The following is a 57,671-nucleotide window of genomic DNA, read 5'->3' as shown; positions in this document are numbered from 1 at the left end:
TTGATCGTAATATCTTTAAAATTATGTTGTTGGAGTAATTCAATGAAAGCTCGCTCAATAGCTATTTTTGTTTTATAAATTCTGATATCTTCATTCATTTAACCACTTGCTCCTTATGTGTAAGTTTTCGAACACTTTATATATACCGTGTAAGATATCTTACAGATTATGCGATACTAATTATTTTTTATGTAGTAACTATACTCTATAGTAAGCACATACCCAAATTGAAGGAGGACAGTATATGTTTAAATCCTATGTCAATAACGAACAGTTCAATCTTCAAATTAATCGTTTTATCAATGATTATTATCAAGAAGATGATCGAGCACAAGCTGACTTGGAAAAAATGATTCCGAAATTAAACGACACCCATAGCTGGTATGAAGCTTGGCTCAATTTTGCAAAGAAACGCGAAGACAGCAAGGACTATGATTTAGCCTCAGTCTACTATCAAGCTGCAGAATTTTATCTTGCAACCACAGACCCCAATAAAGAAAAAATTTATCAAAAATATAGAGAAACATTCTATAAAGGCTTTCATGATTTTGATTATAAATCCTACAAGATTCCTTATGAAGATTCCTATCTTCCTGCTGTAAAATTGTTGGTGCCTGGAGCTACGAAGACATTACTTGTCTTTGGTGGGTATGATTCTTACATGGAAGAGATGCTTAAAATGATGAGATTTATGAAGGGAATTGATTACAATATTATTGTATTCGATGGCCCTGGCCAAGGAACTGCTTTAAAAAACGGCCTAAAATTCATTCATTACTGGGAAAAGCCCATATCAACGGTGATTGATTATTTCAAATTAGATCGTGTTAGTCGTAGGTGCTTCTTGGGGAGGATATTTAGCTATGCGTGCAGCAGCCTTCGAAAAGAGAATCGATAAAGTAGTTGCTTTTAACATTTTCTATTGTGGCTTAGATGCCTTAAAAATGGGGATGCCAGAAGAAACGTATCAGAGTATGATACAGCTAGTCGATCATAATGAAGTAGATCAAGTGAATACATTATTCGAACAGATGATGACTCACAATATTGATTTGCATTGGAAGATTACCAAAGGGATGGAAAACACCGGTGAAGTAACGCCTTTTGATCTCATTAAAAATTTCGAAAAGCACACAATGCAAGGCATTGGAGCATTCATTAATCAAGATGTTCTTTTACTAGCTGGAGAAGATGATCAATACGTACCTATTAGCCGACTCGCTCAAATCCAACAAGAATTAATCAATGTTGCGTTCATTACAAGAAACAGGTGGTGAGCAACATTGCCAAGCAGGTCACAGGGAGTTAGCATTTAATGAAATGAAGAATTTCCTATAACAAAGAGGGATGAATATTTAGTTTTTACCATATAAGAATTTAGAACACTAACATTCCATCAATGAAATGTACGTGTGGTTCCCCAACCAGCTTTACTCAATAGCTAAAAAAGATGGGTTTGTTATACGTTTGAAAGTGCTTTGGTATACTTAGATTCACAAAAAAAGCCAGAACGCATTTTGTTTACGTTCTGGCTTCGCTTATTTCAGTTAATGAATATTTTCACATCTATTTCATTTACATTCACTATCTAAATTATTCAAAGCTTTATCACTAATATCATTAATAGGAATGTTTAAATTACGCCAATAGTTCAAAGGATAAGCGGACTTACCCACAAGCATTTCACCATGACGTATATAAAAACTCCCCCCCCTTTCAAGGAATTTAATTATCGGTTCATACAAATCTACATGGTCTAATGCTTCTTTGATCCCTTGATCAGCTAATGCGGAAATTTCCAAGTAACAGTAACTCAAAGCTTTGATATATATGTTCTCTAGCTTTTCAAGTTTGGGGCACACTTTAGATATATCAAGGTTAACTGTTTTTCCAAGCACACTAGCGATACTAAATATGGGATACTTATCGACAGAAACAGATGCAGATTCTATAAATGCATTGACTCTTCTGAAATATTCACTTACCAAAATATGGTGTGAATCACACAGCTGATCCCCTAAACTTTCAAAATGAATTGAAGACAAACGCTCTACAGCTTGATTAAGTATTCTTCCCAAATGGTTTAACCTCGCTTATTTAAACATATTTTTAAAGTAATAATCTTCATAGCCTGGAAAGGATTTATTGGGTTGAGAAGGGGCATTTTCGTGAGCACCGGGCGGATAACCTTCGTAGGTTCCCTTTTCTTGATTCCAAGATTCAAGCGTGCGGTACTTCTGCCCTTCTGCCATTAATTTACGTTCTGTTAGCTCATGTTCAGCCAATTGCTTGAACCATGTTTTTTGTTCAGGAGATAACTCTCCTTTTTGGGCTGTTTTCCATGCAAAAGCAATCTCATCATCAGCAGTAAATCGTTCAAGCCTAAATTCTATTCCTCCCGGTTGAGGTACTTCATGCTTACCAAAAAATAAATGCTTTTTCATAGTTCTTATTTCATCAATACTAAGACTTGTATTACGAGCAACCTCCTCAATATCCTTCATCTTTAATTTTCTTATTGATTGGTACTCTGCTTCTGCAAATGTATCATAATCCTTTGAGCCAGCACCAGTAAAGCCTTTTCCATCTCTTGTCTCTGTGTTAAAAGTAGGGTGCTGTTCGCTTTCTTTTAAAATATTTGTACTTTTAGCACCTTCATACTTAACAGATCCCTCCAAAATATTCTTGGGCTTAATCAGCGCTTTAGTTGTCGTAGAACCTATCATCAAACTAGCCGTACCAATCAAATTTGCCATATGTTCTTTTGACCATGCATTTGTGGGATTAAATGCTCCCTGAATCATGCCCGATACTCCAAATGTACCGAAATTGAGCATGTCATTCCATGAATCGTTTTGTTTAGCTGCCCGTTCCATGTACCCTTGATACATTCCCTTTGGAATGCCGTACGACATATAATCTAGGAAGCTCCATACTGAATCAAATTTTTTCTCATATCGTTCTGAATTAGCTGCTACAAAATCCTGACCAAGCTCCGTTAAGCTATCCGCCGATTTCTGGAGCGCATTTCGTGTATCTGCAACAGGAACTGCGCAAGTATTCGGTGGAGGTGGCAAGCAACCTGGGTCTAGATTCCCATTCTCCATCATATCTGCTAATCTAAATTTATTTGCATGCTGCCGTAGTTCTCTAGCAATCGAATCTGTTAGTGTAACAAAGTCAGCCATATTCTTCTGAGATGTTTGGAAACTATAATAGAATTGCTCCTTTGTTATCCCCTCCCAAAATCGTTCCATAAACGAAATTTGCTGCGATAACTGACTATTCATTTGCATCGCCGTTTGCTGCGCAAGCTCAAATTTCTTAGAGACAGTTATAAGTTGTTCAGGTGTCACTTTAATTGTTGTCATAATTTACCTCGGTTGAGTCATTAAGACATAATAACATTATTCAAATTTATGGAAAACCATCTTTATTACTAATTGTTATATGAATTAGAAGACTTAATCCCTACGACCTCTGACTTATATTTATTAAATACAGCTCCTCCTCATTATAAAGAAGTACCTTTCTAATGCCTCATCTTCAGCAGAATATTCGAAATATATATCTTATTTTAGTCAATTTACATCAAAGTAATCTCCCTAAGGAGCAGCACGCTATGACTAAGGGTTATCGAAAATTTTTATTGGAATATGGTTACCAGGAGGACTTAGTCGACGAAAAAGCAACCAGCCTTGCGGTGGAGGAATATTTGGAAACAGTTCGTCAGAATCGTCAGATTGGCTTTGTACGTCGGGAAGCAGCAATTACTTAGGCGTATTCATATAGAGAGCATCAATCGGCAAATGAAATATCCAAGCAAACGGAGAACATCGCCACATACAACGTGAACAGGGAGGCAAAGCTTCAGGCTAAAGATCGGCTGCTGGAGCTTGCAATGAGCAAATTGTCCAGTATACAACGAGAGGTTATCCAGCGCAGTTATTTGGATGATGAGGAGAGTTTGATTACATTAGTTGCGGGGAAATGGGGATTAGCGAGGGCACGTTTAGGAGGATCAAGATCGAGGTATTGAGTATTTTAGCTGCTGCATTGAGACTGGAAGTGATTAAATAACAAACAAACAATGGAAGTGAAGTTGTTTGCTAAGCCAATAGAAGCAGTGGTTATATCAACACGTACGACGAATAACTAAAAAGGGTGGAGTTGATATAGTTTATCAACTCCACCCTTTTTCTGTGTGTGACGAGTTCAGTCTCTTTTCTTAGTACCGCTTTTTACTGTAAAAAACAACAATGATAAAAAGAATAGAGCCTGTGAAGTTTTAACCATCAACCTGATTCCTTCACCGGAATCTTTTATATCAAACAAAATATCAGCTATGGATACCAAACCTGTAGTAATAAGTATAATCAATGCGAGTATGTACACGTTTAGTCCCCCTTTTTTCCGATTTTACAGCAAGAAGAAGACAATAGCTCTGGATGCGGGTTCGGCCAACCACGCAGGCAACCCAACATATTTTAAGGCGTAAGCAAGACCGTCCTCTGCTGTGCCTGTGAAATCTACCATGATATCCAAAGCTTGCATTATTACTTGATAACCAAGATAATATTTCAAAGTTTCTTTTGCACCGTCGGTCAAAAGTGGTATCTTATCTACATAAATTTTTATCTGTTCATTCCAAGCACGTGATCCAATATTTTTCAGTTTAGAAATTAATTCTAACGCTACTTCCTTTGCGAACTTTGATCTCCAGCCTTGTGTACTTACTTCCCCAGATGGACGTTGAGTATCGACCATTCCAAGATTAGTGCCTACAGTTTTGAAAAGGTCATCATAATCAACTTGTCTTAATTCTTGCTCTACTCTTTCATCAACAATTCCATTTTCCAAGTCTATCTTAGTCTCTGAAGTTATAGAAGATTCTACGTTGTTTACAGCTTGAGCATTAGCGAAAGCAGGAAGTGTAAACGATGATAACATAAGAGCTGATAATGACGCGATACCCAATTGCTTAAACTTTTGCATAAAATCAATCCTCTCTTCATATATTTGGTATTTTCATCAATATACTAACATGAATTATATATACTTGTAAAATAGAGGGATATAGTAGATGTTTTTTCCTGTAATAATATCTATTCATAGTATTTGGATAATAAATGGTTATTATAACCTGTGAAAAGAGACTGTTTATTAAATAACTTTTGACCGAATGATGGCCGTTCGTTAGACTTTTAGCATGATATATTTATATCATGGAAAATTAAATAAGGAACACACCGCCGCTTTCGAGCCTCGGTGAACCAGGTCGGCCAATGTGCCGACCTTTTGATTTTTCAACAAACCAAATTAGGGAACATAAATCATGTCTACAGAAGCAAGCGCAGTAAGAAACGGTGGGTGCGCATATTTGGTAAAAACATTGAGTCTCAAAATCATATACTTCAAACAATATATGGATGCACATATATTTGTTCCCTTCATGCTCTAAACCTAAATGAAATCCTCCGACTAAATAGCGAAATATTCGCTAAAAATAAATAGCGATTATTTCGCTGGGATATTCTTGGTTTGGAGGTGAGAAGATGTACCAAAGAATCCGAGATTTGCGTGAAGATAGAGATTTGACTCAAACCCAAATGGCTGAATATTTGAATTGTAGTCAACGAATTTATAGCAATTACGAACGCGGCGATGTTGATATTCCTACAAGGATTCTAATCAAACTAGCTGATTTCCATAACACAAGCACAGACTACTTGTTAAACAGAACGAAACAAAAAAAACCTTATCCGGCAGGCTAGCTACTTTTAGAAATAAAAAAGGTAACTCCTCATGAAGGAGCTACCTTTCAAATTTTTTTTATAATCGCCCCCTACAATCTTCTGAACTACCTATTTCAACTCTTCTTTCCCGTCAAATACGTCAATCATTATTAGTGCCCCCATTTTATAACCTTCAATATAAGCCGAAGCGGACAATAAGGAAATTAAAACATCTTGTAAATCCGAAAGCTCTTCAATTAATTTGTAATCCTGTTCTGGCAATTTTGTTTTGAGGGCTTCCTCAGCATCGGCTATTCTCTGAGAGACCAGTTCAAACTCAGTGTCTTTCGATTTGATTCGTTCACTTGGGTTACATTTTCCGTAATAAAAGCTCTCCAAGATACTCATGTTCTACTCCTTCATGATATGTATTATTAACCCTCTGACTAATTTTAGCGAATTATTCGCTAAAAATCAATAGCGATTATTTCGCTAAGATATTCTTAGTTCGAGGTGAATATGATGTATCAACGGATTCGAGATTTACGTGAAGATAAGGATTTGACTCAAACTCAAATGGCCGATTATCTGAATTGTAGCCAGCGAATATACAGCAATTATGAACGTGGGGAAATAGACATTCCAACGGAGATTTTAATTAGACTAGCTAATTTCCACCATACAAGCACAGACTATTTACTAAATAGAACGAACCAAATAAAGCCCTACCCGGCGGGATAACATTTCTAAGAAATAAATATTAGTCTTAATCTAATTGTGCATTATTTCAATAAATGTTTTTCAACCAACGTAAAATTCTCTTTTATTGTAGATTTCCCATCCATCGTAATCAGTTTTCCACCAAGAGTATGGGTCATTTTATTGGCTTTACAAAGGAACGAAGAGGGACCATCATAATATAGTCTATGTACATACCCAACTCCCCTCAGGCGACAAGCCGTTCGCAGACACAGAGCATCAGTTGCTACTAGTTCTGGAGGATGGCGAAGTCGAACTACAGGCTGTCCAGTCTGGTGCGTATTGCACCTCATTTTTATAGTAAGATTGAATGCAAACACAAGGAGCATTGCCCTGTCGACAACATCGACCTGGACAATGCTCTTTATTTTATTGCAACTGTCCTTGGGACAGCATCTTCTGTGCATTAAAGTTAGAAGTCATAACAAGAAAATTTTTAAAAAAATCTTCACTAATTACCATATTACTGTGGAGGGAAAGAATGCTTTTTGCCAACCCAAGCCACGAGAAGCGCAAGGAATAAGAGCGTGAATAATGCCCATGAAAATGATCCCGCACCAAAAGTTTCAAGTAAAATACCCCCAGCCATCCCGCCGCCAGCGATAGCCAGATTCCATACGGTCGTGTTAATCGGCATCACCATATCCACTTTGCTCTCCCCTGCAGCCTGAGCAAGCGCCGTTTGCAATAGCGTTGCTGCGCCGCCGAAAGTTAAACCCCATACCGTAACAATGATATAGATGATAAGGACATTGGAGTTGCTAAAGCTCATGGCAATAGAAATTAAGACGAAGGAAATAAGACTAATAAGGACAAGCTTACGCAGCCAACGGTCGATGAATACGCCAGTTATCCATATACCTACAAGAGCAGCAATGCCAAAGAAAGCCAGCGCCAGACTCACTCTCTCCCCCATCCCATTGGACGCAAGAAATGGAGCAATATAAGTGTAGAGAATATTATGTGCTGTCATCCAGGTCAGTACAACCAATAGTATGGGCCGAATCCCCGGTGTAAGGAAGACTGCATAGATCGAAGCTTGCTTATCGGAGGACTGTCCCGGATAGTCCGGCACCTTCCAAAGCACCCACGCGATCAGTATAACAGTCAGTAGCGACATGATTCCAAAAACAGAACGCCAACCCATAAGGTTCCCCAGAAACGTTCCCGCCGGGACACCAATAGCCAAGGCGATGGGCGTTCCAACCATGGCAACCGCCATCCCCCTCCCCTTCAATGTAGCAGAGACCATGCGGAGAGCGTAACCGCCGATCATACCCCATAGAACTCCAGCCGAAACTCCTGCCAGCAGACGGGCAGCCAGCGTCAGTATGTAGCTGGAGGAAATTGCGGTGACACTGTTAAAAACCAGGAAACCGCAGATAGCCAGAAGTAACAGCGGACGCCTCCGCCATTGGCGGGTAACTATAGCTACAGGGATGGCAGCCACTAAAGAACCGATGGCATAGACAGTGACCAGTTGACCAGCCATTGCCTCTGAAATATAAAGTCCCTTGCTTATTTGCGGAAGCAAACCAGCCGGAATCGTTTCCGTCATAATACAGATGAATCCTGTCATAGCCAAAGCGAGCAGGCCAAGCCAGGGAAAGCGCTCAGATGAGACGGAAGAAGCAATCTTTGCAGTAGTAGAAGAATTATTGCTGGACATTAGCGCAGCTCCTTAATATCGATTTCAAAACAAGTTCAAGCGAAAAATCAAACACATATACCAATGATTTGCCCTCCTTTTATTTCAATTATGGATCAATCATTCCATATTTTAAAGATGCCTCTCGGTCTTGTCAATTACTTTTGGATCGATTAGTATATAAGTACAAGATAAAAGGAGGCGACTCCATGGTTAGAACCGGAAGACCACGTAAATTCAGTCGCGACGAAGCGATCTCCCAAGCTATGATGTTGTTTTGGGAGCATGGATTTGAATCAACCTCTTTGGCTCAGCTCAAAAAGGCGATGGGCGGCATCTCCTCAGCCAGCTTTTATGCAGCTTTTGAATCAAAAGACGCATTATTCAAAGAAGCGCTGGACCAGTATTTGGCTACATACGGACAAGTATCGACAAGCCTTACAAACTATTCACTTTCATCGCGCACAGCTATTGAATTAGCCTTAAGATGTTCAGCAATCATGCAGACTGAGCAGACCCATCCCTTGGGTTGTTTAGTCATATTCTCTGCAAATACTTGTTCGCCGGAAAACACTCATATTCGAGAACTATTGACCAGGCAAAGAGCAGTGACTAGGAACAAGTTCCATGCTCGTATTGAGCGAGCTACCAAGAACGGAGAACTTCAAGAATCCACAAATGTTAGCATGTTAACCACACTATTCGTTACCTTTCTAGAAGGTATATCTACGGAAGCCAGAGATGGTGTGCCCCTAGACAACATTGATGCAGCCATAACCAAATTGATGGAGCTTTGGGATACTTGTGCCTGAGACTGGCTCAGTTTTCATGAAATAAGGGCATACAAATAGAAAAGGCAATCCTCCTAAAAAAGGAGATTGCCTTTTTATTCAGTAAGATTGCTTCTCTCAAAAACGGCTTTATTCAGCCTATCCTACACATCAGTTTGACTTAATTGGGTATCGAAGTGTGATTTGAAATAGAATCGATTATTAAATCCCAATCGTCGTAGTGAAGTTCATGTCCAGTACCTTCCAATGTCAGTAAAACCGCACCTGGAATTTCGTTAGCAAGATTGATTCCGTGTTCATAAGGGATAATCGGATCTTCAGTACCGTGTATAACCAGAGCAGGGACGGTTATTTCCCTTGTCCTAGCCAGATAGGATTCTCCACCTGACAGCATTGCGTGATTGTTCATGCTGGCTATATTGTTGCTTCTTTTCCATTCTTCTTTTGCTAATTTATAAACTTTTTTCTCATCGAAAGCGTGTTTTGAACCTACTAGAATTCTTGATCTACCTATCACAAAATCGACCACCGATTGTTCGTTCGTCCAATCTATTGCTCCCATATTCGAGAAATAGTCCATAACCTTTTCCTCCATCGGTGGAAGATCGGGAGCAAAATTGGACGTTGATACGAGGGTAACGGTTAGAACTCTGCCTGGATGTCGCAGAGCTATCATTTGAGTCAGCATGCCGCCCATGGACATGCCCACAATATGCGCTTGCTCAATCTTATACGCATCCAATACTCGAATATCATCATCTGCCATGTCTTCGAAAGTATAGTCCGGTTGCCCAGGTTCATAGGTTGTAGAACGTCCAACATCTCGGTTATCATAGCGAACGACAAAGCGACCTGTCTCTGCTAAACGCTGGCAGAATTCTTCCTCCCACCAGACCAGTGAGGATTGAGCCCCCATAATCAGTAATATTGCCGGGTTAACTTGCTTTCCAAAACTGTCAGTACAAATTACTATTCCATCGCTTTTTATGAGTTGTTCGTTCATGTAGAATTCCTCCCCTCAATGATATATAAAACAAAAAAACACAGAATATTAGTCTATGTTTACAGTAATCGAAAAATAATTTAGAAATGAATGCGAATTATCTTCATCACTTACTCCATAAAGTACTTTCAGTTCCTCTTCCTTCATCGTAAATGTATGTTTTTCTTCAGGAAACGTTTATTCTTCACATCAGCAGTATAAGCTTGAATGGACTCTAATATAAACGGATTCAATGCCCTCCTCCTCAATTTAAATGGGACATATATTCAAATGCTGTTGTTCCATATACACTTCTACTAGTCCTGACTAGGCCCAGCTATGGAATTTAGAGTTTTCCGTAGTCAAACGGATGTTTTAAGCACACAATTGGTTTCTTTCACGCTGTTTGCTATATCAAAATTCCCCTTATCCAAGAGTTTCTTGTTGTCCGCAGCTGTCTTTTAAAAATTACTTAGCCCGAATCCTCCACCATTAAGATGTCATTGACCTTACCGACAACAAACGCAATTATGGATTATTGTGGTATTATTTCGGATTATTGTTAATACTACTTATCTGAGGAGGGTGAAAATGAAGTTACATACAAAATTTTCAAGACAATTATGCCGGAATATCGATCTCATTTGTGACTTCATGGGAAACAGTTCGGATTTTATTGTTCGTGAAATCACAGCTGGCCATAAACACGCCGCACTTTTTTATTTGGACGGAATGACTGACATGCAAAAGGTACAGGACAATGTGATCCGTCCGTTGCATGATCGTGTCTCCTCTGACGAGATCACTTTACCGTTATTGAAAAACGCAATTTTGGACATTGGTGAAGCAAGCTTTGCTCAAAACTTTGAAGATGCTTTGGAACAGATCCTCTCAGGTGGTCTTCTCCTACTCCTGGACGATATGGATGAAGGATTGATCATTTCTTTGCCTGGATGGGAAGAACGCAGCATTACAGATTCGAAGACACAGCCTGTGGTCAGAGGTCCGCAAGAGTCGTTTACAGAAACTTTACGTACGAATACGACTATGGTTCGTCGAAGGGTGAAGGATACAAGAGTACGTCTAACTACCATAACAGTTGGCGAAAAAACCAAGACCGATATATCGGTCATGTATTTGCATGGGGTCGCTGACCCAAAAAAGGTGCAGGACATGATATCCAAGTTAAAGAACATGCATGTAGAAGGGGTGCTTGAAAGCGAATATTTGGAAGAATGTCTCCAAGAAAATAAACAACTCACGATATTTCCGATCTTTTATAATTCTGATCGCCCAGACTCTATTGCAGCAGGAATTATGGAGGGGAAAATTGCGATATTTGTGGATGGATCTCCCTTCGCCATCCTTGCACCTGCGGTGTTTGTAGACTTTCTTCAATCCGCAGAAGATTATTATCAATCCTTTATTTACAGTAGTATCATTCGAATATTAAGGTACATATGCCTGGCAATCTGTATGTTGGCTCCGGCCATTTATGTCGCATTAACGACATTTCATCAGGATATGATTCCAACAGTTTTGTTATTAAGCTTATCCGCGCAACGTGAAGGAGTTCCGTTTCCAGCATTTATTGAGGCGATGATCATGGAAGTGGTTTTTGAAATTCTGAGGGAGGCAGGTCTTCGTATGCCACGGACGGTCGGTCAAGCCGTTTCTATTGTCGGGTCAATAGTGATCGGCCAGGCTGCTGTAGAAGCAAACATCGTTTCGGCTGTTATGGTCATTGTTGTTGCAATAACTGCCATTTCGAGCTTTGTCATTCCCTCGTACACCTTTGCCATTCCAATCCGGATATTACGTTTCGCTTTCATAGGCATAGCCGCTATGTTTGGTGTGTACGGATTGACTGTTGGTATTCTCATGCTCTTTGTGCATCTCAATGGGCTTCATTCATTCGGTGTACCGTATTTAAGTCCCTTTGCCAATTACAAATCGTCTGAGCAGAGGGACGCCATATTGCGTTTTCCATATAGAACTAACAAAAAACATCGCAAAAACTAAAGGAGTAGACCATCATGAACTCGTATCGATCCACCATTTTATTACTGATTATGTCCATCTGGCTAATGGTGTTTTTTACGGGTTGCTGGAACAGTAAGGAATTGAGCGCAATTTCCGTCGTGATGGCTCTGGGCATTGATGCAGTTGATGACCAATATGAAGTCAGTTTACAAGTGGTTGACCCAACGAAAATGTCTCAGAATTCCCCCATGGAACGGACGCCAACGATCGTTTTTTCCAAACGCGCCGATACCATATTTGAAGCTATTCGAAAATTAACAACGGAATCGTCCCGAAAAATGTATATGTCTCACTTAAAGTTTGTCATTTTTGATGAAAAAACGGCAAAAAAAGGAATCAAGGAGCCGCTGGACTTTCTGTTCCGTGATCATGAAGTTCGGCCTGATTTCTATTTGGCCGTTGTCAGAGGAAGCTCGGCAAAGGAGGCCGTTACTTTTGTAACTCCAACCGAGGTCTTGCCTGCAATGGATATGTATAAGGCATTAAGGCTTTCTGAAAAAGCATGGGCTCCAACTTCCGCGGTCAATGTGAAAGATATTTTACAGAGTTTCACAGATGATGGCATTGAACCGGTTCTCACCGGTATTCGACTGACAAACCTAGAAAAAGGTCTAACTATTGATAATGTGACAAAGTCGCCCCAACATGTTAAATACTTTTTTACTGGAATTGGTGTTTTCAAGGGCGACCGACTTATCAATTGGATGGATGATTCACAAAGTAAAGCCTTTACCTATATATCCAATCGTGTTTCCAGCACCGTAGCTTCCATCGATTGTCCGAATTCCAAAGGAAAATTTGTTGTTGAAGTAATCCGTTCCAAAGTAAAGATGCGTCCAAAAATAATAGATCATGAGCCGCACATTTCTCTTATTGTGGATACAGAATCCAATATCGGAACGGTCTCGTGCAATGCCAACCTTAAGAATGAAGAGACATTTAGAGATCTTCAAGAATCAGCTAAAGAGCATCTGGAACAATCTTTGAAGGAGGGCATTTCGTACGCACAACAAATCGGTTCCGATATATTCGGGTTTGGAGAAGCTTTTCACCGCAAGTTCCCACGTGAATGGCATAAATGGAAAGAGGATTGGCCACAAAAATTTCAAACGCTTAAAGTGGATATTCAGCTCAATTATCGTTTAGTCCGGTTCGGGGACATTACCAGTCCAATCGATATGGGAATACACAATCAGGAGTGAATGCAATGCTTTATGTGATTCTCGTAACTTCCATTTTAACATCTTTGTATGAGTTTAAAAAATTCAAGGAGAAACAATATGTGCGTGAAATTGTATTCAGCTCGATATTGTTGATTATAGGCGTTATATTGATTATCCTACGGATCGCCAACATTAAACTGCCGACTCCACTGAAGGGCATTCAAATCCTATTTCAACCAATAAGTCGGTTACTTACAGAAATATTATCTTAAGGGGGGGGTATTGGAATGAACTCCAATTTGACGGTTCGACAAGCTATTTTGTGGTTTGCATTGTATCAAATAGGAAGCGCATATCTGGTGCTCCCAGCGGTAATTACCGCTGTCGCAAAACAAGATGCCTGGCTCTCCATCCCAGTCTCCTTAGGTTTCCATCTGTTATTGATACCTTTATATGCCTCCATCGCTAGGCAAATGCAGGGGAAATCTTTCGTAGAGCATCTCCGTTGCCTCTTCGGTCCCTTGGGCGGGACGATCAGCATCGTTTTCATTTTTTTCTTTCCCTTTCTTGTGTTCATTATGACACTTCGAAATCTGGGCGACTTTATCACGATAGCTATTATGCCGGAAACTCCCTCCGACGCGATATATTTCATCATGCTTATAGTCATTTATTTTGCCGTTCGATCAGGCCCTGCTGTAATTGGCCGTTGTGCGGAAATCCTATTTTTTTTCCTTCTGGTTCTGTATCTGTTGGTCAGGGTTACCCTTCTTTCTGATACCACCATAGATAATGTGCTCCCTATTTTAGAGTATGGTTTGAACCCTATCGTTCTCGCTTCGTTCAATTTGTTTGCCTTTCCCTACCTTGAGGCAATTCTGTATCTTTTTTTTGCACAGCACATCCCCGATCCAAAAAAGTGGAGAAAGACAGTGATAACTTGTGCTTTGATTAGCGGCGGCATGTATTTTTTCATGGTTCTACAAATAATCGCCGTGATGAGTGAAGGTGTTGTATCTAATTTGACATTTCCTACTTTTTTTATTAACCGAACAATCAGTAACGGAGAGTTTCTTCAACGGTTTGAAATTTTCGTTGCAGTGTTCTGGTTTGTCACCATTTTTTTCCGACTCGCACTGCTTTTATATGTTTCAGCGCAAGGGCTTGCAGATGCTTTTCGTCTTCGAAGCGCTAACTCTCTCTTAGTTCCTCTGATCCTAATCGCATTGGCAATGGTTCATTCTATTTGGCCAAATATGCAATTTTTAATCAAGTTTTTTTCAGTATGGCCTTTTTACGCCATGATTTTCGGTATCGTGTTTCCTATTGTGCTATGGCTGGTGGGTAAGGTATCGTTGAAATTACGTAAAAAGTATCACTAAAGTTGCGTTGGCTGTATGAACATACTGTTCTCAAATAAACTTTTGTTGTACTCATTATTGCAATTTAGCAAGAAGTAGCTCCAGTTCCGCCTTCTCAAGATGTCTCCATTGTCCACGCTCCAGATGATCCAAGGTAATATTCATAATTCGAACACGTTCCAGCTTTAGCACCCTGTACCCCAAGGCCTTGCACATTCTGCGAATTTGCAAGTTCAGACCCTGCGTCAAAATAATGCGGAACTCGTATTCGCTCGTACGATCAACCTTGCACGGTTTGGTAATGACGTTCAATATTTCAACGCCACAAGACATGGCCTGCGTAAACTCGTTTGTAACAGGTTGGTCTACAGTCACTACATACTCCTTCTCATGACCATGTTCGGAACGCATCATTTGATTGACGATGCTTCCATCGTTGGTTAATAGAATGAGTCCCTCTGACGCTTTATCCAGCCTGCCGATGGCAAAAATCCGCGAAGGATAATTGACATAACTAATAATATTGCCAGCCACTTGCTCCGCTGCGGTACAAACAATGCCTATAGGCTTATTCAGAGCCAAATATACAGGTTCACTGGAATTGAGCGGAATAGCTTCTCCATCAATCAGCACGATATCCTGTTGCCCTACTTCTGCGCCCGCTTCACAAACATTTCCATTAATCGTAATTCGCCCTGCTGCAATCAGCCTGTTGGTTTCCCGACGTGAGCAAAATCCTGTCTCACTGATGTACTTGTTAATTCTCACGATTCACCTGCTTCTGATTATAATATGCGAGTTTAAGTAAAATAATTAAAAAAACACCTGATTGTTCTTGCTTAATCAGATGTTCGACGTTTACGACAACTTATACTTTCCCGGCTTATTTGCTACTGTTGCCGCCGCTTTTATTCCTTGTTGGTTTGGCAGTGCCGCCTTTTGTGCCACCTGCCGCTTTGCTTCCCGGTGCGCTTGTAGAAGCGCTTTTTGTCCTTACTGGCTTCGCAGTTTTGTTCCAGCGTGTCCAGCCCTTACTACCTGTACCTCTGCCGGTCCCGCCGCCCTTGCTTTTTCCACCCATATGATCACTCCATTACTAGTCGTTCAGATTTAACTAAGCTATCATACCATTACTTTGATCATCATGCCCATTTCTTTTAAAAATTGAACATGTTAAGCCGCAAATACTTTCGCAAAACGGATCTTGTTGTATTTTTGTTTGTTTGCAAGTAAATAATGATTCTTGAAGGAGTGAAACACATGTCTGTTGATGTTTATCTTAACTTTAATGGAAATTGTCGTGAAGCAGCGGAGTTTTACGCAGAGGCATTTGGGACTGAGAAACCACAAATGATGACGTTCGGTGAAGCACCACCCAATCCCGATTATCCTCTCCCTGAAGAAGCCAAAAATTTGGTCATGCATACGCGCCTTCAAATTGATGGTAGTAATGTCATGTTCTCAGACGTTTTTCCTGGTATGCCTTTCGTAGCCGGAAACAACATCAGCCTCGCCATCGTCAATAAGGACGAAGAGAAAATTCGATCGTACTTTCATAAGTTAAAAGAAGGAGGAACCGTAAGCATGGAACTTCAAGAAACATTTTGGAGTAAATGTTGCGGTAGCCTTAAAGATAAGTTCGGAATTGAATGGCAGTTAAGCTATGATAACGGAATGACCGACAGTTAGTCTGTTATATTAACCTACGACAGTTAAGCCCTCACAAGCTATTCTGACTGAATGCTTTGTGAGGGCTTAATATTAGCTTGAAGTTACTCTATACAGCAGCCTTAGAATTCTTCCAAGACCTTGAATTTGTCTCCATGGATCTTATCCAAGTGATCCTCTCCCCAGTAGCATAAATGGTCTAGCGCGGGTTTTAATCCCCAGCCGTAGTCCGTTAACTCATACTCCACTTTAGGAGGGACTTCATTATAAACCTTTCGTGTAACGATCTCATCCTTTTCTAGGCCTCTGAGCTGAGTAGTCAGCATTTTTTGTGTAATGCCGGGTATTAACCGACGAAACTCAGATGTTCGTTTCCGTCCTGTCATCAGATGGTAGATAATCAAAGGCTTCCATTTCCCTCCCATCACCTCTAAAGCCGCTTCCACTCCAACTTGATACTTCTTTTGAACCCTATTTTTTATCTGTTCAGTCATTTCTTAATCCTCCTTTAGAAGGCTTCGTTTGCTCAGAACAACCATCACTTAAATTCATTACTCAGATCAGTTTCTAGGGAATCTACCTAGGGCACTTCCATGTTCCTATGGCACCTGTATCATCCTATAGAACTTAAAAGTGCGTACTTCCAGATTATTCTCCTACTGTATATAATAGCATCAAGCATTGAGCATTCCTAGAAGTAAACTATTGAGAAAGGTAGTGAAGAAGCATGAAAGTATTAACCGTTGTTTCACACCCGAGAAAAGATTCCTTGACCTTTAAGGTTGCTGATCGTTTCGTACAGGGTCTTGCCGATGCAGGCCACGATTATGAGTTATTGGATTTGCATGAGATTGGTTTTGATCCTATTTTAAAAGGAGTAGATGAACCGGATTTGACAGTTGCGGAACAGTCCTTTTCCCCTGAAGTAGAAATGGAAATGAGGCGGATGAAGGAGCATGATGCATTGGCATTTATTTTTCCTCTTTGGTGGTGGAATTTGCCAGCTATGCTGAAGGGTTATATTGACCGTGTATGGAACAATGGGTTTGCGTACGGTTCGAATTACCTGCATCATCAGCATGTCTTGTGGATTGGCTTGGCCGGAGTTTCGAAGGAACAGATGAAAAAGCGTAAGTATGATGAAATGATTACTCATTTGCTGAATGTGGGAATTGCAGATTATTGCGGGGTTTCCAATTCCAAGGTTGAATTCTTATATGAGACCCTGAGTTCAAATTCCGGTCATTTTGAAATGCTGCTGGACCAAGCTTATCACTTGGGTTTGAATTATGCCAAGGATTAGGCTTTAAGTAGGCTGAGTTTGAACAATCGTGACAACTTATTGGCCCAACGTATCAAAACTCCTACAATGATAATGTGTTTCCTACAATAATTGTTCAGCTTTATAGCAAATCAATTTTTTACAATCCCCACCCTTCAAGACGAAGGCCGGAAATCCTAACAGAATGTGAGAAAGAATTGTTTTTCCATAAGGAGACCTAAGTAGTAACAAAAAAAGATACTAACCTAGCCATTTTTTCTATGGACATGGGTTAGCGTCTTTTCATTTATCTGCATTTAACTGGCTTTCGACAGTAAGTAAAGGAAATAAGGGGTGACCAGTATGGTGATAATAATTCCGGTTGGAATATCTGCCCCAAAACTAATCGTCCGAGTAAGTGTGTCAGCAATCAAAATGACGAGTGCACCAACTAATGCCGTCGTAGGTAGCAATAGCTTATGATTGGGCCCTACTAGCTTGCGCGCTAGATGGGGGCTGACCATGCCTACAAAAAAGAAATTTCCGCCAAGTGCCACGCTACCAGAAGCAAGCGCAACGGCAGCAATCGTCAAGCCGATAAACTCCCTTTTAATTGCTACGCCGAGGCCTGATGCTGTCTGATTCCCCAAATTCAACGTATTGAGTGTGTTAGACCTGTAAAAAACGTAAAAACAGATGATAAGCACCCACGGGAGCAGCACCATAATATAGCTCCAGTCATCCCCCCACAGGTCTCCAGCCTGCCATCTCAAAGCAAAGTCATACTGTTGCTTGTCTAGCCGGAGTGTCAACATCAGAGATAATGCGCTGTAGCCACTGCCCATAGCGACACCAGTTAAAATTAAGCCTGTAGGCGAGATGTCTCTTCCCCGCCTGAAAGCAAACATAAAAATCATAAATGCTGCCGTAAGGCCGCCTGCAAAAGCCAGCCCAGGAAGAAGAATAGGCGATAGCAATCCTTCACTAGCGAACAACGTAATATACATAAGTACAAATAACCCTGAGCCTGAGCTGATGCCGAGTGTTCCCGGACTGGCCATGTCGTTTTTGAGCAAGCTTTGCATAATACAGCCTGATATCCCCATGCCAATACCTACCAATATAGAAAGCACAATACGTGGCAGTCGAAAGTCAAACACGATTAGGTTCTGTTTGCTCGTTCCTTCGCCAATGATGACCTTGAAAACTTCGAGTGGAGTTAGGTTCATTTTCCCAACATTCATACTAAGTACAGCCACTAGCAGCGTCAGCACTACTAACAGTAAAATAATGCTAATCCCCCTGGTATTACGGGACAGTTTCAACTAAACTCCCTCCTCTGCTTGCGCACAAGGTAGAGAAAATAGGGTACGCCCACCAAGGCAAAAATAATGCCAAGAGGTGTTTCGTGAGGACGATTGATCAGACGTCCGAGTAAATCCGCCGCCAACAGAAAGACTGCTCCATACAAAGCTGAGGCCGGGATAATATACCGATAATCCGTTCCGACCAGATGGCGCATAATGTGTGGCACGATCAAACCAACGAAGCCAACAGGGCCGACCACAATAACCGATAACCCCGTTAGAATTAATACAATTAAGGTTGAAAACAGCTTAATCCTGTTTGCACGAATACCCAAGCCTGATGCCACATCCTCCCCGAAGCTCAAAATCGTAATCGAGGGAGAAAGCACGATGGCACAGATCAAACCCACTACAAACAGTGGCGCAATGAAAACTAATTCACCCCACTTGGCACTGGCTGTACCACCAGCAGACCAGTAATCAAGGGCTTGGCCAATCTCATACTTAATAGCGATAAACGTACTAAACGCACCAAAAAGCATGGAGATGGACATTCCTGCCAGCACCAGTCGCTGAGGCGTCATTCCTCGCTTGCCTATAGATGCGATGTAATACGTAATGCCTGTAGTGATTGCTGCACCTAGACAAGAATACAGCATGGTTTCTCCGTAGGTGCGACCAGGCAGAAAGGCCATACATAACGCAATAGCAAATGTCGAGCCAGAACTTATGCCAATGAGTCCCGAATCCGCTAGTGGATTACGAGTGGTTCCCTGCATAATTGCCCCACACACAGCCAAGCTGCACCCTACAATGATATCTGCCACGGTTCGTGGAAAACGCAAGGTGTGAATAATCTGATGTTCTGTAATGTTGGGATCAAACTGAAATATAGCACCCCATGCCAGCTTCAGGCTCATTTCCGCAGCACCAAAGGTAATAGATGCTGCGGTAACCAGCAGGAGCAGGAACACGCCCACGATCATGTAGCTTACAAAATGAAATATTCCTTTTTTATTTGGCTCTTTGTGAGTAGACATCGATTACACCCTTAGTTTATGCATCGTTACTTAGCCTGTTCCAGCAATTTGCTAATCATATAATCTAGCTGTCCCGTCATACTAGCAACGTCCGAATAATAGAACAGTCCTGCATATTTCGCTGGAATTTCGATGAGATGTCCGTTTTTAACGGCTGGAATACTGCTCCAGATTTTTGTCTTCGCATATTCAGATTCCTTGCCTTCCTGCTTAAACCAAAGGACATAATCTCCAAAGTATTCAGCAGCTACCTCGTAGGATAAAGAACCCCGACTCTCTCCGGAATTTTTAACCAATGTGTTGAGCTTTTCCGGTTTGTGAAGTCCCAGATAATTGTAAAGCAACGTTCCTCCACGTGAGCCTGTTTCATAATATATTCCGTAAGAGCCACTGCCCCAATCCTCGAAAATGCTAAACGTTTTGTCCTTGAATATGTCGGAATTTAGTTTTTCTTTGGCCTGACTCAGCTTGCTTTCAAACAGTGAAATCACTTTGTCTGCTTCTGCTTCATGTCCTGTGGCCTGACCAAGGAATTTCAAACGTTCTATAGAGGTCATTTTATCCTCAGGTATTACAAGAACAGACGCAATTTTAGACAGCTTATCATAATCCTTTGTATCATATGTAATGATGAGATCAGGATCATACTTCATAATTTCCTCAGTTTCCCACTTTTCAATATTGGGGATGTCGTTAAATTTATCGTAAAAAGGCATTGTTTCTTGTTTCCACCCCATGACTGCGGCCGGCTTAATCCCTAGTGTAAATACATCGCCAACATACCAGTTCACGACTACCCGTTGAGGATTAGCGGGCACCTTCACGTCTCCTTTTACCGTAGAGACTGTACGCGTATCAGAATCACTGCTTGCCTCTTCCTTCGCGGACGACGCGGGTTTAGCAGATGAATCAGAGGAACTGCCAGCATTCCCGCAACCTGAAATAACGAAAATCACTACGAATAGTGCACATAAAATCATGTGAAACTTCTTATTCATCATACGATGCATGTTGTAAATCTCCTTTGAAATATAGTAAGTGCAAAACATACTTAAAATTAGTGATATTGATAATCATTATCACTAATATCAAATTGTAAATTTTACCTCACTGATTGTCAACTGTTTCTTTAAGTTTTATGTTTTACTTTAATGGGTTCTCCAGCTCCCCTCTTCTATTTGCTTCATGCCATTCCTGATAGATTCCTCCAATTTCATAAAAGGCTTTGTTCATTACAGTTGTCAGCTCCTTCATGATCTCCTTGGTATATTTTAAATGAGTATTTATGTTATCCACTTTATATTTGCGAAGCAGATTTAGATGAGCAATGATGTGAATCGTATCTTCGATAATCCAATAAATCACATCCTCTACATCTTTCGTAAGCTTGTTTAGCATCTGTATGCCTCTTTCATACATCTGGAGCGTATAACCCCGCTTGCCTACTTGCACATACGGACTAAGATCATCATAAAAATCCGTACGGAAAGGTCGTCTTACATACTGCTCATACTGCTCTTCATATATTGAAGTTTGTTCAAGCAGCTTAATAGTCATATCTATGATTTCTTGTTCACTGTATATTTTTTTCATCAAATTTTCCCTTCCCTTTCTCTACTAAATAAATTCAAGTCATAGTTAAATTAGATCACAAGTGATGCAATAAGAAGTCAAACTCTTTTTTTACCAACCATTAACAATTTTTTTTGATGCAAACGATAATTAGAATAGAGGGATTTCCCTCAATATATCCAACTGAAGGAGACAGGCGAATGAATAGAGTATGGACGAAAGCATCGGCTATTCTATTGGTAGTAATATCCCTGATGTTCAATGGAACGTACGCGCTCGCAGCTTCAGCAACATCAACGTATATCGTTACGTTTCAACAAGCAACCTTGGTATCCAACGATCACGTAGGCAACGAATGGGCCATTGCTGCCCAGGTGGCGGGCCAATCCATTAGTGAAGACAACAGCGTAAAGGTAAAGGTCAAAACAGGGGGCAGCATTAAGCTCTATGCGTATGCCGAGGAACAAGACAAAATTCCTGATGAAGGTGAAGCCACCAAGAATGTAAAGGTCTCCTCTGTTTCTGCCAAAGGTTCTACCGTTAAGCTAAGAGTGACGGTTACTGAAAACCGTGGACGTTACTCAGGTCATCAAGCCGTTTGGGAATTTACGTATAAGATTAAGAAACAATAATAGAAAAAATAGACCGTCACTCCCAGGAGGGGCGGTCTTCGCTTTTACAAGTCGCGGTAACTGGGCACATACCATTTCGGTATATAGGTTTGAAAGTAATCATACGCTTCCAAAACCTCTTCAGCTCGTTGCACCATATCGTCCACCTCTTTTTTGCCAAATGGAATGGCCCAGTGAACCGATGAAAGCTGATTGCTTGCAATATACAGAGCCATTAATCTAAAAAATAAATCAGGTACATGGTTATTAAAATAACCGTGGATACGGCCCGAAGCGAATAAAGGACTTAATGCTGCACACCAGGTAATTCTATTGAATTCCTCCCAAGGATCACCAAAATCCATTCTATTAAAATCAATGATACCCAGTTCACCGGATGGTGTAACCACCATATTGCCCACATGATAATCCCCATGCTGAAAAGTCTGGGGACGATTTTCTAATAGCTGACGATTTTGCTCAATAAAGCTTATGGCTTGATCTGCTCCCTTTAGGGGAATACCGCATGACTTATAGTTTGTAATATATCTGTTTATTTTGCCATTATAATGTTCAGCCCATGGGACTCGATCTTGCTCCACATGAATCTCATGCATTTTTTTCAATGCATCTCCTGCTTGAACCCCGAGTTGATACTGTTGTGCTGCGGTTAACGTAGGGATAATCTCTTCAGCATCTTTCCCTTCGATCCAGGTGAACAGGGAATATACAGATTGACCATCATGACAAATCCCAAATTCAAGCGGCCGGGACATGAACAGATTCTCCACGTGGTTCAGTTTTGTTACAGCTTCGAACTCGCGCTTCTTTTTATCATAATGTACCATATCCGCTATTCTTAGCAGCAAGTCCCTACCGTCAGTGGTTTGAATATAATATTTTTTGTCACTGGACCAGCCTCTATGAATTTCTTCCACGTGGCTCCACCTGCTGGCACCCGGTATTTCACTAAAGAGTTGATTCACGCTCATCCCCCCACGTTAAAATAGCCTTACTTACTATATATGCTTTCCATAGTTTACCTTTGAAATGACAGAGGAATCAATCTCCTTCCCGGAAAAACTCAAATAAAAAAGGCTGAAAAGACAAGCCGTCTCTTCAACCTCAATATTCACTGAGTTGCCATCGTGAACACCCATCACTTGTATTGTCAAATCAGTAAGAATAAGAAAACTCATGTTTAAATTCGTCTACCCGTTGAATGGTTTTCAGAATATTTCGACCTTCACGTGTGCCATCAATAATACGTCGAGCTTGTTTACTATCCCCGATATTAATAACTTCTACTTGATGTTCTTTACCATATTCGAGCAAGCTGTCCATCAGTGGACTGTGTGAACGCATACCCAAGCATACGAATCCAAGATCAAAAGGAATCTCAAACTCCTGTTTTTCATGCTTTACTTTGAAGCGGTCGCTACACACTTCTGTCAATGCTGTTTCCGTATGGACGTTCACTTCCCGCTCCTCTACCATTTTCATCATGGAAATCCGAGTAATCATATCCAGATCTTTACCCAGTAACGGCATCATCTCAATAATAGAAACCTCTTGTGCTCCACGCTCTGCATAATATTCGACGACATCCAGTCCCACGGCTCCGCCGCCAACTACAGCAATGCGTTTACCTTCAAATTCCTGGAATTTCTCCATGTTGTGCAAAAGATCAAAGATGGAGAACACTTTTGTACCTAGTTTACCCAGTTGCTCATGTAAACCTGCAATGGGCGGAAGAAGTGGTGTGGCCCCCGTCGCATTGACAATAATATCAGGATTCAGAGCACTAATCATCGCCAAATCGGCTCGGGTCCCTGTTACAATGTTCAGATTGGTTAACTGTTTGGTGCGCTGAATCAGATAATCAGGGAAATCATTGATGCGTGTTTTGTCTGGCAGGCGGGCAATATCACGAGCCAAGCCGCCCAACTCTGGTTTTTCCTCAAAGAGGGTTACTTTGCAGCCTACTTCGGCTGCCGTACATGCAGCTTCCATACCAGCGGTCCCACCACCGATCACAACAACCTGAACGTTGTTTTTTACACGTTGTTTCCGGTATTCAGCTTCCTTGAAGAGATCCGGATTTACCGTACAGCAAATTGGTTTACTTTTGGAGATACGATGATCTGCACAACCAATGTTGCAAGAGATACATTTTCTAAGCAAATGTTCGTAGCCGTTTTGCACTTTAAGCACCCAGTTCGGTTCTGCAATCAAGCCTCTACCCATAGCCAGAAGATCAGCGTCACCTCTCTCCAAAATATCCTGCGCAACCTGTGGGTTCCGAATATTTCCTGAGGTCATCGTGACCTTCCCGAATTTTTCTTTTACTGCTTTGGCCATATATGAGCGCCAACCATCCGGCAAGTTCATCCCGTCAATCTGGAACTGGATGGAATCATTCAGAGCAGCAGAAACGTTCAGAATATCTACCTCATCATTAAGATACTCCAATAACTCGAGTGTATCTTCCAATGTGTTCCCACCTTCTGTGAACTCTTCCGCGCTAAACCGTAAGCAAATAGGGAAAAATGGGCCCACCACTGAACGAATTTCATCAATGACTAATCTGGCAAAACGGGTACGATTTTCTGCGCTGCCGCCAAATTCATCCGTGCGTTTATTATACATTGGCGAAAGAAACTGACTCAGCAAGTAGGAGTGTCCCGCATGAATTTCAACACAGTCAAATCCTGCTCGTTGTGCTCTTCCCGCTGCTTCTCCGTATTTGCGCACAATGGCGTAAATTTCTTCTTTTTGTAGAGGTCTTGGAATCACCCCGCCCTTTTTGGAAGGAATACTCGAAGAAGATACAGGCTGAACTCCGTTCAGTCGTCCCCCATAAGCCGAAGCACCCGCATGGTTAATTTGTACAGAAACACAAGCTCCATAAGAGTGCAGGGCTTCTGTTAATCTAAACAGTCCGGGAATAAACTGATCGTTATCCATACGCAACTGGGTTGTTCCGTTCGTACCCATCGGGAAATCCAGACAAACATTTTCTACTGTTATCAAGCCGGTACCACCTTTGGCCCGTTGCACGTAATAGTCAATATGATCCTGAACAAAGCTTCCGTCCATGGCAGCAAAGTTAGTTCCCATCGGGGGCATAACAATCCGATTTTTCAAGGTCATTCGTCGTATGGTTAGAGGTTCAAAGATAGCAGGATAGTGGTTCATTGTTCTTCCTCCTTGCGAGTTTACAAATTTCATGTTAAAGCTTCCATTAAAGCATTTTCATATGTGATTTTTTTCACTTTCGGGAATATCGAGATGTTATTGAGTATGATCATTCCTTATGGTTTGATTTTATATCATCTAATTCATAAATTCTAATGCTATTTTATGTAGTGAATCATAGTTTCAGTCTATAGATTAACTGGATTGAGACATAAAAAAGGAACATACCTGTGAGGAATGTCCCTTTTGTGTGAAAAAAAACATGCTAATATTCCGGACCACCTACCGGTCCGTTCTTTTGAAACCGTTGGGTACACACTCCAAAATCCCCTGCCCGAAAAGCCGGGTGAGTCCAATGAAAGGAAACACCTCAGCTTGACGTCAAGGGAAGCTTGTCTATCCGTATACAGATTATACTTTTAAATCACCATCATAGGTGGCAATCATATTGTACAGTTCAGGACGTCGGTCACGGAAAATGCCCCATTCAATCCGTCCTACTTCCAGCTCATCCAGATCAAATTCAGCAGTAAGCACTTCCTCATCGGTACGACCCGCTTCTGCGATCTTGTTACCTTGATGTCCGGCAATAAAGGAAGAACCGTAGAATGTAATACTGGAGTCCTCGTCCGTTTCAGTTCCAATCCGATTGGAAGCAATGACTGGAATCAGATTGGAAGCCGCATGACCCAGCATGCAGGTCTGCCAGTGATCTTTGGAATCAATGGCAGAGTCCTGCGGTTCCGAGCCAATAGCTGTCGGATAGAACAAAAGTTCTGCGCCCATGAGCGCCATACAGCGGGCCGCCTCAGGGTACCATTGATCCCAGCACACGCCTACCCCAATTTTGGCGTAACGTGTATTCCATACTTTAAAACCGGTATCGCCCGGATTAAAATAAAATTTTTCCTCATACCCAGGACCGTCAGGGATATGGCTTTTACGGTATTTACCCAACACTTCACCGTCTGCGTCAATGACAGCAAGACTGTTGTAGCGCGCGTAGTTTTTCTTTTCATAAAAACTGATGGGCAGCACAACCTGTAATTCTTTGGCGATCTTCTTAAAATGGTTAACCGCCTTGTTGTGCTCCAGCTCAGTTGCATATGAATAATAATCAGATTTTTCCTTCTGACAGAAATATGGAGTTTCGAACAACTCCTGTAGCAAAATAATTTGTGCGCCCTGCGCTGCCGCTTCACGTACTAGCTTCTCTGCTTTACTAATATTTTCTTCGATATTGGTAGAGCAGCTCATTTGAGTTGCTGCCACTTTTACTTTTCTCACGTTAGTCCTCCTTTTAGATGTTGTATCATTCAACGCTTTACAGCAGGCATCTGCTGGGTCGTACAGTGTACGTTACCGCCTTCACGGATGACCGCCATACCGTCTACAGTACGAATGGTGCGATCTGGAAATACATTTGCCAGCACTTGCTCAGCTGCAAGATCGCTCTCAGCGGCAGTGCCGCCAAACACCGGCAAAATAATGCCGCCATTCACAAAGTAGAAGTTAATATAGCTCAGTGTCAATCGGCTATCTTCATAATCCACGCGCGGTGGCTGGCCGATCCGAATCACTTCCAGCTTACGGCCTTGAGCATCCGTTGCTTGCTCCAAAATACGCAGATTTTCCTGCGTGATTTCGTAATTTTCATCCTCAGGATCATCACATACTTGCATAATGACCTTGCCAGGAGCTGCAAAACAAGCAATATTGTCCACATGACCATCTGTTTCGTCGCCACTAAGACCACGTTTTAGCCATATTATTTTCTCTACACCTGTATACTCACATACATACCGTTCAATTTCTTCTCTGCTTAATTCCGGATTTCGATTGGGATTGAGCAAACACTCTTCGGTTGTAATCAGTGTGCCTTCGCCGTCTACGTGCAGTGAGCCGCCTTCCATCACAAGCGGTGCATCAAACCGTGGAACTCCAAGTTGGTCCAAAATTAGCGGCGCAACCTGGTCATCTAGATCCCATGGAGCGTATTTGCCGCCCCAGGCGTTAAACTTCCAGTTTACACCTGCCAATTGACCATGCTCATCTGTGAGAAAAGTAGGGCCGTTGTCACGCAGCCACGCATCGCTGTGCTCAATCGGCAGCAGTTCTACCCGTTCCCCAAGTTCAAGCGCCTTAACGCTCTCCAGATCATCCGGATTTACGACCACAGTAACTGGTTCAAATTCCGCCATGGCGCGTACAATTCCGGCATACCCCTTGCATACATCAGCATGCATATCTGGGTAAACCATTGAAGATTTTACAGGCCAAGAAATATACGTGCGTTCATGTGGCGCCCATTCAGGCGGCATCTTATAATGTGAATCCTTAATTTGCATGTATTGAAGCTCTCTTTCTTTTTCATAATGTAGACTCCGCTCCTATCATACAATAATATGATCTTTGTCTCAATCGAAGCGAAAAAGTTTTAATAATTTACATTCACATTGGAATAAATTAGTTTGAAAAGGTGATTGCTTTCACCGTATTCCCATCAAAATCCTTCACAGTGAATTGTGCTCCCTCCAGCACACCGTAAGAGGATGGGTAGTTTTCTTTTGGCAGCGAGATCGAACCGGGGTTCAGTATAAAGACCCCATTCTCCACATCTGCTACCGGAATATGAGTATGTCCCTGGATGAACACATCTCCCGCTTCCAGTGGTGGTAAATTTCCGATACTAAAGCCATGTCCGTGCGTGACATAGATTCTCCGTCCTTCATGGTGCAACAAAGCATAATCACCCATCATAGGAAACTCCAGTAGCATCTGATCCACCTCTGCATCGCAATTCCCGCGCACAGAAACCGCAATATGGGACTTGTACTTATTCAGCAGAGCTGCCACTTCTGCCGGATTATACCCTTCTGGTAATGGATTACGTGGTCCGTGGTACATATAGTCTCCGAGCAGAATAAGACGATCGGCTTTCTCCTCCCTGTACTTTTCCAGTGCCAATTGCAACCAGTGTAATGAGCCGTGAATATCTGATATAAACATCAATTTCATGATTGTTCTTTCCTTTCTGAATAGGCTAAAGAATATTCCACTTAAGCACATTATTGCATTATTCCCTGAACAAATCTGTGCAAAATTGTTCTTTTGTTTGGTAACACTCTATCAGTTGTCTTCCCAAGTAAAGTTTTGATGAGTGTTTCTCGTTCTTCGATATTTCCTAGGATGAAGCTGATTATATTCGTGGCAGAGACTTTTGGCGTATAAACGTTCTTCAATCAACTCTTCAGAACTGGAAAGCTACTCACATTGAAATTTCCACCAAATTACCTTCTGGATCTTTAATTACGCTTTCATAATAGCCGTCACCTGTCAATCTTGGCTGACCCACAACTTCATATCCTGCATGCATGAGCTGCTCTGTCTTTTCATTCACCTGAGCTTTACTTCCAACGGAAAATGCCACATGAGCCCAGCCCGTAATATTTATCTGTGGTGAATGATCTACTCCCGTTTTACGCATAACCTCTAACCTTGCTCCATCCTCAAAGGTGATAAAATAGGACTCAAATCCTTTTGTAGCGTTATAATATTTATCGTTAGATTTACCATCAAAATATTGCTCGTAAAAGCTTTTCATCTTTTCTAAGTCTCTCACCCAGATCGCTACATGCTCAATCTTCATTATTTTCCTCCTTCTGCTGCCCTCATCAATAAAAAATCATTAATTTATACTGGACTCAATTTTTAGCATAGTTATTATTAACGTTTTAATAAGTCTCAATATATCTCAGTAATTCATTTTTGTCCAATCTATTTATCATCAATTATCAATAAATAACGCTTACGAATCATTCATGAAAGTCCTTTCGTCCTCAGTTTGTAATTCGGTTGCTAATACCCCTAAAAAATTAGCGACCGCTTCGTAAAAGAGAAGAAGCGGTCGCTATCTATAAGCCTTCATTGTATATTTAATACTTAATCACTGGTTTATTTATAAATTAACGTTTCAAGCTTTCACCGTTCGTAGCAATAACTTCTTTGTACCAATGGAACGATTTCTTCGGATATCTTTCAAGTGTACCGCTGCCATCATCATGACGGTCTACGTAAATGTAGCCATAACGTTTTTTAAGCTGAGCGGTCGAAGCGCTGACAAGGTCAATACATCCCCAAGACGTATAGCCCAAAACCTCTACTCCGTCCTCAATAGCTTCTCCAACTTGAACCAAATGATCATTCAGGTAGTTGATTCGGTAGTCATCCTCAACCGTTTTTTCGCCTTTTTCATTCGTGATCAGTTCATCAACGGCGCCCAGGCCATTTTCAACGATGAACAGTGGTTTTTGGAAGCGATCATAGAACGTATTCAGTACATAACGCAGACCTTGCGGATCAATTTGCCAGCCCCACTCACTTGCCTCGAGATGCGGATTGATGACACCACCAAGGATGTTACCTTCACCTTTGACTTTTTTAGCTTCGTCAGCTGTCTCACAAGTACTCATATAATAGCTGAACGAGATAAAATCAACGGTATGCTTCAAATCTTCGGCATCACCTGGTTCAAAGTGAATAGAAATTCCGTTTTCTTTAAAGAAACGTTTCATGTAACCTGGGTATTGACCTCTTGCGTGAATATCGGCAAATGCCATGTTTCTGTGATCGAATTCCATCGCAGCAATCACATCGTCTGGATTAGGTGTCAGCGGATAAGTAGGCATACTCAGCACCATACAGCCAATTTTGAAATCAGGGTTGATCTGATGACCGATTTTTACCGCTCTTGCACTCGCTACGAGCTCATGGTGAATAGCTTGATAAAGATCTTGCTCACTAAGTTGATCTTTTGGTGTGCTAATTCCTCCACTCATGAATGGTGCTTCAAGAATGGAGTTGATTTCATTGAAAGTCAACCAGTATTTAACTTTATCTTTGTAGCGATTAAATACAGTTGTAGCATAGCGCTCATAAAAATCAACAAGCTTACGGTTTACCCAACCATCGTATTCTCTGGACAAATGTAAAGGTGTTTCATAGTGAGATAATGTAACGAGTGGCTCAATTCCATATTTGTGAAGTTCATCAAACAAATCATCATAAAATTGCAAGCCTTTTTCGTTAGGCTCCAGTTCGTCACCTTTAGGGAAGATACGTGACCATGCAATAGAAGTACGGAATACTTTGAAGCCCATTTCCGCAAAAAGTTTGATATCTTCTTTATAATGATGATAAAAATCAATACCGATCAACTTCATGTTATCTTCTGTTGGTACATCCGTAACGGGCCCCCAACCACCACGAGGAGTTACATCCTGAATGGACCAGCCTTTTCCATCTTCTTGATAAGCGCCTTCGAGCTGATTAGCAGCAACTGCTCCGCCCCACAGGAAATCTTTTGGAAACTGTGTACTCATATTTTCTCCGCCTTTGCTGATGTTTTTCATTAACTAGATAGAAATACGTTACCTCTATGCTAATGTGTTATAAGTACTTCTAAATGAATCTTAAGGTTTGTAACGCGTTTCATGTCAAGTATTATTTTAAAAACTTCTAGAGCTTATAACTGTATTATCTCCAATAAGTACTCCCCTATTTATAACTCTTCTATTGTTGAGTAAAATGGCTATTCTTCAAATGGCGGATCTACATGAATATCTCTATCTGGTTCAGTGCTTACCCAGCGTGTAAAGATAACCTGAAAGCCGGCTCGAGTCGGCGCACAGGCAAAAGGACCCGCCTGTTGTCCCGTTTCATAAGGAAAACGTGCTACACGTACGGTGCGCCATCTTTGATTTTCGGTTCGTGCTCTAATGATAACTGCATCCTGTAGCTGTGAAGCACGAATCGTGACATTTTTCCCTACCCATTCAGGTACAGGAGCTAATGACCAATCGGAATAGCCATCTGTAACTACGACAGCTAATTGAGGAATTCCGTCATTTAATTCAATCCCAGCTTTAATCCACTTTTGCTGTCCTTGATACAGCATTATACCGGCCTGATCATAGAGCTCCGTAAATGAGCCTAATTGAAACGTGACTTCGATGGCTGAGCCTTCTTCCCAGTCTGTAAGCAGGGAATGTCCGCTACTGCGTTCAAATCCATACAAAGTTTTTTCCCAGTAGTCGCTTCCTTCTCTGGTTTCAACTTTAAGAAACTGGTCTTCTTCTATGGATGATACAGGGTGATTAGTCCATGTTCCTGTAGTCCATGCAATTGATTTTTGAGTCATTGATCTCATCCTCTCATGCTTTATTGAACGATGTCCTATTTCCTTTTCTCCACCAATTGCAAATTGTACGTCAGACTTTCAAGGGTCACCGAAATCAACCCATACATATATTCATCATGCGTATCGTTTTTCACAAAAATCTCGGGCATATGTTCTTTGGGTACATCTTTTAGACAGCCGTTATAAATATCATCCAACAGAGTCGGCTTGGATAACTCTCCAGTCAAAGCGATAGATACAGGGTCTATAATTGCAATAATGGAAGTAATCGTTTGGATCGCCAGAGGAACAAATCCCTCTGTGCTATTTAACTGTTTAAGCTGTTCCTCTCTTGTTAAATCAAAGGGTAAGAAGGACACCTCCCCCGCAAACTTGGTATTTCCTTTTAACAAATGTCCGTCGACAATAAAACCCGCTCCGGGGAAATTGTCTTTGGGAAACGAAACAATAGCAAAGGTTTTATCCTCATCATAATTCTGCATGTTATAAAATCCGTAGACTGTCAAATGCATATCATTTTCAATGGTAACTTCTAATCCGTATTTATCTTGAAGCCGTGGACCTACAGGGACTCCTATGAGCAGGTCGAGATCGCAAACATCGATAATCCCTTGATGAACAACCCCAGGTATGCCAATCCCAATGGCTTTGACGTTTCCATAGTTATTAATCAGCTCTCCAATTTGGGTTTCTATGACCTCATAATCAATATGGGGCACTATGGAAGTATTCTCGATGATGATATCACCAAGCAAATTAGCAACAGCATAAGTAAGAGAATGTATACCGCCTTCCGTTTTCACATTTAAACAGATAATATATGAATAATCAGCGTTATATTTGTACCGTCTAGCCGGACGTCCGCCGTTCGATTCTTCCAATTCCGTCTCTAATACTTCCCCGGTTTGAAGAAGCTCATTCAGAATATTTCCGCAGGTTGCCACACTAAGACCTGTGATACTGGCTATGGATGACTTGGTTGCATATTCCTTGGATTTCAGTGTGTTTTTAACTAACTCTACATTAATTTGTTTAACCCGAATGGTATTATTGGAGACTGGTTGTATTTGAATACACTCCTTTTCCAGTATTTATTAAAAGGTTTATAATAAGTTGTAATATACCGCTCTGCCTGCAAAAAGTCAATTTGTACGCGTCTTCCTCTTCTCCTCTATCATCATGCTATACTATAAATAAGAAACAAATTTTTAGTGCGCATCTTTGCGATGAAACTAAGTGAATTAGGAGGGATTCTGTTGTCAGCTATTGAGTATATAGCAATAATCGCGTTGCTCCTCTCCGTCATACTTTTTATTAAGGTCTATAGCCTTCAATCGCGTCTTAATGACCTGAAATCCGACGTGGAGCGTCTTGAAAATCGTTCAGGAATACAAGGAACATCGCTGTCAGGTACTATTGCTGCCACTCCTACACATGTTCTAGATGCAGGAGCTTCAGAAGATATCAATGAAAAGTTGCTCCTGCTAATTAGGGAAGGAAAAAAGATTCAAGCCATAAAAGAGTTGAGAACCGCTAAGGATCTTTCCCTTAAGGATGCAAAGGATTATGTCGATCAATTGGAAAAACTCTAAAGAAAGGAAGAAATAAGATGAGTTCCAGCAAAACAAACGCCATGCGCATATTGGATGGGCAACACATACAATACAATATTTTGAGTTATGATCATCAAGACGGAAAAATAGACGGGATGAATGTGGCTGAGAAAATAGAGAGAGCCCCAGAAATGGTTTTCAAAACTTTGATTGCACACAGCAAACAAAATCTGTTTGTTTTTGTAATCCCTGTACATAAAGAGCTTGATCTCAAAAAAGCAGCCAAATCCGCGGGAGAGAAAAAAATTGAAATGCTTCCAGTTAAGGATTTGCAAAAGTATACGGGATATATTCGCGGTGGCTGTTCCCCCATAGGAATGAAAAAGCTCTACCCCACTTTTATCGACCAGCCTGCATTGGAACTGGAAGCCATCGTTGTGAGCGGTGGGAAAATTGGGACCCAACTGGAGTTGAGTCCACACGATTTAGCTCAAATCATTCAAGCACAGTTTGCAGATCTGACGCATACAGCATAAAACTCACCACATGATCATAAAATCTTTATGCAGATTTTCTCTAATCCCTTGCTTCATCAAGCTTCAACTTGGAGAGGAAGATCTAATGATGCATAATGATTGCCCGAAAAATGTAAGAATCCCCCAACCCATCAGAAGCGATGGTGCTGGGGGCATCGACAAGGGCCCACGTGATGTGATGAGGGATCTACAAAATCCCGATATGCTGGTTCCCCCCGTAACGGACAATGGTCTCATTCCGAATATGAGATTTTCTTTTTCTGACGCCCATATGCAGCTTAATCATGGTGGGTGGTCAAGAGAAGTAACGGTAAGAGAATTACCTATTGCCACAACCCTTGCCGGGGTGAATATGAGTTTGACGCCGGGAGGTGTACGTGAGCTTCACTGGCATCAGCAGGCGGAATGGTCTTATATGCTGTTGGGAAGTGCTCGTATTACGGCAGTTGACCAAAATGGACGTAATTTTATTGCTGATGTGGGTCCCGGGGATCTCTGGTACTTTCCTCCTGGCATTCCCCACTCTATACAGGGGCTTGAGGATGGCTGTGAATTTTTGCTGGTTTTTGATGATGGCAGCTTTTCCGATCTGAACACCCTATCCATCTCGGATTGGTTCGCACATACTCCCAAAGACGTGCTTTCTTCAAATTTTGGTGTATCAGAAGCTGATTTTGCAGCAATTCCTCAAGAACAAGTATACATCTATCAGGATTCAATTCCTGGTTCAATTCAAAGCCAAGCGGTTCCCTCTCCTTACGGGACGTTGCCCCAATCCTTCAAGCATGAATTACTAGCCCAGCCCCCAATCAAAACACCGGGCGGAAGCGTACGAATCGTCGACTCCTCTAATTTTCCGATTTCCAAAACCATCGCAGCCGCCCTTGTTGAGATTGAGCCCGGAGCCATGCGAGAAATGCACTGGCATCCCAATAATGACGAATGGCAATACTATCTTACAGGGCAAGGACGGATGACTGTCTTTGGTGGTAATGGCGCTGCCCGCACATTTGATTTTAGAGCCGGAGATGTCGGATATGTGCCCTTTGCTTATGGTCATTACATTCAAAATACTGGCTCTAGCTCATTATGGTTTCTTGAAATGTTTAAGAGTGACCGTTTTGCGGATGTTTCCTTGAATCAATGGATGGCCCTTACGCCTACAGAACTGATTCAGAGTAATTTACATGTAGGTACTGATGTGATCTCTAATTTACGAAAGGTAAAATGGCCTGTCGTTAAGTATCCCGGGTATTCTTTTTACCCAAAGGATGGGCTCTGAAGAATCCGCTGAACGTGTGTCTTGTCCGTGCTCTCATTAAAAAAACATAATCTCATGCGCATTTCTTACTGCTTTAGGTAATTTTTTAGCGGATAGTTCCGGCCTTAAGGATTGGATTTGTATGCAAAGATATAGGCATCCCACTTTAGCCAGTAGCCTATATCTTTTGTAGCATTATAACTGGGGCAGACTCAATCCCTCCCCTTCTGGCAGTTGAACATCCATCAACACTACATGTGGATGGATACGCTTCGCCATCTAATGCAATATTTTCATAATATAATATAGTAAATTACTGAAATTAATAGACAAATGCCTTATAATTACAAAAACAATCTCTTCTAACAATTATTCATACTATTTTCGCGTTATTATTCTATGATTAGGGATGTGGCTGTAATTATGTTTAAAAATGAGATTTTAACAAGCTCACTACAGGAGCGCAAACAGATTGTAATCGATGATGTAGCAGCATTGGGCTATCCTTACAATGAGTACGATCAGGGGCGAAAGGTCGGTGGTTATGCGGCTATGGCCCAATTTTCAAAAGGAGATATCAGCACTGGACTTGCCTACGTCAACATTCATTTGGATCGGAACAAAGACATGTTCTGGGGAATTAACGTAATGGAAGCTTATATGAAGTTTAAAGAGTATTACACATCTGAGTTAAAGAATAAAGTAAAAGCAAAAATGCTCAGTTTTAATATTTTGAATGCCGATGGGACGGCTCTGTCGGGAAATACAGAAAATCAACGGCTCATGTACGCAGCGGTCGGGGTTGTCGGAGCGGAAGAATGGCCAGAATATCCGGTGAATTATGCTACCATCGCCAGAAGCTATCTGCTATCCGAACTTCCCACAATTACAAAACAGGGGTACTTTGAATACGACTCTCCGACATATTTTATCCATCATGTGGGACCGCTATTGTTCATTACCGAACACTTGAAAGATGCGACATTGCGGAATATGGCCAAACTGACGTTGGAGTGGTATTTTTCCAGTATTGTAGGAGAGTGGCTGCATGGGTACTGGGTGACCAGTCAGGCCAGAACATATAATGCGCAGCAAGAGCCGGGATATACACTTGATGAGAGTGTAGTACTGCTGTGGATGTTGTTTGGAGACAGTCGTAAGCCGATATATCTCGGCAATGAAACCAATCTGAAATTTACCACGATTCCATTTGCGGTTGCGGACTACGAGTTACCAGACATTTTCAAGCGTATAGCAACAGCCCGTTCTACAACTTACACACATAAGGAACGGATGTCTAGAAACAGTAACAAACCGTATAAGACAAGCTACATCACCCCGAATTATGCCGTATTCAGTCAAAAGGACAGTCGGCTCGCACAAAATCAGCTTCATCGTTGGGGCATCAAATGGGTGGGGGATACATACAGTGACGAACCAAATACGTTTTTCATGAAGCAACACTTCAGTGAGCCGATTAACTTGAATCCGTCCAACTCGGAATATTGGATTGGCGGAACGAATATGGAGGAAGTACTTCAGGACGATGGTGCATTCATTGCAGTATACAATATCACAAATTCAAATACATGGATCGACGGCCCAGTTTCATACAACGGAATTAAAGCAACGATCGAACAGGACCCATTCAACAGGAACGGCTGGGTATTCTTTCACACAGGTAAAATGCTGATGGCTGTCAGGACGGCACAACCTTACGTTTGGCCTTATGACACGGAATCGTGGAAATATGGAGGTTATCAGAGATCGTTGCGGAGTGACGGGGCAAAAAATGCAGTCATCGTTGAAACAGCACCTCTTATGGACTATGCAGGAGGTACTTGTATTAGAGAGCTTGACTGCTTTGCTGAGGCTGTACTGACGAAAACCGTAGTGGATTTCAGCGGTGTTAACGATACGAATCCTCGGGTCTATTACAAAGGATTAACAGGTAAAGAGATGGAAATCGTATATGCCACCTCACGTAAAATTCAGGGTGCAGAAGTCAATTATGCTAATTGGCCTCTGCTGGATGATCCGTGGATGCATCAGGATTATAATGGAAATAAACTCGATTTGGTTCATGATAGAGAGAGACGGACCTATGATTTCAATAACTGGAAGGTAACATCAAGCATTATGTAAGTGTCTGTCTCCAACTGACAAGGGCGTCGCAACCAGGCCATCAGGATCTGTTTGAGACGCCTTAAGCGTTCATAAAGATCAATCCAAAATTGATAGTGTCGTACGCACGATATCTCTAAGCACCTCAGTGCTTTCGCCTGTCTTAGCAGTAAATGTCAACGATAGTCGGGCATGATTTAGAAATCTGGCGATTGACAATAGCTCAGATTCCGTAGCATGAATCTCCCCCTCTTTTTGGGCGCAGACTAGGGCGTCGTAAAAAGCAAGTTCAAGCTTTTCAGTATTTTCAGAAATAAAAGCTTTGATCTCATGATGATGCGGCACCTGTTCAATAGCACTGTTCATAATAAAGCATTCCTTGGACAGCCTCTTATCCGTCAAAATCCTGACAGATTCATTAAAAATTATCGCTATTGCATCCTTAACTTTCAGTATCGAATTCTTTAGCTCTTTCCAAACCTCATTTTCACCTTCCTGCCTATGATTATAATTTTTACAGACCGATCAGTCAAAAAAGTTAAAGCGATCTTATGTAGATGTTGATTCACAAAAAAACCATCGTACCGAAATACGATGGTTTAGGAATGTTTATTTTATACAAACGCTCAGATGTAAATGATGCAATCTGACTATTCGTCAGAGTCTACATTATGGTAAACCTGCTGAACATCTTCCAAATCCTCTAATGCATCAATCAATTTATCGAATTGAACTTGTGCATCTTCTGGAAGAGAAATATCATTTTGAGCAAGCATGGTGAGCTCCGCAACGGTAAACTCAGTCACTCCTGCTTGTTTGAAAGCTTCCTGCACAGCATGGAATTGATCAGGCTCTGCATATACGATGACGGCTTCATCTTCTTCAATGATGTCTCGCACCTCTACATCTGCCTCCATCAACAGCTCCAGCACTTCATCTGCGGTTTTACCCACCAGACCAATAACTGCTGTTGAATCAAACATGTAGGCTACAGATCCGCTCACACCCAGGCTACCGCCATTTTTAGTAAAAGCAGAACGCACATCCGATGCTGTACGATTAACGTTATTGGTCAGTGCATCTACAATGACCATGGAACCGTTCGGTCCGAAACCTTCATAACGAAGCTCTACGTAGTTTTCATCGCCAGCACCTTTTGCTTTTTCAATGGCACGGTCAATGATTGCTTTGGGTACATTGTACGTTTTTGCACGTTCTAAAACGACTCTTAATACCCGATTGGATTCAGGATCAGGTTCGCCCTGTTTGGCTGCCACATAAATTTCCACGCCAAATTTAGCATATATACGACTCGTATTAGCATCCTTGGATGCCTTCTTTTCTTTAATGTTATTCCACTTACGTCCCATAATATCCCGCTCTCTTCCTGTATGAATATACACAACGAACTTCATTATATCCTTGTATATTATATCTCCTAAAGGACATACGAACAAGTTCAAACAACTCCGTTATGGAAAAATAAACAATTCTACCTAATTAGGTATGCTTGAAAATGTGAACTTTCAATTCTCCTCATCTATGGACAATCCCCCTATCCATGTCTAAGATGAGGAGGAAGTCTGACTTGAAGGAGATCATTTAATTGGATGTCTTGTACAAAAAGTTGAGCCATAATCATGAAATCACAGTATACGAAACCACCGAGCTGTACGGTGAAAAAGGATTATTTCGGGTGATGCAGTTTTCAAATACAGCCATCCAAGGCGCGCTGGACTTGAATCATCCGCAACGCATTCTGTTCGAATATCCGAGAGCAATCATCCATCTCATGGAACTGAACGATCCGACATTTGAAGATGTATTTGTTATTGGGCACGGTATAGGTACAATAGCGGGTCATTTTACAGATAAACGCTTTAAGATTGCCGAGCTGGATGCACAAGTCGTAGAGTTCAGCCGAACATTCTTTGGATACGATCAGGATAATGTAACTATTGGCGATGGACGACGCATTCTGGAGAAGGAAGCGCCTGATGCTTATGACTATATTATTCTGGACGCCTTCACAGAGCAGGGTACACCATTGCATTTAGTATCCTGGGAATTTTTCAAGATGGCCAAAGAAAAGCTGGATTCCGAAGGCTCCCTGATCATGAATTTAATGGGCAAAAGTGAACACGACCACCTGATCAATGCCATTCACACAACGTTGCGTGAAGAATTCGCCTATGTCACAACTTTCTCGCTCCCCTCGGACGGCGCTGCCGACATTCAAAATATCATTATGGTAGGTCGGGACAAGCCAATCCGGTTTCAGGCACGTCAGATGGCGGACTTTCATGAGATTACACTTGGAGAAGGCCATATTCTACGGGATACAGATGCTTAGCGTAGTTCCAATATTCGTCTCTCTACATCTTCGATATGAATCGTCTCTTTGTTGCAGCTTTTTCGTTCCACTAACTCTACTTTCCCGTGTTCGGCATCTTTACCAACGACAATGCGCACGGGAATACCTACTAAATCAGAGTCTTTGAATTTAACCCCGGGCCGTTCCTCCCGATCGTCCAGCAGCACCTCCACACCGTGATCCTGCAGTTGGTTGTATAATTTCTCGGCTAATTGCATCTGAAGCCTGTCTTTCACAGAAATCGGAATGATATGAACTTGAAACGGGGCCAGCGCATGAGGCCATATCATTCCGTTCTGATCATGATTTTGCTCTACAATGGCAGAAAGGATTCGGGAAACGCCAATGCCATAGCAGCCCATAATCATCGTTTGCTCCGTTCCAGATGTATCCAGAAAAGTCGCACCCAGCTTCTCACTATATTTGGTGCCCAGTTTAAATACGTGTCCGATCTCAATCCCACGATAAAGTTTTAATTCCCCTTCGTCACATCGAGGACATCTATCCCCTTCTATGACATTCCGCAAGTCAGCCACATGCCGAAGATCTATATCGTGCCTTGGATTCACATGTCGATAATGATAATCCAGCTCATTCGCGCCTGCGATACCGCTGGACATTTGGACAACGGCGTAATCTACCCACACAGGGATCGTCAATCCGCATGGGCCTATGAACCCCGAGGGGGTTCCAGTCGCCTTTGACACGGTGTCTGCACTTGCTATTTCGAATTTTTCACTACCTAAAATATGTTTAACTTTCACTTCGTTAACCTCATGATCACCCCTGACAACTACAGCAACAGGTTGATCGTCAGCCATATAAATCAGTGTTTTGATGATTTCTTCAGGTTCTATGTGAAGCGATTCAACCAGTTGATCTATTGTACGTAGGCCTGGAGTATGGAATTTTTCCATTTTAGCTGTATCAAAAGAAGGATGGCTGACATGTTCATTTTCATCTGAGACTGGAGCTATTTCTATTTTCTCCGTCGACCGCGCCACGGCTTTTTCAAGATTAGCTGCATATTCACAGCAGGTGCATGCTACAATGGTGTCCTCTCCAATATCAGCTAGAGCCATAAATTCATGGGTTTCACCTTCGCCACCAATGGCACCCGCATCTGCTTCTACTGCACGAAAATACAAACCGCAGCGGGTGAAAATGCGCTGATATGCCTGGAACATAGTCCAATAGGTATGATCTAGTCCTTCCCAATGTGCATCAAACGAATAGGCATCCTTCATCAAGAATTCTCTGCTGCGAAGCAGGCCAAATCGAGGACGTCGTTCATCCCGAAATTTGGTTTGAATTTGATACAGGGTTACAGGCAATTTGCGATAAGAATTCACTTCATTTCGTATTAAAGACGTAATAACCTCTTCATGTGTAGGCCCCAATGCAAACTCTCGATCATGTCGATCTTGCAGACGCATCAGCTCAGGACCGTAAACATCGTATCTCCCTGATTCTTGCCATAGCTCCATTGGCTGCAATACAGGCATCAGCAACTCCCCAGCTCCGGCGCGATCCATTTCATCTCGTATGATTTGCTCTACTTTTCTGAGCACCCGTCTGCCCAATGGCATGTAGGTGTACATTCCAGCTGCCAGTTGGCGGATAAATCCTCCCCGCAGCATAAGCTGATGACTGATCACTTCGGCCTCTGCGGGTGCTTCACGCAAGGTTGTCAGTAATAATTGGCTTTGGCGCATGTGTAGCTACCTCCTTGTATGGACGATAAAATGTACGCAAAAAGACACATCCGTCAGGGACGAATGTGTCGTGGTACCACCCTTAATTTGACCGTATCCATACACGGAACGGTCCTTCATCAGATAACGGCGTCTAGCCGGTGACGGTTTATCTTACAAACCGCTACAGCTCGCAAGGCAGGGAAACGTTCATTCGCGGCGAGAAACCTTTCAGCCCATGAGTTTCTTCTCTGTACAGCGGGTATTGAACCTTTGATCCTTGGTCTACACTATTCCTATATATTACAATTTTCACCACTTTACACGAAATGTAATTTCTAGTCAAGGAGATAATCGTCTATCTGAGATCAGCCAGGGACATGAACGATATTTAATTTTCAAGATAATTAAATTCCGTTGGTTATCCTATTGCATAATGAGTGGCCAGACTTTAGAACGGATACACCTGCGAAAACCAAGAACAAAGCGGACACTACCAAAGAACCTCCCTTTAAAAGCAAATAAAGGAGGCACTGTGGCAGAAAAAGAATTACGTATTTCACGCTGTCCATCAGACAACATGCTCCTTTTACCAATTATTACTTATGTATCTTCCTTTTTAAAATACACACCCTTGAAAAACACAAAATTTTGCGAATGTGTGCCATATAGCTCCTGAAACCTAGAATGGAGTTTATTCATAGAAAGGGTCTCTGAAACCGTCCGATCCGTTTGCAGGGTCAAGTCGACACAGCTAATTCCAAATTGGCACACTTGCTCCATAGGATAACCTTGGATGATTCCATAAATCATCCCGGCAATAAAAGCATCATCTGCGCCTGTGACATCAATGACCTCTTGAACGGGATGCATAGGAATTTGTCCATGAGTTCCATCCTGAGAGGCGTACAAAACTCGATCAGCACCGCAGATAAAAATGACATTTTGAACCCCAAGTTTGTGAAAAATCCGGGTGGCATCCAACATATGCTGATCATCTGTAAGTTCTAGCCCCAAATAAGCTTCAGCCTCCACCGGTTTACATACCAGCCATTCCACCCCATGCAAATTCCGGGGAAGCTTTCTCATCTTGGAGGCCGATACCGAAGAAACGACAATCGGAACCCGATGTTCATGGCAGACATGTATGGTGGCTGCAATTACGTTCATAGAGAAATTAGTGTCCAGCAGAACGAGTCGGGACGAGGCGATTAAAGGAGTATTTTCATAAATTACTGAAGGACGAATCTGATCATAAATCTCCATTTCTGCTGTCGCTACAATCAGTTCACCACGCTCATTCAGCAAGGCAGTATAAACCCCAGTTGACGGTTCACCTTTGACTTGCAGAGGAACCACGTGCATGTAACGGCTGGACTGTTCAATAATAAATTCACCTTCCGCATCGTCCCCAACCGCAGTTAGCAGGCTGACCCGTTGGCTCAACCTCCCTAAATTTTCGGCTACATTTCGTGCTACCCCACCGCAAGATTGCAGCCTTGTACTGCTTGGATTGGAGGTATGAAGCTGAAATGTACCTTTAATCATGATTTTACGATCCAGATTGGCCCCCCCGATGCATAGTATTGGTTTGCTAGAGGGCCAAGGCTCGTCCTGTTCATTTTTGTGGATTTTTTTTAATTTCATGATTTGACTCCTTTCTCGAGTCTATTCGCTAGAATGATTTAAATTTGTACAGAAATAGGCACCCTATAAAATTAACACGTTCCAAATGTCAAATTCCCAAGAATAATGTCGAGTCCGTTAAAATATCCAAAAGTTACCCATGCAAAAAAATCACCCTATCGTAAAGTTTACCTTCCACTTTTACGATAGGGTGATTGGGTTGGAATTGCAGCATAGTTCTTCCTTACATTATGTTATTCAGGATTTTTGCAAAATCCTCTATTTCAAAATAAATAGAGCTGCTCCGTGAGGAGGTAAATCTGCGGACAGTTCTTGTGTTAAAACACCTAAATCTACATGATTCCACAAATCTCTGGCATTTGCCTGTCCTTCAATACCAAGGTCTTTTAAGGATACACGCACCTTTGAAGCCTGATCTCCAGCATTAAACAAAGCTGCGTATACATGACCTTCCCCGTTATGTGAAGTCCAAACGATATGTTCATCCTTTCTGTACACCTGCCGCGCATTCAAACCGTTGCGATGGGCATTTAACACTTCTTCATTCGTTACCAAGGAAAGGGTCCATGCATCATTATCCCGCAGCTCTCCCCCGAACATCAGTGGAGACCGGAAAATGCTCCACAAGGTCATCATCGTTAGCTGCTCATCCTTCGTAAAGCGTGTCCATCGGTCATGGCTGCCGGAATCCACCGAATCTACCGAACGAATACCCAGATGACCTAGTGGCAGCATGTCGCAATCCGGCCAGTGACCCGGACCTACATGTTCCGCCCACTTCTCGCAGCGCTCAAACATACCATACAGTAAAGGCCATACATCCCAGAAGTCATCAGTCATACGCCACATATTCGCGTTTGCAATTAAATCAGATGCATGCTCCAGCGGTGCAGGACCAGGTGATAGACTCAGCACCAACGGACGTCCGCATTGGGCGATAGCCCGCCTAATCAATTCAATTTCCGCCAAATGAATACCATAGAGACGTGATGCAGCAATGTCATCTACTTTGACAAAATCCACACCCCATTCCGCATACAGGTCAAACAACGAATTATAGTACTCCTGTGCGCCTTCCTTGGATGCATCTACCCCATACATATCTGTGTTCCAGGGACAAATAGAGTTGGGATGCGCAATTTGTCTCGCCGTGGCTGTGGTTCCCAAAATCGGGGTATCCTGGTGCACCGCCTAACGGGAGATGCCTCTCATCATATGTATACCAAATTTCAATCCCAGACTGTGTACATATTCCGCAAGAGCTTGGAAGCCTCGTCCATCTGCTGCCGAAGGAAAACGATTCACCGCTGGAATAAGACGTGAAAATGAATCCATTTCCAATGGGACGAACGGGCGATACTGTGAAGAAACTGCTCCTGACTCATACCACTGAATATCCACCACGACATATTCCCAACCATATTCCTTCAGGTGCTCCGCCATATATTGAGCATTTCCCCGTACTTCCTCTTCCCGTACTGCTGCACCGTAGCAATCCCAGCTATTCCACCCCATAGGTGGTGTATGCGCTGTCAAAAGATGTTTCATTTCATTCATCCTTTCATCTAGTAAAACTCACCCTGCTACCAGAAATCCCCTCATTACTACGTTACTATTATAATGTAAACCCTTACTTTTGTCGCTCGTCATCTTTTCCATTTCCACTTTTTATACATTTAAGTTGACTAACTTAAAGAATGTGGTACATTTAAAATTGCTTGTTAAAAAACTTTGACTTGAATCAGAGGGTGATTTTACGTGTGTGAACATGCTTATCGAATTTTGTTGTTTTACAAATATGTCAACATAGAAGATCCTGCCACCTTTACGGCAGAGCATCTGGCTTACTGCAAGGAGCTTGGCGTCAAGGGAAGAATCTTGATTGCTGCAGAAGGAATCAACGGAACACTGTCTGGTACAGTAGAGCAAACGGAGCAATATATGCGTGATTTGCGCGCCAATCCGAAATTCCACGATATTGTTATTAAAATAGATGAGTCTGACGGTCATGCGTTCAAGAAAATATTTGTACGCCATCGTCAGGAGCTAGTTACGCTGCGTCATGAGGATGAACTGGACCCTAATGTAATTAGCGGTAAGCGGCTGTCACCAAAGGAGTTTTATGAACAGCTTCAAGATGAAGATGTAGTTGTTCTGGACGGACGTAATGATTATGAATATGACATCGGTCATTTCCGCGGGGCTATTCGCCCTGAAGTCGAATCGTTCCGTGAATTTCCACAATGGATTCGCGACAATATGACTCAGTTCAAAGACAAAAAAATCCTGACGTACTGCACCGGAGGTATCCGTTGCGAAAAGTTGTCCGGTCTTCTGATCAAAGAAGGGTTTAACGATGTAGGCCAGTTGGATGGCGGCATTGTGACTTACAGCAAGGACCCGGAAGTACAAGGACGTTTGTTTGACGGTAAATGCTACGTATTTGACGAACGAATCTCCATTCCGATCAATCATACGGATGAAGACATCATTGTCGGCAAGTGCTTCCATTGTGAAACGCCAAGCGATCATTATATCAACTGCCCGGTGTGCAATCTCCAGCATATCGTATGTCCGGATTGCGAAGAACAGCATCAGCACTATTGCTCTGATGATTGCCGAACCAAAGCGGAAACCGTCGCTACTGCATAAATCGGCAGTATCATTGGTTCATTATAATAAAAGGGATGCCCACAGCCATGATAAACGGCTAATAGGGCATCCCTTTTATTGTTTTCACAATAAGTGTCGAAGGCTTCATAGTATATACCTATGACCTTGATTGTGTTTTCATCTTGGACGGGCTCGAAAGTAGCGCCTTATAATGGAAAATGTCATTACAGAAAGGATGGGTGGAATTCATGATACAAATCGTACTTTCAACTCTATTATCCGTTATCGTTCCGCTGTCCATTCCAGTGATCGCCGGATTTTTACTCGGAAAATTCATGAAGCTGGAAACGAAACCGCTCTCGACTTTGTATTTATATTTTTTAAGCCCCGCCATGATTCTGGACACGCTACTCAAAGCACAGCTTTCTTGGCATGATGTAGCGCAGACTGCCGCTTTTTCAATACTGAACCTGCTGCTGTTGTGGGGAATTGCACAATTAGCGGGGAAAATCTTTAGACTGAGCACTCCGGAAACGGCTGGACTTACCTTAATCTCCACGCTGACCAATAGTGCAAATTATGGCCTGCCCCTTATTTTACTTGCCTTTGGGCAGCTCGGTCTGGATAAAGCCTCCGTGTATGTCGTCATCCAGATAATCATGGTCAATACCATTGGCGTTTACTTTGCAGCCCGCTCTGAATTTTCTGTTCAAAGTGCTGTTAATTCGGTGTTTTCACTTCCTGCGATCTATGCAGCTCTACTCGCCATGGGACTGCGGTTGCTGGACTGGCATCTTCCCTCAGGGATTCAGTCAGGCGTCTCGATGATTGCTGCCGCTTATTCTCCGGTCGTGCTGGCGATTCTTGGTACCCAGATGGCTTATGTAAAAATATTCAAGCTGGAGTCGTCTATTAAAAAAGCCAGCTACGCCGGACTAACAATTCGGCTACTGATCTCCCCGCTTGCGGCTTGTCTTGCTATGCTGATACTGGGAATTTCAGGCCTTTTGTTCTCCGTTCTCTTCATTCTGGCCTCGATGCCGGTTGCTGTGAATGCTGTCATTTTAGCAGAAAAATTTAATGCATCGCCAAAACTGGTTTCCACCTGCATCCTGTGGAGCACGCTTGCCTCATTCCTGATATTGCCTATTTTGATTATGTTGGTAGCAGGTTAGCGAGAAAAAAAGACTCTCTACACCATAGAGAGCCAAGCACGATTCTGTCTCCATTCTACTTGCACAGGCGTTTCAAAAAAAGCACTAAGCGTTTCACTGCTTAGAATATCATTCGTTTTACCTTTGGCAAATACCGTGCCCCGGCGGATTAGAATCGTATGCGTGTACATCGGTAGAATTTCTTCGATATGATGTGTAACATACAGTAAATTCGGCGAAGCCTGCGACTCCGATAACTGGCGAATGCTATCCAGCAATGCTTCCCGGGAGAAAAAGTCCAAACCATTACACGCCTCGTCCAAAATCAGTAGCTTGGGCGAGGCCATTAATGCACGGGCGATAAGCACTTTTTGCTTTTCTCCCTGTGAGCATCCCTGATACAACCGATCCACGAGATGAGCACACCCCAGTTGCGTCATAAGCTGAACGGCCTGTTCATACTCTGTATCCGTCGTCTGATCATAAAGTCCAATGGAGGCAAATTTGCCGCTAATGACAACATCCTGCGTACGCTGACTCCCATTAATTCTTTCCTGTAAAGAGGAACTGACCCAACCAATAGATTTGCGCAGCTCCCTCAGATCCACATCTCCAAAGGTATGCCCCAATACACCGACACTACCTGTGGTTGGCCATATGTAACCGTTAATCATATTGAGCATCGTTGTTTTACCTGATCCATTCAAGCCGAGTACAGCCCAGTGCTCCCCCTCAGCTACCTGCCAATTGATTTGATCCAGTATGGTACGGTTATCTCTCTTCCAGCTTACATTATTAAGTTCAATGACAGAATTCATGGCTGTACACCCTTTCTATTCATCGTATCATCAGATGTTTATACGCATAGTAAAGATCATCGTTAGTACGGCTAGCTCCTCTTTTATGTAAGCATAGCACAGGGTCACAGGTTGTTCAATTTTAAATAGCCCACTCCATTGTTCCTATAGGAGTGGGCTCAACATGTACTGCTCATGTAAATTCTCTTGCTCCATCTACTTTTTCTTACGCTCGCGAAAACGGCGTACCTTTATCAAATTACCACACATCTTATCGTCGCAAAATCGCTTTGACCGATTTCGGGTATCATCGTAAAATACCCATCGGCAATCGATATTATCGCAAATACGAATTCTAGAGCCGCCGCTATTGACAAGTGCCTGAGCAAAATCGGCTACAACCTCTGCCAGCACTTTTTTCCAACCATTTGCCACGGGTTCCAGCACAATGCTGAAATGCTCATCCTGTTGCTTTAATAAGCGAGTGACCGGCCCCTCTTCCATCATCTTTCGGTTAATCATATCTACCAGATCAGCTGTTATTTGTCCGCCAGAAGTCAGGTGCTCAGCGAAGCTACGTAATTCCCGCCGGAGAATTTGCATTTCTTCAATATCTTCCGCACTGGCTGGGACCGAAGCGGTAAATTGCCACCGCATAAGAAATTCATTTTGCCATTCGGGCTTCAACAAACGATCTTCTGAACGTCCGCTCCCCCTCCAATCGTGCCATTCGCTGTTTACAAAATCAGTCCAAAGTGTATTCAAAAGAGTTCCTCCACCGTCTGTAACCACTAAAATCATTTTAACTGGTTGCAAATCTTAATTTGTCATGCTACATTGTTAATTGTAACGATTTATCCTATGTTTAGCTAGTTACATACCTACAAAAGGAGTTGGGTTAGGTGAGCCGAGATCGAGTAAATATGCTGGTATTGCAAAGAGAAAATTCATGGGATAAGGAAGAATGGATTGTTCCTCTTGCCGCAGCACTTCACGGTGTGAATACACAGGAGGCCACTTGGACACCACCAGGTGGAGGAAACACGATTTGGCAAACGGTTCGTCACATTAATTATTACAATGAGCGTATTTTGAGACGTTTAACTGACCGCCCTATAAGTTCAACTGGAATAAGCAACGATGAAACATTCGGGCCGCCAGGGGATGCTGAAGACCATGAAAGATGGCAGGAGACGCTGAAAGAAGCGGAAGCTCTTGTAAACCAACTGCTTGTCGCCATTACTGCTCTGAATGATGCTGATCTGGATAAGCCTCTCGGCTCCGACACTCTCGGTGCTGAATTATCGCGGTGGACGCTGCACGATGCATATCATAGCGGACAAATCGTACTTATACGCAAACAATTGGGGACTTGGCGAGTTTAAAAATGTAATCCTTTAGTCAAGATATTTTTTGTTTTTTAGAATCTTTAATTACATTCTTATTTTATCTTTACTCTTGTCTTTATTCTTGTCTTTATTTTTATCTTTATTTGTATCTTTGCTTGGGACGGTGACCTTCCTTTTTTCATTAGCCAGTCGCCAATAGCTTAACACTTTACGGTACATGGACTTATCTGTTAATTGGTTAAAAATATATGGGTCCGGCTTCGTATTCACCTCAATAATCCACGGGATAAAGCGATGATCCAGTCCAATGTCCACACCAATTTGCCGGAATTTCGGATATGTTTTTTGCAGTTGTTTGGCGATAGTAAGACCCAGTTCATTTAGTTTCTTAACCAGCTCCGCCTGCTTGCTTTGCGATAAATGGGATTTTAGTAACTGCTCCAAGGCCATCGGCTTACCACCACTATGATAGTTGGTCACGATTTTACGGGGATGACCAAGACGTCCAATAATTCCGGTAGACTCCCATAGCCCTTTTTCATTACGCTGCACCATGACCCGAATATCAAAATAACGCATTTGATGGCGTAGTAAATGGATTCCCTTTTGAATGAGATAACTTTTCTTCCCCGTATGTTTCGATAGGCTGATATATAGTGCATCCAAATGTTTGAATTCTTGGCGCGTTTCCTCATATTGATAGGCGAAACGCTGGCCGGTCTCCTGCTCTACTCTCATTACACCTTTACCAAAGGTACCTCGCTCGGGTTTTACATAGACCATACCGTACTTCTCCAGCATTGATTTCAAATTTGCTTTATTATATTTGCGAGTTTCAGGTACATACGGCTTAATGCTGCCATGCTGGAGCAACAATTGGGTTTTATGCCATTTGCTGCGCAACGCCTGCGCTTGTGAAGAATTCACTTGCCCCTCTCCTCTCTACTCTCAGGTAGAACGCTCCTGTTAAAAAAGATCAATCTATCGTATGCGCTAACTCCCCATTCGAAGCTTCATCAGCCCTGTCCTGCATAGAAATGGACGTTTGACCTTGCCCGGTCGAAAGCGCCTGTCCAAGCATACGATATGGGGAGACGCTGGGAGCGTATATTTGCACATATAGGGAGTGAATGACATGTCAGCGCAATCGGATGGGCCACGGAAGGGTTCCCTTACAATCGATGTTCTGATTCCAGCAATTGATAAAGATCTTGCCACACTACCGCTGGTGATTGACAGTCTGCGCCGTCACGTGCAGCACCGAATTGGAACTATTTATATCGTCTCACCGCAAAGCACCGGGATTCGCCGTCTGTGCGCAAACAAGAAATGTACATTTATTGACGAAAAAACAGTGCTGCCCATCACCAAAAAACATATTCATTACGGGACAACGCGCTGGGACCGCTCAGGCTGGCTGTATCAACAATTACTCAAAATGAATGGCGACAAAATCAGTAAAGCCTCTTTTTTTCTCGTCATTGACGCGGACACGATTTTGATTCGTCCACATACGTTCCGTAAAGACGGAAAAACGATTTTTTACTACCGCAGCTGGAGCCAGCCTGAGTATTTTCGCACCTACCACAAGCTGATTGGCGTTAAAGCACCCTCACCAAAATCCTTTGTCACTCACTATATGCTTTTTGAAAAAGCGCGGCTCATCCAGCTCAAGCAAGTTATCGAGGCCCGACATGGAAAACCTTGGTACAATGCGATTATCCAAAGTATAAACCGGACAAAACAGTTTGGGTTTTCCGAATATGAAACGTATGCCAACTATTTATACAGCAATAAGCCTTCTCAGATGATTTTGCGCAAGTCATTGAATAAAGCGCTTCATAGTCGGGCTTCTTCCCTGTCGCAAAAACAATTGGGTGTCTTGGCCAAGAGCTATCGTTCCTTATCTTTTCATCAACGCAAGGTGTACCAGCTTGCTCCAAAAACAAAGATTGAATCATCGCTAAAATAGTTCTTAAAATCCTGCAAAATGATGCAATCCAAATGGATCTGCATTGAAGGAGGAAACGTCCGTGCGCATCGTATTGTTATGCGGTGGTGCTGGAAAACGGCTATGGCCACTATCCAACGAAATCCGGTCGAAGCTGTTTCTCCAGTTGTTGCCCGCCCCTGACGGGCGAAAGGAATCTATGCTCGGCCGGGTGTACCGTCAGCTTATCTTAGCCGGGCTGGATTCCTCTGCCCTGCTTCTGGCTCATCGAAGCCAGGTAAATCTAGCCTTTCGCCATACAGAAGGTCGTCTGCCCGTTTTGGGCGAGCCTGCCAAACGGGGAACCTTCACCGCGGCTGCACTGGCGGCTGCTTATTTTCACACCAGAGGCATGGGGCTGGATGAAGTTCTCTGCATTGCTCCAGCGGACATGTTTGCAGGGGAGGATTTCTTCCATAGCATAGCAGCGCTCTCCGGCTTATTGCTTGAGAGCGGAGCCGATTTGGCTATGCTTGGGACAAGGCCCACTCATCCCTCCGACCAATACGGCTATGTCGTTCCGGGTCTGCAAATGATACGGGAAGGGAAACCTTCTTATGCGCAAGTTGCTCGCTTCACAGAAAAGCCGGATCATTCCGGGGCACAGCAGCTTATTCATCAGGGTGCGCTGTGGAACTGTGGTATTTACGCTTTTACATTACGGTATATGCTCTCCTGTATGGAGCGAAGTTATTTGCCGCTGAACGATAAAGCATTATGCGCAATGTATGATGGCCTCCCGGTTCGCAGTTTCGACGAGGAGATTGCAGAGCGAGCCGAACATGCCATCGTCCTGCCCTACGATGGCGAATGGCACGACATCGGCAACTGGCAGGCTCTAACAGAGCAGCTAAATAGCCAAGTGATCGGGCGTGGACAGATCAGTGGCCAAACTCATGGCACGTACATCGTCAATGAGTTGCCCTATCCACTTCATGTCATTGGTGTAGAAGATATTATTGCAGCTGCGAGCCCCGACGGCATTCTCATCGCTTCCAAGAGCCATGCTCACGCGATCAAGGACCAGCTAGGCAAACTTCAACTACATCCCAAGCATGGCGAAACCTCTTGGGGCAGTTACCGATTGCTGGACGAATTTGATCATCGGAGTCTGAACGATATACTGGCCATACGGCTGACGGTACTGCCAGATCACCGCTTGAATGGCCGTATTCACGGCAGTGGACTTAAAGTATGGACGATCGTGTCCGGCCGGGGAGAGGTCATGCTGAACGGAGAACGTTTTGCTGCAGCAAGCGGTTCTGTATTTAGCATTCCGGTCGATACGTATCACACGATCCGTGCCGATCTGGATACACCACTGGAGCTAATTGAGGTACGTCTGGGGAACAGCTTAGTGAACGCCTTCTATAAATCAGAAGCCTGACAACACATAGATATAATATCAGCACACCACGGATTCTGAACGAAGGTCGCACATAAAAAATCGCTTCTGAGCAAGGTGAAAAAATCCTTGCTCCAGAAGCGATTTTATTTTGTGGTGCCATATTTTCTTGAGGTAACCGTTCTAACCTTGGCAGATAAATATACCTCGTTGTCTTTGACTATTCCGGCTTCTTTTAAAAAATGCTGGACGATCTCCAACTGATAGTGTATGCGTACTTTCTTGGGCAGGCTCCAACCCGTCTCCACGGTAACCGCGCGTGCACCTAAAATACGGGCTGCAGCAGTGCGGGAGGAACCTGGAAGCTCATGCAACCGAATGTTGAAATGTCGGTTGCTCACCTGGATGGAGCGATTCATTCGCTTAATAATCCGACGAACCGTAGGAACCACGGGATTGGCCTTATTGGAGATTAGCGTTTGACCAAGCACCTTGGCATCCTTTTGTGACAATCCGTTGGCCTCATGCAAGTCGAGATACCATTCAGGTTGATGCTTTTGTGTTAATTTGAATAGAGCAGCGGAAAGTGGTTGTGTTGCCAGCTGCTTTTTTTTGCGCGGAAAGGTTCGATTAAGATCAGGTATTCCTCTAATCCGTTTGCGGTAAGCCTCTTGATTTACAATCGGTACAATTATAAGCTTACCATGGCTAAATCGCAGTTTTTGCTGATTCAAAAGCTTTACCAATTTCTCAGCAGCTCGTATGCTTGCTATTTCTTTACCATGTATTCCCGCCACCACCATCACACACGGACCTTTCTGTCCCCCTGTAACTATATAATAAGGAGTTGCCCAAGAGCCCTTTCCGAGCATATATCGTTTGACCTGCATCTCCTTCACCTCCGTATAGGCTGCCGTTGTCCTCTCTTCTGTTCTCGCCGACGGATGATTTCACGGTATAATCTTAAGTAGTTACTGGTCATCTGTTTGTTGGTAAATCTTTGAGTCACATACAAACGCAGCTTCGCTGGTGACGGGTAGTTCTTTTGCTGTGCTTTTCGTGCCATTTGGCTAACCGATTTGCAAATCAACTGCGGAAAGCCCGATAATACCTCGGGGACGGAGCCATTTTTTAATGCCAGCACCGGTGTTCCACAAGCCATGGCTTCAACCATGACAAGTCCGAATGGCTCTTCCCACAGTGTCGGAAACAACAGACATTCTGCATGTTTCAGCAACTTCTGTTTCTGATCGCCTCCAACTGCCCCCACATAGCGTATATTCGGATTGCGCTGAATTCGTTTCTGAATCTCTTTACGGAAAAATTCTGGTGCTTTGATAGGACCTGCAATAAGCAGTTTTTTTCCTGTTCGTTCTGCAACCTGAATGGCCTCCAATACACCTTTATCTCGAATGATTCTGCCCATGAACAGCAAGTAGCCACGCTTCTCACTGCTGAACTCGTATTCATGTGTGTTGATACCGTTATAGATATAAAAACCTTTGCCCCTGCCCATCAGCTGGCGCGCTCGTTTACTTACATATACTGGGTTTTTACCGTGTCTCTTCACTGGAAGATGAACGGTGCAAACTGATGGACAAGGCAGCTTCCTACGCCCTACAGAAGAACGAAAGGTATGATCATGAATGATATGTGTGTCGGAAGGCATATGCCGGAGTACATATTGGGGGATCTGACTATGTTTCAACCCCTTGGGATAGGGAATCAACCGCGCACTGCTCCTGCTCCCACGGGCGGCAAAAAGAGATACATGATGTCCTCGTCTCACCAATTCCTCAGTTAATTCATACACGACCTTTTCCGTTCCGCCTTTGTTGGAGGGTACCGGCTGTGCATCGGGATAGTTGGAAATGACCTGAACAATGGTTAGACGTGGTTTTTTGAGTGCTTTATTCTGCTTTGAAGCCATACGAATTCCCCTTCCTGACCGGAAATACGGTGTGATCCTTACAATGTCAACGGGAATCAGAACATACTCCCGTACAGGTAAATTGTAGTATATAGGTATGTATATTTTGCGTGATTGCTTGTGCCAATCGACTGCAAGTCGATTTTTGTCATACGAGCCTATCTATAAGTGGAATCTATACATTTTGTCAAGCCAAAATTAAGGAGGAAATTCTCATCGTTTTCTAATAAATGAGGACAAAGCGTTGGGGTAACAGGTTTGTAACTATGAGTGGTAAATTCCGGACATTTTATTTGTGTTATTGTCATTTCAGGACATCAACACAATACGAATAACGGAGGAATTTATATATGAAACGTACTTCTAAAAAATTGTGGATGGGTATTTGCTTTACTATGACTTTGGCATTGAGCGCAGGGAGCTTCGTCGTTGGACCAGCCACCACTCATGCCGCTTCGGCAAGTAAAGCTGATCGGATTATTTCTAAAGGCTCCCAGTATATGGGCGTGCGTTATCAACATGGAGCCCCAGCTGGCAGTACAAGCTCTTTTGACTGCTCTTCATTCACTCAATATGTATTTGCACAAAATGGCATCAAGCTTCCGCGATCTTCCAGACAGCAATCAACTGTTGGCACTTTCGTACCGCGTAGCCAGCTGAAAAAAGGCGATTTGGTCTTTTTCTATGCGCCAATTCATCATGTAGCCATTTACATGGGGAACGGCAAAATTCTGCATACGTATGGTAAAGGCGGCGTAACGGTTACAGATCTAAATTCGGGATGGTGGAGTCGCAATTATACAACAGCACGTCGTGTCCTTTAGCATAAATTTCAGATGATTTCCATCCACCGAATGCTTAACTTACAAGTAACAATAAAAAGGGCTGTTCCGCGAGTAGATATTTCTACTGGAGGGACAGCCTTTCCCGTTGTCTTTGGGGCAGCGTGACGATGACTACCGTTCCTTCTCCTTCTACGCTCTCCATGCGTATCGTACCCTGATGAGCATCTGTAATTGCCTTGGCAATTGGCAGCCCCAGCCCGGTTCCTCCTGTTTTACGATGTCTGGAGCTATCTACCCGATAAAATCGTTCAAAGACCCGCTTGATCTCGCCCTCAGGTATTCCGATCCCATAATCCTTAACCTGGATATAGACATCCTTTTCATCTGTAGATAACCCTATTTCGATCTCATCCGTGCTGTATTTTAATGCATTATCCAGCAGGATCACTAGCAACTGCTTCATTTTCGTCAGGTTGGCATCCAGCCAAATTTCTTTCTCTTCTGTTAAAATAGAAATTTGACGATCATGTACAGGCTTGAGATGCGCTACTACCTGTTGACAACAACCGATCATTTCGATCCGCTCATGCGGCTCAGGATCTTTCTGCTGTGAGGAGGCAAGAGTCAGCAACTGCTGTGTCATCGTACGCATTCGCTGAGTTTCTTCATAGATCGACTCAATGGATTCCTTACGAATCTCCTCATCACGTGTACCCCACCGCCGCAGCATGTTGGCATAGCCCTCAATAATCATAAGTGTCGTATTCAGCTCATGTGAGGCATCTGAAACAAACTGCTGCTGACTCTGAAAGCTTTCTTCTAATCTCTCCATCATTCGGTTAAAAGTAGTGGTCATTTGGGACAATTCATCTTGATTGTGACCACCAACGGGGATTTTTTTGAATTTCAAGCTTCTTTCTATTTCCTGCATCGTTTGAATACTACTTGAAATCGGTAGCAATATCGCATTCGCCAAAATCGTGCTCCCTACCAAACTTAGCAACATAGCCCCTACAGTGGATGTGATGAGGATCGTATTTAAAATATCGAGATTGGTTTCGAGTGCATCCCATTTTTCTACAATCTCCAGGGTCCCCTTCTGATTACCCTCTGGAGAAAGCACAGGGAGGTGGATTACCAGAATTTTATGACCCTGTACATCTGTCAGTTGAGAACTTTGTGAAGTGTTAAAACGTATATCGCCCAGCTTAAAGCGGGACTGGCGACTTACTTCATACAGAAGTCGGGATTGCTGATCAAACACTCTCAGAGTGGTGTCTCCAGAAAGCTCATCTTTCAGTTTGGGGCCCCATGCATTCTTTAGGATCATCGTGGGTCCTGTTTCGGCAATGATTTCAGTCCATTTATTTTGCAGCACTTCTCTTTCATTTCGCGTAGCGATTTTGACGAACAATAGGTGAACTGTAACATCCACAAACAGGAGTATCGACATCACTAAAATAGAACTGAGCAGGGTTATTTTGGTCCGAAGCTTCACTAGTCTTCCTCCCGGATGCAGTACCCAACGCCGCGCACGGTTTTTATCAATTTCTTTTTGTATCCATGATCAATTTTTTTGCGAACATACCGGATATACACATCTACGACATTCGTATCACCGACAAAATCAAACCCCCACACGTCCTGAATCATTTGATCCCGCTGCAATACCTGATTTTTGTGCTCCATCAGATAGAGAAGCAGATCATATTCTTTTGGCGTCAGTTCGATTCGATTGCCCTCCCGCACCACTAACCGTGTCTTGCGTTCCAACACCAAGCTGTCCACTTGGAGCCTAGACGGCGGCTTATCCTCTTCCTGTAAAGTGGTAGCTGTTGGCTCCATTTGATGCCTCATACTGGCCCGCATCCGCGCTAATAACTCCTCGATCTCAAAAGGCTTCGTAATGTAATCATTGGCACCTTCATCCAGACCTGAAACCTTATCAGGAGTCGTGTTACGTGCAGTGACCATAATTACTGGTGTATGATTGTCCACTTGTCGAATCTGCTTTAGCACCTCGACCCCGTTCATCTCCGGCAGCATTACATCCAGAATGATGATATCCCATTTACCAGCTAGAGCTTTTTCCAATCCTTCTCTGCCCGTCTGTGCGATTTCAACTGCATATCCTTCATGGGATAACTCCAACTGAAGCAATCTGGATATCTTCTCTTCATCATCAATAACCAGCACCGACTTTTCCATCGCAAAACCACCTATTTTCTATAGAAAAAACAAATGAGTAATGGAAATGACATTCATTTTTTATTTGATTTTAAGCTTTTATCCGTGTAGTCGCTCTATAATATAACTTTGTTATTCAATTTTTTGATGTTAAGGAGTAATTTATTCATGTTAATTAATGTAGACTATGCTTTATTTCACTGGATCAATGAACTGGCTAATTCCCTCGCCTTTTTGAATGGAACCATGCTTTTCTTGGCGCAATATGCACCGTATTTTTTCGGAGTGGCTTTGCTGATGTACTGGTTCACTTTTAAAATGCCGCATCGGATGATGGTTTTAGAAGCCGTCATAACGGTTTGTATCGGCTTTGTAATTAGTTGGGGCCTTGGACATTTGTTTTACAGAGATCGGCCTTTTGTCGGACATTCAGTCATTCAGCTTATTCATCATGATCCTAATGCTTCATTCCCGAGTAACCATGCCCTTGGATCGTTTGCTCTGGCTACAATTTTATGGCTTCATCATCAAAAATTTCGTATCCTCTGGGTTATCTTGGCTGTACTCATCGCAGTATCCCGCGTGTGGACCGGAGTGCATTATCCCTCGGATATTTTGGCAGGTGCGCTTATTGGTGCAGGTTGTGCCGTCGGCGTTCATCATTTCATTCGAAGCCGGAAGCTTCCTGGCATCTTCATGCAGGCGGCTATTATATTTTATGAAAAATGGGAACAGAAGCTGGGGCTCAAGCCTGGTGAACAGGCCAGAACTAAGATGACTGAGCACACTTCCTCTGTCCAAATGAAAAGCAGACGCTAAATGAACTGCACCCCATTTGTTAGACACGACTAACAATGGAGGTGCAGTTTTTTTGCCTAAATTCAGTTTAGATGAGAAATTGGAGGCCATTCGTAGGTATCAGCGTGGTACTGAGGGAGTCAAAAGCATTGCACAATCATTAGGGATGAATCATGAAGCTTTACGTATGTGGATT

The 57,671-nt window shown here is 42.7% G+C and carries 62 protein-coding genes and 2 pseudogenes (1 of these 64 running past the window's edge); 27 read left to right on the top strand and 37 right to left on the bottom strand.

The window, feature by feature from the left end; translation table 11 throughout:
- Window positions 1-98, bottom strand: the start of a protein-coding gene (locus WA407_RS23265) for a TetR/AcrR family transcriptional regulator (protein WP_336078494.1). Its footprint begins 490 nt before the window's first position; the window shows 98 of its 588 coding nt (coding positions 1-98); the start codon lies at window positions 96-98; the stop codon falls past the left edge of the window.
- A gap of 146 nt (window positions 99-244) precedes the next feature.
- Between WA407_RS23265 and WA407_RS23260 the strand changes: the two are divergent.
- Window positions 245-1,338, top strand: a pseudogene (locus WA407_RS23260) (alpha/beta fold hydrolase).
- A gap of 233 nt (window positions 1,339-1,571) precedes the next feature.
- Here WA407_RS23260 and WA407_RS23255 read toward each other — a convergent pair.
- Both WA407_RS23255 and WA407_RS23250 read right to left on the bottom strand, forming a co-directional pair.
- Window positions 1,572-2,078: a hypothetical protein gene (locus tag WA407_RS23255; RefSeq protein WP_336078493.1), complete on the bottom strand. Its 507-nt coding sequence runs from the start codon at window positions 2,076-2,078 to the stop codon at window positions 1,572-1,574.
- A 15-nt stretch (window positions 2,079-2,093) separates the two neighbouring features.
- On the bottom strand, window positions 2,094-3,371 hold the full coding sequence (locus WA407_RS23250; protein ID WP_336078491.1) for a WXG100 family type VII secretion target: 1,278 nt from the start codon (window positions 3,369-3,371) through the stop codon (window positions 2,094-2,096).
- Between the two features lie 251 nt (window positions 3,372-3,622).
- Here WA407_RS23250 and WA407_RS23245 point away from each other — a divergent pair, with 251 nt between their 5' ends.
- Together WA407_RS23245 and WA407_RS23240 are read left to right on the top strand one after the other, a co-directional pair.
- Complete coding sequence (locus WA407_RS23245) at window positions 3,623-3,778, top strand: hypothetical protein (protein ID WP_230585206.1); 156 nt, start codon at window positions 3,623-3,625, stop codon at window positions 3,776-3,778.
- A gap of 72 nt (window positions 3,779-3,850) precedes the next feature.
- Window positions 3,851-4,039, top strand: a complete 189-nt coding sequence (locus tag WA407_RS23240; protein WP_230585205.1) for a hypothetical protein — start codon at window positions 3,851-3,853, stop codon at window positions 4,037-4,039.
- A gap of 176 nt (window positions 4,040-4,215) precedes the next feature.
- Here the strand turns inward: WA407_RS23240 and WA407_RS23235 are convergent, their stop codons facing one another.
- The gene (locus WA407_RS23235) at window positions 4,216-4,395 is read right to left on the bottom strand and encodes a hypothetical protein (RefSeq protein ID WP_029515064.1); all 180 of its coding nucleotides are present in this window, start codon (window positions 4,393-4,395) and stop codon (window positions 4,216-4,218) included.
- A gap of 24 nt (window positions 4,396-4,419) precedes the next feature.
- Window positions 4,420-4,995 (bottom strand): hypothetical protein, encoded by a 576-nt coding sequence (locus tag WA407_RS23230; RefSeq protein ID WP_322252602.1) that lies wholly within the window; start codon window positions 4,993-4,995, stop codon window positions 4,420-4,422.
- Between the two features lie 560 nt (window positions 4,996-5,555).
- On the opposite strand from WA407_RS23230, the gene WA407_RS23225 reads away from it, so the two are divergent.
- The gene (locus WA407_RS23225; protein ID WP_044645949.1) at window positions 5,556-5,774 is read left to right on the top strand and encodes a helix-turn-helix domain-containing protein; all 219 of its coding nucleotides are present in this window, start codon (window positions 5,556-5,558) and stop codon (window positions 5,772-5,774) included.
- Between the two features lie 90 nt (window positions 5,775-5,864).
- Here the strand turns inward: WA407_RS23225 and WA407_RS23220 are convergent, their stop codons facing one another.
- On the bottom strand, window positions 5,865-6,143 hold the full coding sequence (locus WA407_RS23220; RefSeq protein ID WP_336078489.1) for a DUF6809 family protein: 279 nt from the start codon (window positions 6,141-6,143) through the stop codon (window positions 5,865-5,867).
- A gap of 114 nt (window positions 6,144-6,257) precedes the next feature.
- On the opposite strand from WA407_RS23220, the gene WA407_RS23215 reads away from it, so the two are divergent.
- Both WA407_RS23215 and WA407_RS23210 read left to right on the top strand, forming a co-directional pair.
- Window positions 6,258-6,476 (top strand): helix-turn-helix domain-containing protein, encoded by a 219-nt coding sequence (locus tag WA407_RS23215; protein ID WP_076295896.1) that lies wholly within the window; start codon window positions 6,258-6,260, stop codon window positions 6,474-6,476.
- A gap of 260 nt (window positions 6,477-6,736) precedes the next feature.
- Window positions 6,737-6,904, top strand: coding sequence for a hypothetical protein (locus WA407_RS23210; protein ID WP_336078488.1), 168 nt, complete (start codon window positions 6,737-6,739; stop codon window positions 6,902-6,904).
- Window positions 6,905-6,957: 53 nt separating this feature from the next.
- On the opposite strand, the gene WA407_RS23205 is transcribed toward WA407_RS23210, so the two are convergent.
- Complete coding sequence (locus WA407_RS23205; protein ID WP_336078487.1) at window positions 6,958-8,163, bottom strand: MFS transporter; 1,206 nt, start codon at window positions 8,161-8,163, stop codon at window positions 6,958-6,960.
- 188 nt (window positions 8,164-8,351) lie between these two features.
- On the opposite strand from WA407_RS23205, the gene WA407_RS23200 reads away from it, so the two are divergent.
- Window positions 8,352-8,954, top strand: coding sequence for a TetR/AcrR family transcriptional regulator (locus WA407_RS23200; RefSeq protein WP_254327442.1), 603 nt, complete (start codon window positions 8,352-8,354; stop codon window positions 8,952-8,954).
- A gap of 139 nt (window positions 8,955-9,093) precedes the next feature.
- On the opposite strand, the gene WA407_RS23195 is transcribed toward WA407_RS23200, so the two are convergent.
- On the bottom strand, window positions 9,094-9,936 hold the full coding sequence (locus WA407_RS23195) for an alpha/beta fold hydrolase (protein WP_336078486.1): 843 nt from the start codon (window positions 9,934-9,936) through the stop codon (window positions 9,094-9,096).
- Between the two features lie 570 nt (window positions 9,937-10,506).
- On the opposite strand from WA407_RS23195, the gene WA407_RS23190 reads away from it, so the two are divergent.
- The 4 genes from WA407_RS23190 to WA407_RS23175 are packed head-to-tail and all read left to right on the top strand — an operon-like array spanning window position 10,507 to window position 14,503.
- Window positions 10,507-11,937: a spore germination protein gene (locus WA407_RS23190; RefSeq protein ID WP_336078485.1), complete on the top strand. Its 1,431-nt coding sequence runs from the start codon at window positions 10,507-10,509 to the stop codon at window positions 11,935-11,937.
- Between the two features lie 14 nt (window positions 11,938-11,951).
- Entirely contained in the window at window positions 11,952-13,160 is a 1,209-nt protein-coding gene (locus WA407_RS23185) for a Ger(x)C family spore germination protein (RefSeq protein ID WP_336078484.1), read from the top strand.
- A gap of 5 nt (window positions 13,161-13,165) precedes the next feature.
- Window positions 13,166-13,393: a hypothetical protein gene (locus WA407_RS23180; RefSeq protein ID WP_336078483.1), complete on the top strand. Its 228-nt coding sequence runs from the start codon at window positions 13,166-13,168 to the stop codon at window positions 13,391-13,393.
- Between the two features lie 15 nt (window positions 13,394-13,408).
- Window positions 13,409-14,503, top strand: a complete 1,095-nt coding sequence (locus WA407_RS23175) for a GerAB/ArcD/ProY family transporter (protein WP_336078482.1) — start codon at window positions 13,409-13,411, stop codon at window positions 14,501-14,503.
- Window positions 14,504-14,557: 54 nt separating this feature from the next.
- On the opposite strand, the gene WA407_RS23170 is transcribed toward WA407_RS23175, so the two are convergent.
- Both WA407_RS23170 and WA407_RS23165 read right to left on the bottom strand, forming a co-directional pair.
- Complete coding sequence (locus tag WA407_RS23170; RefSeq protein WP_336078481.1) at window positions 14,558-15,250, bottom strand: pseudouridine synthase; 693 nt, start codon at window positions 15,248-15,250, stop codon at window positions 14,558-14,560.
- 115 nt (window positions 15,251-15,365) lie between these two features.
- A complete protein-coding gene (locus WA407_RS23165) occupies window positions 15,366-15,563 on the bottom strand; it encodes a DUF3934 family protein (protein ID WP_013310240.1) in 198 nt (65 codons plus the stop codon).
- Between the two features lie 179 nt (window positions 15,564-15,742).
- Here WA407_RS23165 and WA407_RS23160 point away from each other — a divergent pair, with 179 nt between their 5' ends.
- Window positions 15,743-16,171, top strand: a complete 429-nt coding sequence (locus WA407_RS23160; RefSeq protein ID WP_336078480.1) for a VOC family protein — start codon at window positions 15,743-15,745, stop codon at window positions 16,169-16,171.
- 101 nt (window positions 16,172-16,272) lie between these two features.
- On the opposite strand, the gene WA407_RS23155 is transcribed toward WA407_RS23160, so the two are convergent.
- A complete protein-coding gene (locus tag WA407_RS23155) occupies window positions 16,273-16,644 on the bottom strand; it encodes a winged helix-turn-helix transcriptional regulator (protein WP_061830172.1) in 372 nt (123 codons plus the stop codon).
- Window positions 16,645-16,877: 233 nt separating this feature from the next.
- Between WA407_RS23155 and WA407_RS23150 the strand changes: the two genes are divergently transcribed.
- Window positions 16,878-17,453 carry an NAD(P)H oxidoreductase gene (locus tag WA407_RS23150; RefSeq protein WP_336078479.1) on the top strand — a complete coding sequence of 192 codons (576 nt, stop codon included), beginning with the start codon at window positions 16,878-16,880 and terminating at the stop codon, window positions 17,451-17,453.
- A 275-nt stretch (window positions 17,454-17,728) separates the two neighbouring features.
- On the opposite strand, the gene WA407_RS23145 is transcribed toward WA407_RS23150, so the two are convergent.
- The 4 genes from WA407_RS23145 to WA407_RS23130 all read right to left on the bottom strand — a co-directional run bounded on the left by WA407_RS23145 (window position 17,729) and on the right by WA407_RS23130 (window position 21,351).
- Window positions 17,729-18,736, bottom strand: coding sequence for a FecCD family ABC transporter permease (locus WA407_RS23145; protein ID WP_336078478.1), 1,008 nt, complete (start codon window positions 18,734-18,736; stop codon window positions 17,729-17,731).
- On the bottom strand, window positions 18,733-19,758 hold the full coding sequence (locus tag WA407_RS23140; RefSeq protein ID WP_336078477.1) for a FecCD family ABC transporter permease: 1,026 nt from the start codon (window positions 19,756-19,758) through the stop codon (window positions 18,733-18,735). Before WA407_RS23140 ends, WA407_RS23145 begins: the two co-directional genes overlap by 4 nt.
- Before the next feature lie 26 nt (window positions 19,759-19,784).
- Complete coding sequence (locus tag WA407_RS23135; RefSeq protein WP_336078475.1) at window positions 19,785-20,768, bottom strand: ABC transporter substrate-binding protein; 984 nt, start codon at window positions 20,766-20,768, stop codon at window positions 19,785-19,787.
- Between the two features lie 133 nt (window positions 20,769-20,901).
- Window positions 20,902-21,351, bottom strand: a complete 450-nt coding sequence (locus WA407_RS23130; RefSeq protein WP_061830167.1) for an Imm63 family immunity protein — start codon at window positions 21,349-21,351, stop codon at window positions 20,902-20,904.
- A 179-nt stretch (window positions 21,352-21,530) separates the two neighbouring features.
- On the opposite strand from WA407_RS23130, the gene WA407_RS23125 reads away from it, so the two are divergent.
- Entirely contained in the window at window positions 21,531-21,962 is a 432-nt protein-coding gene (locus WA407_RS23125; RefSeq protein WP_336078474.1) for a hypothetical protein, read from the top strand.
- Window positions 21,963-22,006: 44 nt separating this feature from the next.
- Here the strand turns inward: WA407_RS23125 and WA407_RS23120 are convergent, their stop codons facing one another.
- From WA407_RS23120 to WA407_RS23075, 10 genes are all read right to left on the bottom strand, one after another.
- Window positions 22,007-22,927 carry an aminoglycoside phosphotransferase family protein gene (locus tag WA407_RS23120; RefSeq protein ID WP_254330202.1) on the bottom strand — a complete coding sequence of 307 codons (921 nt, stop codon included), beginning with the start codon at window positions 22,925-22,927 and terminating at the stop codon, window positions 22,007-22,009.
- Window positions 22,928-23,117: 190 nt separating this feature from the next.
- Window positions 23,118-25,139 carry an NAD(P)/FAD-dependent oxidoreductase gene (locus WA407_RS23115; RefSeq protein ID WP_336078473.1) on the bottom strand — a complete coding sequence of 674 codons (2,022 nt, stop codon included), beginning with the start codon at window positions 25,137-25,139 and terminating at the stop codon, window positions 23,118-23,120.
- Between the two features lie 411 nt (window positions 25,140-25,550).
- Entirely contained in the window at window positions 25,551-26,426 is an 876-nt protein-coding gene (gene aguB, locus WA407_RS23110) for an N-carbamoylputrescine amidase (protein WP_025721082.1), read from the bottom strand.
- A gap of 29 nt (window positions 26,427-26,455) precedes the next feature.
- Window positions 26,456-27,487, bottom strand: coding sequence for an agmatine deiminase family protein (locus WA407_RS23105; RefSeq protein ID WP_336078472.1), 1,032 nt, complete (start codon window positions 27,485-27,487; stop codon window positions 26,456-26,458).
- Between the two features lie 118 nt (window positions 27,488-27,605).
- Window positions 27,606-28,157, bottom strand: coding sequence for a phosphodiesterase (yfcE, locus tag WA407_RS23100; RefSeq protein ID WP_254330190.1), 552 nt, complete (start codon window positions 28,155-28,157; stop codon window positions 27,606-27,608).
- 111 nt (window positions 28,158-28,268) lie between these two features.
- On the bottom strand, window positions 28,269-28,385 hold the full coding sequence (locus WA407_RS23095; protein WP_254330188.1) for a maltose acetyltransferase domain-containing protein: 117 nt from the start codon (window positions 28,383-28,385) through the stop codon (window positions 28,269-28,271).
- A gap of 22 nt (window positions 28,386-28,407) precedes the next feature.
- Window positions 28,408-28,788, bottom strand: a complete 381-nt coding sequence (locus WA407_RS23090) for a VOC family protein (protein WP_336078471.1) — start codon at window positions 28,786-28,788, stop codon at window positions 28,408-28,410.
- A gap of 316 nt (window positions 28,789-29,104) precedes the next feature.
- Window positions 29,105-30,520 (bottom strand): glycoside hydrolase family 1 protein, encoded by a 1,416-nt coding sequence (locus WA407_RS23085; protein WP_250245222.1) that lies wholly within the window; start codon window positions 30,518-30,520, stop codon window positions 29,105-29,107.
- Window positions 30,521-30,729: 209 nt separating this feature from the next.
- The gene (locus WA407_RS23080) at window positions 30,730-31,338 is read right to left on the bottom strand and encodes a DUF1349 domain-containing protein (RefSeq protein ID WP_235306296.1); all 609 of its coding nucleotides are present in this window, start codon (window positions 31,336-31,338) and stop codon (window positions 30,730-30,732) included.
- 35 nt (window positions 31,339-31,373) lie between these two features.
- Window positions 31,374-32,282 (bottom strand): ROK family protein, encoded by a 909-nt coding sequence (locus WA407_RS23075; RefSeq protein WP_081330751.1) that lies wholly within the window; start codon window positions 32,280-32,282, stop codon window positions 31,374-31,376.
- Between the two features lie 282 nt (window positions 32,283-32,564).
- On the opposite strand from WA407_RS23075, the gene WA407_RS23070 reads away from it, so the two are divergent.
- From WA407_RS23070 to WA407_RS23055, 4 genes are all read left to right on the top strand, one after another.
- Window positions 32,565-32,930 carry a ribosomal protein L7/L12 gene (locus WA407_RS23070; protein ID WP_442952050.1) on the top strand — a complete coding sequence of 122 codons (366 nt, stop codon included), beginning with the start codon at window positions 32,565-32,567 and terminating at the stop codon, window positions 32,928-32,930.
- 17 nt (window positions 32,931-32,947) lie between these two features.
- Window positions 32,948-33,427, top strand: a complete 480-nt coding sequence (gene ybaK, locus WA407_RS23065) for a Cys-tRNA(Pro) deacylase (protein WP_336078469.1) — start codon at window positions 32,948-32,950, stop codon at window positions 33,425-33,427.
- An 88-nt stretch (window positions 33,428-33,515) separates the two neighbouring features.
- Window positions 33,516-34,709, top strand: a complete 1,194-nt coding sequence (locus WA407_RS23060) for an oxalate decarboxylase family bicupin (RefSeq protein WP_336078513.1) — start codon at window positions 33,516-33,518, stop codon at window positions 34,707-34,709.
- A gap of 402 nt (window positions 34,710-35,111) precedes the next feature.
- Window positions 35,112-36,833, top strand: a complete 1,722-nt coding sequence (locus WA407_RS23055) for a hypothetical protein (RefSeq protein WP_336078468.1) — start codon at window positions 35,112-35,114, stop codon at window positions 36,831-36,833.
- A gap of 78 nt (window positions 36,834-36,911) precedes the next feature.
- On the opposite strand, the gene WA407_RS23050 is transcribed toward WA407_RS23055, so the two are convergent.
- Together WA407_RS23050 and WA407_RS23045 are read right to left on the bottom strand one after the other, a co-directional pair.
- Window positions 36,912-37,178, bottom strand: a complete 267-nt coding sequence (locus WA407_RS23050; RefSeq protein WP_254330175.1) for a hypothetical protein — start codon at window positions 37,176-37,178, stop codon at window positions 36,912-36,914.
- A 284-nt stretch (window positions 37,179-37,462) separates the two neighbouring features.
- Entirely contained in the window at window positions 37,463-38,182 is a 720-nt protein-coding gene (locus WA407_RS23045; RefSeq protein WP_250245220.1) for a YebC/PmpR family DNA-binding transcriptional regulator, read from the bottom strand.
- A 236-nt stretch (window positions 38,183-38,418) separates the two neighbouring features.
- Here WA407_RS23045 and WA407_RS23040 point away from each other — a divergent pair, with 236 nt between their 5' ends.
- A complete protein-coding gene (locus tag WA407_RS23040) occupies window positions 38,419-39,165 on the top strand; it encodes a spermidine synthase (protein ID WP_336078467.1) in 747 nt (248 codons plus the stop codon).
- On the opposite strand, the gene WA407_RS23035 is transcribed toward WA407_RS23040, so the two are convergent.
- The 3 genes and pseudogenes from WA407_RS23035 to WA407_RS23025 all read right to left on the bottom strand — a co-directional run bounded on the left by WA407_RS23035 (window position 39,162) and on the right by WA407_RS23025 (window position 44,075).
- Window positions 39,162-40,901, bottom strand: coding sequence for a proline--tRNA ligase (locus tag WA407_RS23035; protein ID WP_254351674.1), 1,740 nt, complete (start codon window positions 40,899-40,901; stop codon window positions 39,162-39,164). The two genes, WA407_RS23040 and WA407_RS23035, sit on opposite strands and share 4 nt — an antisense overlap.
- Window positions 40,902-41,483: 582 nt before the next feature.
- Window positions 41,484-42,527: a carbohydrate kinase family protein gene (locus WA407_RS23030; RefSeq protein WP_336078466.1), complete on the bottom strand. Its 1,044-nt coding sequence runs from the start codon at window positions 42,525-42,527 to the stop codon at window positions 41,484-41,486.
- A gap of 258 nt (window positions 42,528-42,785) precedes the next feature.
- Window positions 42,786-44,075, bottom strand: a pseudogene (locus tag WA407_RS23025) (glycoside hydrolase family 27 protein).
- Window positions 44,076-44,285: 210 nt separating this feature from the next.
- Here WA407_RS23025 and trhO point away from each other — a divergent pair.
- Both trhO and WA407_RS23015 read left to right on the top strand, forming a co-directional pair.
- Entirely contained in the window at window positions 44,286-45,179 is an 894-nt protein-coding gene (gene trhO, locus WA407_RS23020) for an oxygen-dependent tRNA uridine(34) hydroxylase TrhO (protein ID WP_235306304.1), read from the top strand.
- Between the two features lie 209 nt (window positions 45,180-45,388).
- Entirely contained in the window at window positions 45,389-46,315 is a 927-nt protein-coding gene (locus WA407_RS23015; protein ID WP_336078512.1) for an AEC family transporter, read from the top strand.
- A 17-nt stretch (window positions 46,316-46,332) separates the two neighbouring features.
- Here the strand turns inward: WA407_RS23015 and WA407_RS23010 are convergent, their stop codons facing one another.
- Window positions 46,333-47,112, bottom strand: a complete 780-nt coding sequence (locus tag WA407_RS23010) for an ABC transporter ATP-binding protein (RefSeq protein ID WP_235306306.1) — start codon at window positions 47,110-47,112, stop codon at window positions 46,333-46,335.
- A 195-nt stretch (window positions 47,113-47,307) separates the two neighbouring features.
- Complete coding sequence (locus WA407_RS23005) at window positions 47,308-47,856, bottom strand: CGNR zinc finger domain-containing protein (RefSeq protein ID WP_235306307.1); 549 nt, start codon at window positions 47,854-47,856, stop codon at window positions 47,308-47,310.
- A 137-nt stretch (window positions 47,857-47,993) separates the two neighbouring features.
- On the opposite strand from WA407_RS23005, the gene WA407_RS23000 reads away from it, so the two are divergent.
- Complete coding sequence (locus WA407_RS23000; protein WP_336078465.1) at window positions 47,994-48,476, top strand: DinB family protein; 483 nt, start codon at window positions 47,994-47,996, stop codon at window positions 48,474-48,476.
- A 48-nt stretch (window positions 48,477-48,524) separates the two neighbouring features.
- Here the strand turns inward: WA407_RS23000 and WA407_RS22995 are convergent, their stop codons facing one another.
- Window positions 48,525-49,367 carry a YheC/YheD family protein gene (locus WA407_RS22995; RefSeq protein WP_336078464.1) on the bottom strand — a complete coding sequence of 281 codons (843 nt, stop codon included), beginning with the start codon at window positions 49,365-49,367 and terminating at the stop codon, window positions 48,525-48,527.
- 208 nt (window positions 49,368-49,575) lie between these two features.
- Here WA407_RS22995 and WA407_RS22990 point away from each other — a divergent pair, with 208 nt between their 5' ends.
- Both WA407_RS22990 and WA407_RS22985 read left to right on the top strand, forming a co-directional pair.
- On the top strand, window positions 49,576-50,412 hold the full coding sequence (locus WA407_RS22990) for a DUF6492 family protein (RefSeq protein WP_254330160.1): 837 nt from the start codon (window positions 49,576-49,578) through the stop codon (window positions 50,410-50,412).
- A gap of 61 nt (window positions 50,413-50,473) precedes the next feature.
- Window positions 50,474-51,817, top strand: a complete 1,344-nt coding sequence (locus WA407_RS22985) for a sugar phosphate nucleotidyltransferase (RefSeq protein WP_336078463.1) — start codon at window positions 50,474-50,476, stop codon at window positions 51,815-51,817.
- A gap of 104 nt (window positions 51,818-51,921) precedes the next feature.
- On the opposite strand, the gene WA407_RS22980 is transcribed toward WA407_RS22985, so the two are convergent.
- The gene (locus tag WA407_RS22980) at window positions 51,922-52,665 is read right to left on the bottom strand and encodes a succinylglutamate desuccinylase/aspartoacylase family protein (protein ID WP_254330156.1); all 744 of its coding nucleotides are present in this window, start codon (window positions 52,663-52,665) and stop codon (window positions 51,922-51,924) included.
- A 5-nt stretch (window positions 52,666-52,670) separates the two neighbouring features.
- Window positions 52,671-53,705, bottom strand: coding sequence for a glycosyltransferase family 4 protein (locus tag WA407_RS22975; RefSeq protein ID WP_336078462.1), 1,035 nt, complete (start codon window positions 53,703-53,705; stop codon window positions 52,671-52,673).
- 350 nt (window positions 53,706-54,055) lie between these two features.
- Between WA407_RS22975 and WA407_RS22970 the strand changes: the two genes are divergently transcribed.
- Window positions 54,056-54,529, top strand: a complete 474-nt coding sequence (locus tag WA407_RS22970) for a C40 family peptidase (protein ID WP_061830140.1) — start codon at window positions 54,056-54,058, stop codon at window positions 54,527-54,529.
- 82 nt (window positions 54,530-54,611) lie between these two features.
- On the opposite strand, the gene WA407_RS22965 is transcribed toward WA407_RS22970, so the two are convergent.
- Together WA407_RS22965 and WA407_RS22960 are read right to left on the bottom strand one after the other, a co-directional pair.
- Window positions 54,612-55,988: a sensor histidine kinase gene (locus WA407_RS22965; protein WP_336078461.1), complete on the bottom strand. Its 1,377-nt coding sequence runs from the start codon at window positions 55,986-55,988 to the stop codon at window positions 54,612-54,614.
- Window positions 55,988-56,698, bottom strand: a complete 711-nt coding sequence (locus WA407_RS22960; RefSeq protein ID WP_336078460.1) for a response regulator transcription factor — start codon at window positions 56,696-56,698, stop codon at window positions 55,988-55,990. The genes WA407_RS22965 and WA407_RS22960 overlap by 1 nt, the downstream gene beginning before the upstream one ends.
- 147 nt (window positions 56,699-56,845) lie before the next feature.
- On the opposite strand from WA407_RS22960, the gene WA407_RS22955 reads away from it, so the two are divergent.
- Window positions 56,846-57,496, top strand: a complete 651-nt coding sequence (locus WA407_RS22955) for an undecaprenyl-diphosphatase (RefSeq protein ID WP_336078459.1) — start codon at window positions 56,846-56,848, stop codon at window positions 57,494-57,496.
- 16 nt (window positions 57,497-57,512) lie between these two features.
- Window positions 57,513-57,671: transposase (locus WA407_RS26820; RefSeq protein ID WP_442952052.1), on the top strand; the 159-nt coding region annotated here is incomplete at its 3' end.

It is taken from the genome of Paenibacillus sp. 203, assembly GCF_037027525.1.
In the GTDB taxonomy this organism is placed as follows: domain Bacteria; phylum Bacillota; class Bacilli; order Paenibacillales; family Paenibacillaceae; genus Paenibacillus; species Paenibacillus polymyxa_B.
Note: the sequence above shows the minus strand (reverse complement) of the source record. Positions and strands in the feature narration are given on the sequence as shown.

Excerpts from the sequence above, each read along its gene's own strand:
- WA407_RS23045 (WP_250245220.1), bottom strand. The coding sequence starts at position 38,182 with ATGGGACGTAAGTGGAATAACATTAAAGAAAAGAAGGCATCCAAGGAT.
- WA407_RS22975 (WP_336078462.1), bottom strand. The coding sequence starts at position 53,705 with ATGGCTTCAAAGCAGAATAAAGCACTCAAAAAACCACGTCTAACCATT.
- WA407_RS23195 (WP_336078486.1), bottom strand. The coding sequence starts at position 9,936 with ATGAACGAACAACTCATAAAAAGCGATGGAATAGTAATTTGTACTGAC.
- WA407_RS22990 (WP_254330160.1), top strand. The coding sequence starts at position 49,576 with ATGTCAGCGCAATCGGATGGGCCACGGAAGGGTTCCCTTACAATCGAT.
- WA407_RS23085 (WP_250245222.1), bottom strand. The coding sequence starts at position 30,520 with ATGAGTACACAGTTTCCAAAAGATTTCCTGTGGGGCGGAGCAGTTGCT.
- WA407_RS23080 (WP_235306296.1), bottom strand. The coding sequence starts at position 31,338 with ATGACTCAAAAATCAATTGCATGGACTACAGGAACATGGACTAATCAC.
- WA407_RS23180 (WP_336078483.1), top strand. The coding sequence starts at position 13,166 with ATGCTTTATGTGATTCTCGTAACTTCCATTTTAACATCTTTGTATGAG.
- WA407_RS23155 (WP_061830172.1), bottom strand. The coding sequence starts at position 16,644 with ATGACTGAACAGATAAAAAATAGGGTTCAAAAGAAGTATCAAGTTGGA.
- WA407_RS23105 (WP_336078472.1), bottom strand. The coding sequence starts at position 27,487 with ATGCAAATTAAGGATTCACATTATAAGATGCCGCCTGAATGGGCGCCA.
- ybaK (WP_336078469.1), top strand. The coding sequence starts at position 32,948 with ATGAGTTCCAGCAAAACAAACGCCATGCGCATATTGGATGGGCAACAC.
- yfcE (WP_254330190.1), bottom strand. The coding sequence starts at position 28,157 with ATGAAATTGATGTTTATATCAGATATTCACGGCTCATTACACTGGTTG.
- WA407_RS23140 (WP_336078477.1), bottom strand. The coding sequence starts at position 19,758 with ATGTCTACTCACAAAGAGCCAAATAAAAAAGGAATATTTCATTTTGTA.
- WA407_RS23250 (WP_336078491.1), bottom strand. The coding sequence starts at position 3,371 with ATGACAACAATTAAAGTGACACCTGAACAACTTATAACTGTCTCTAAG.
- WA407_RS23035 (WP_254351674.1), bottom strand. The coding sequence starts at position 40,901 with ATGCGCCAAAGCCAATTATTACTGACAACCTTGCGTGAAGCACCCGCA.
- WA407_RS23185 (WP_336078484.1), top strand. The coding sequence starts at position 11,952 with ATGAACTCGTATCGATCCACCATTTTATTACTGATTATGTCCATCTGG.
- WA407_RS23125 (WP_336078474.1), top strand. The coding sequence starts at position 21,531 with ATGAATAGAGTATGGACGAAAGCATCGGCTATTCTATTGGTAGTAATA.
- WA407_RS23060 (WP_336078513.1), top strand. The coding sequence starts at position 33,516 with ATGCATAATGATTGCCCGAAAAATGTAAGAATCCCCCAACCCATCAGA.
- WA407_RS23050 (WP_254330175.1), bottom strand. The coding sequence starts at position 37,178 with ATGAACAGTGCTATTGAACAGGTGCCGCATCATCATGAGATCAAAGCT.
- WA407_RS22980 (WP_254330156.1), bottom strand. The coding sequence starts at position 52,665 with ATGCAGGTCAAACGATATATGCTCGGAAAGGGCTCTTGGGCAACTCCT.
- WA407_RS23090 (WP_336078471.1), bottom strand. The coding sequence starts at position 28,788 with ATGAAGATTGAGCATGTAGCGATCTGGGTGAGAGACTTAGAAAAGATG.
- WA407_RS22970 (WP_061830140.1), top strand. The coding sequence starts at position 54,056 with ATGAAACGTACTTCTAAAAAATTGTGGATGGGTATTTGCTTTACTATG.
- WA407_RS23200 (WP_254327442.1), top strand. The coding sequence starts at position 8,352 with ATGGTTAGAACCGGAAGACCACGTAAATTCAGTCGCGACGAAGCGATC.
- WA407_RS23010 (WP_235306306.1), bottom strand. The coding sequence starts at position 47,112 with ATGAATTCTGTCATTGAACTTAATAATGTAAGCTGGAAGAGAGATAAC.
- WA407_RS23230 (WP_322252602.1), bottom strand. The coding sequence starts at position 4,995 with ATGCAAAAGTTTAAGCAATTGGGTATCGCGTCATTATCAGCTCTTATG.
- WA407_RS23215 (WP_076295896.1), top strand. The coding sequence starts at position 6,258 with ATGTATCAACGGATTCGAGATTTACGTGAAGATAAGGATTTGACTCAA.
- WA407_RS23130 (WP_061830167.1), bottom strand. The coding sequence starts at position 21,351 with ATGAAAAAAATATACAGTGAACAAGAAATCATAGATATGACTATTAAG.
- WA407_RS23115 (WP_336078473.1), bottom strand. The coding sequence starts at position 25,139 with ATGAACCACTATCCTGCTATCTTTGAACCTCTAACCATACGACGAATG.
- WA407_RS23175 (WP_336078482.1), top strand. The coding sequence starts at position 13,409 with ATGAACTCCAATTTGACGGTTCGACAAGCTATTTTGTGGTTTGCATTG.
- WA407_RS23205 (WP_336078487.1), bottom strand. The coding sequence starts at position 8,163 with ATGTCCAGCAATAATTCTTCTACTACTGCAAAGATTGCTTCTTCCGTC.
- WA407_RS23135 (WP_336078475.1), bottom strand. The coding sequence starts at position 20,768 with ATGCATCGTATGATGAATAAGAAGTTTCACATGATTTTATGTGCACTA.
- WA407_RS23030 (WP_336078466.1), bottom strand. The coding sequence starts at position 42,527 with ATGAAATTAAAAAAAATCCACAAAAATGAACAGGACGAGCCTTGGCCC.
- WA407_RS22960 (WP_336078460.1), bottom strand. The coding sequence starts at position 56,698 with ATGGAAAAGTCGGTGCTGGTTATTGATGATGAAGAGAAGATATCCAGA.
- WA407_RS23225 (WP_044645949.1), top strand. The coding sequence starts at position 5,556 with ATGTACCAAAGAATCCGAGATTTGCGTGAAGATAGAGATTTGACTCAA.
- WA407_RS23160 (WP_336078480.1), top strand. The coding sequence starts at position 15,743 with ATGTCTGTTGATGTTTATCTTAACTTTAATGGAAATTGTCGTGAAGCA.
- WA407_RS23150 (WP_336078479.1), top strand. The coding sequence starts at position 16,878 with ATGAAAGTATTAACCGTTGTTTCACACCCGAGAAAAGATTCCTTGACC.
- WA407_RS23220 (WP_336078489.1), bottom strand. The coding sequence starts at position 6,143 with ATGAGTATCTTGGAGAGCTTTTATTACGGAAAATGTAACCCAAGTGAA.
- WA407_RS23165 (WP_013310240.1), bottom strand. The coding sequence starts at position 15,563 with ATGGGTGGAAAAAGCAAGGGCGGCGGGACCGGCAGAGGTACAGGTAGT.
- WA407_RS23070 (WP_442952050.1), top strand. The coding sequence starts at position 32,565 with ATGAAACTAAGTGAATTAGGAGGGATTCTGTTGTCAGCTATTGAGTAT.
- WA407_RS23055 (WP_336078468.1), top strand. The coding sequence starts at position 35,112 with ATGTTTAAAAATGAGATTTTAACAAGCTCACTACAGGAGCGCAAACAG.
- WA407_RS23015 (WP_336078512.1), top strand. The coding sequence starts at position 45,389 with ATGATACAAATCGTACTTTCAACTCTATTATCCGTTATCGTTCCGCTG.
- WA407_RS23245 (WP_230585206.1), top strand. The coding sequence starts at position 3,623 with ATGACTAAGGGTTATCGAAAATTTTTATTGGAATATGGTTACCAGGAG.
- WA407_RS23210 (WP_336078488.1), top strand. The coding sequence starts at position 6,737 with ATGGCGAAGTCGAACTACAGGCTGTCCAGTCTGGTGCGTATTGCACCT.
- WA407_RS22955 (WP_336078459.1), top strand. The coding sequence starts at position 56,846 with ATGTTAATTAATGTAGACTATGCTTTATTTCACTGGATCAATGAACTG.
- WA407_RS23190 (WP_336078485.1), top strand. The coding sequence starts at position 10,507 with ATGAAGTTACATACAAAATTTTCAAGACAATTATGCCGGAATATCGAT.